General features: G+C 64.3%; 44 protein-coding genes and 4 pseudogenes (1 of these 48 running past the window's edge). 15 read left to right on the forward strand and 33 right to left on the reverse strand.

Translation table 11 applies throughout. The annotated features are described in order from the left end of the window. Nucleotides 1–200: inorganic phosphate transporter (locus tag CWO91_RS00640; protein ID WP_208752962.1), on the forward strand; the 200-nt coding region annotated here is incomplete at its 5' end. A gap of 188 nt (nt 201–388) precedes the next feature. Here the strand turns inward: CWO91_RS00640 and CWO91_RS00645 are convergent. After that, nucleotides 389–1,561, reverse strand: a complete 1,173-nt coding sequence (locus tag CWO91_RS00645) for a M20 aminoacylase family protein (RefSeq protein ID WP_091890768.1) — start codon at nt 1,559–1,561, stop codon at nt 389–391. A 212-nt stretch (nt 1,562–1,773) separates the two neighbouring features. On the opposite strand from CWO91_RS00645, the gene CWO91_RS00650 reads away from it, so the two are divergent. Next, entirely contained in the window at nt 1,774–3,393 is a 1,620-nt protein-coding gene (locus tag CWO91_RS00650; RefSeq protein WP_130211802.1) for a GMC family oxidoreductase, read from the forward strand. Between the two features lie 12 nt (nt 3,394–3,405). After that, nucleotides 3,406–4,287, forward strand: a complete 882-nt coding sequence (locus CWO91_RS00655; protein WP_130211803.1) for an alpha/beta fold hydrolase — start codon at nt 3,406–3,408, stop codon at nt 4,285–4,287. 2 nt (nt 4,288–4,289) lie between these two features. Here CWO91_RS00655 and CWO91_RS00660 read toward each other — a convergent pair whose 3' ends face one another. Next, complete coding sequence (locus CWO91_RS00660) at nt 4,290–4,766, reverse strand: L-2-amino-thiazoline-4-carboxylic acid hydrolase (protein WP_130211804.1); 477 nt, start codon at nt 4,764–4,766, stop codon at nt 4,290–4,292. 136 nt (nt 4,767–4,902) lie between these two features. Here CWO91_RS00660 and CWO91_RS00665 point away from each other — a divergent pair. Then, nucleotides 4,903–5,070 (forward strand): annotated as a pseudogene (locus CWO91_RS00665) (LysR family transcriptional regulator); the annotation flags it as partial. Nucleotides 5,071–5,076: 6 nt separating this feature from the next. On the opposite strand, the gene CWO91_RS00670 reads toward CWO91_RS00665, so the two are convergent. From CWO91_RS00670 to CWO91_RS00685, 4 genes are all read right to left on the reverse strand, one after another. Beyond that, the gene (locus CWO91_RS00670; RefSeq protein WP_130211806.1) at nt 5,077–6,309 is read right to left on the reverse strand and encodes an ABC transporter permease; all 1,233 of its coding nucleotides are present in this window, start codon (nt 6,307–6,309) and stop codon (nt 5,077–5,079) included. Next, nucleotides 6,309–7,028: an ABC transporter ATP-binding protein gene (locus CWO91_RS00675; RefSeq protein ID WP_130211807.1), complete on the reverse strand. Its 720-nt coding sequence runs from the start codon at nt 7,026–7,028 to the stop codon at nt 6,309–6,311. Before CWO91_RS00675 ends, CWO91_RS00670 begins: the two co-directional genes overlap by 1 nt. After that, entirely contained in the window at nt 7,025–8,173 is a 1,149-nt protein-coding gene (locus CWO91_RS00680) for an efflux RND transporter periplasmic adaptor subunit (protein ID WP_165405160.1), read from the reverse strand. The genes CWO91_RS00675 and CWO91_RS00680 overlap by 4 nt, the downstream gene beginning before the upstream one ends. A 209-nt stretch (nt 8,174–8,382) precedes the next feature. Beyond that, nucleotides 8,383–8,766: a hypothetical protein gene (locus CWO91_RS00685; protein WP_130211809.1), complete on the reverse strand. Its 384-nt coding sequence runs from the start codon at nt 8,764–8,766 to the stop codon at nt 8,383–8,385. A gap of 379 nt (nt 8,767–9,145) precedes the next feature. On the opposite strand from CWO91_RS00685, the gene CWO91_RS00690 reads away from it, so the two are divergent. The 4 genes from CWO91_RS00690 (at nt 9,146) to CWO91_RS00705 (ending at nt 11,862) form a co-directional block, all read left to right on the forward strand. Continuing rightward, nucleotides 9,146–10,090 (forward strand): metallophosphoesterase family protein, encoded by a 945-nt coding sequence (locus CWO91_RS00690; protein ID WP_130211810.1) that lies wholly within the window; start codon nt 9,146–9,148, stop codon nt 10,088–10,090. A gap of 14 nt (nt 10,091–10,104) precedes the next feature. Next, nucleotides 10,105–10,440 (forward strand): cupredoxin domain-containing protein, encoded by a 336-nt coding sequence (locus CWO91_RS00695; RefSeq protein WP_130211811.1) that lies wholly within the window; start codon nt 10,105–10,107, stop codon nt 10,438–10,440. A 112-nt stretch (nt 10,441–10,552) separates the two neighbouring features. After that, nucleotides 10,553–11,101 (forward strand): sigma-70 family RNA polymerase sigma factor, encoded by a 549-nt coding sequence (locus CWO91_RS00700; protein ID WP_164939366.1) that lies wholly within the window; start codon nt 10,553–10,555, stop codon nt 11,099–11,101. Further along, nucleotides 11,098–11,862, forward strand: a complete 765-nt coding sequence (locus CWO91_RS00705; RefSeq protein WP_130211812.1) for an anti-sigma factor family protein — start codon at nt 11,098–11,100, stop codon at nt 11,860–11,862. Before CWO91_RS00700 ends, CWO91_RS00705 begins: the two co-directional genes overlap by 4 nt. Nucleotides 11,863–12,012: 150 nt before the next feature. Here CWO91_RS00705 and hpnO read toward each other — a convergent pair whose 3' ends face one another. Further along, nucleotides 12,013–13,404: an aminobacteriohopanetriol synthase HpnO gene (gene hpnO, locus CWO91_RS00710; RefSeq protein WP_130211813.1), complete on the reverse strand. Its 1,392-nt coding sequence runs from the start codon at nt 13,402–13,404 to the stop codon at nt 12,013–12,015. 140 nt (nt 13,405–13,544) lie between these two features. Here hpnO and CWO91_RS00715 point away from each other — a divergent pair. Further along, nucleotides 13,545–14,170, forward strand: a pseudogene (locus CWO91_RS00715) (DUF2147 domain-containing protein). Here CWO91_RS00715 and CWO91_RS00720 read toward each other — a convergent pair. After that, the gene (locus CWO91_RS00720; RefSeq protein WP_130211814.1) at nt 14,138–16,726 is read right to left on the reverse strand and encodes an MMPL family transporter; all 2,589 of its coding nucleotides are present in this window, start codon (nt 16,724–16,726) and stop codon (nt 14,138–14,140) included. The pseudogene CWO91_RS00715 and the gene CWO91_RS00720 sit on opposite strands and share 33 nt — an antisense overlap. Before the next feature lie 461 nt (nt 16,727–17,187). On the opposite strand from CWO91_RS00720, the gene ispH reads away from it, so the two are divergent. The 3 genes and pseudogenes from ispH to CWO91_RS43945 all read left to right on the forward strand — a co-directional run. Beyond that, a complete protein-coding gene (ispH, locus tag CWO91_RS00725; RefSeq protein ID WP_130211898.1) occupies nt 17,188–18,114 on the forward strand; it encodes a 4-hydroxy-3-methylbut-2-enyl diphosphate reductase in 927 nt (308 codons plus the stop codon). A 35-nt stretch (nt 18,115–18,149) separates the two neighbouring features. Then, nucleotides 18,150–19,310, forward strand: a complete 1,161-nt coding sequence (gene hpnH, locus CWO91_RS00730; RefSeq protein WP_130211815.1) for an adenosyl-hopene transferase HpnH — start codon at nt 18,150–18,152, stop codon at nt 19,308–19,310. Between the two features lie 552 nt (nt 19,311–19,862). Beyond that, nucleotides 19,863–20,072, forward strand: a pseudogene (locus tag CWO91_RS43945) (REP-associated tyrosine transposase); the annotation flags it as partial. Between the two features lie 48 nt (nt 20,073–20,120). On the opposite strand, the gene CWO91_RS00740 reads toward CWO91_RS43945, so the two are convergent. The 7 genes from CWO91_RS00740 to CWO91_RS00770 all read right to left on the reverse strand — a co-directional run bounded on the left by CWO91_RS00740 (nt 20,121) and on the right by CWO91_RS00770 (nt 27,278). Then, a complete protein-coding gene (locus tag CWO91_RS00740; RefSeq protein ID WP_130211816.1) occupies nt 20,121–20,936 on the reverse strand; it encodes a hypothetical protein in 816 nt (271 codons plus the stop codon). A 168-nt stretch (nt 20,937–21,104) separates the two neighbouring features. Beyond that, nucleotides 21,105–21,854, reverse strand: a complete 750-nt coding sequence (locus CWO91_RS00745; protein WP_165405161.1) for a phosphorylase — start codon at nt 21,852–21,854, stop codon at nt 21,105–21,107. After that, on the reverse strand, nt 21,851–23,818 hold the full coding sequence (shc, locus tag CWO91_RS00750) for a squalene--hopene cyclase (RefSeq protein ID WP_130211818.1): 1,968 nt from the start codon (nt 23,816–23,818) through the stop codon (nt 21,851–21,853). The genes CWO91_RS00745 and shc overlap by 4 nt, the downstream gene beginning before the upstream one ends. 51 nt (nt 23,819–23,869) lie before the next feature. Then, nucleotides 23,870–25,138, reverse strand: a complete 1,269-nt coding sequence (gene hpnE, locus CWO91_RS00755) for a hydroxysqualene dehydroxylase HpnE (protein WP_130211819.1) — start codon at nt 25,136–25,138, stop codon at nt 23,870–23,872. Continuing rightward, entirely contained in the window at nt 25,138–25,977 is an 840-nt protein-coding gene (hpnD, locus tag CWO91_RS00760) for a presqualene diphosphate synthase HpnD (protein WP_130211820.1), read from the reverse strand. Before hpnD ends, hpnE begins: the two co-directional genes overlap by 1 nt. Then, nucleotides 25,967–26,851: a squalene synthase HpnC gene (gene hpnC, locus CWO91_RS00765; RefSeq protein ID WP_130211821.1), complete on the reverse strand. Its 885-nt coding sequence runs from the start codon at nt 26,849–26,851 to the stop codon at nt 25,967–25,969. The genes hpnD and hpnC overlap by 11 nt, the downstream gene beginning before the upstream one ends. Before the next feature lie 193 nt (nt 26,852–27,044). Continuing rightward, entirely contained in the window at nt 27,045–27,278 is a 234-nt protein-coding gene (locus CWO91_RS00770; RefSeq protein WP_128935013.1) for a hypothetical protein, read from the reverse strand. A gap of 461 nt (nt 27,279–27,739) precedes the next feature. Here CWO91_RS00770 and CWO91_RS00780 point away from each other — a divergent pair, with 461 nt between their 5' ends. Continuing rightward, on the forward strand, nt 27,740–28,237 hold the full coding sequence (locus tag CWO91_RS00780) for a hypothetical protein (protein ID WP_130211822.1): 498 nt from the start codon (nt 27,740–27,742) through the stop codon (nt 28,235–28,237). A gap of 78 nt (nt 28,238–28,315) precedes the next feature. On the opposite strand, the gene CWO91_RS00785 is transcribed toward CWO91_RS00780, so the two are convergent. From CWO91_RS00785 to CWO91_RS00800, 4 genes are all read right to left on the reverse strand, one after another. Continuing rightward, complete coding sequence (locus CWO91_RS00785; RefSeq protein ID WP_130211823.1) at nt 28,316–30,682, reverse strand: efflux RND transporter permease subunit; 2,367 nt, start codon at nt 30,680–30,682, stop codon at nt 28,316–28,318. A gap of 215 nt (nt 30,683–30,897) precedes the next feature. Further along, the gene (gene eutC, locus CWO91_RS00790; protein ID WP_130211824.1) at nt 30,898–31,683 is read right to left on the reverse strand and encodes an ethanolamine ammonia-lyase subunit EutC; all 786 of its coding nucleotides are present in this window, start codon (nt 31,681–31,683) and stop codon (nt 30,898–30,900) included. Nucleotides 31,684–31,689: 6 nt separating this feature from the next. Continuing rightward, nucleotides 31,690–33,276, reverse strand: coding sequence for a B12-binding domain-containing radical SAM protein (locus tag CWO91_RS00795; protein ID WP_130211825.1), 1,587 nt, complete (start codon nt 33,274–33,276; stop codon nt 31,690–31,692). A 152-nt stretch (nt 33,277–33,428) separates the two neighbouring features. Then, entirely contained in the window at nt 33,429–34,811 is a 1,383-nt protein-coding gene (locus tag CWO91_RS00800; RefSeq protein WP_130211826.1) for an ethanolamine ammonia-lyase subunit EutB, read from the reverse strand. A gap of 320 nt (nt 34,812–35,131) precedes the next feature. Here CWO91_RS00800 and CWO91_RS00805 point away from each other — a divergent pair, with 320 nt between their 5' ends. Next, entirely contained in the window at nt 35,132–36,871 is a 1,740-nt protein-coding gene (locus CWO91_RS00805) for a methyl-accepting chemotaxis protein (RefSeq protein ID WP_130211827.1), read from the forward strand. A gap of 46 nt (nt 36,872–36,917) precedes the next feature. On the opposite strand, the gene CWO91_RS00810 is transcribed toward CWO91_RS00805, so the two are convergent. The 14 genes and pseudogenes from CWO91_RS00810 to hpaR all read right to left on the reverse strand — a co-directional run bounded on the left by CWO91_RS00810 (nt 36,918) and on the right by hpaR (nt 56,816). Further along, nucleotides 36,918–38,351, reverse strand: coding sequence for a hypothetical protein (locus CWO91_RS00810; protein WP_245471082.1), 1,434 nt, complete (start codon nt 38,349–38,351; stop codon nt 36,918–36,920). Nucleotides 38,352–38,505: 154 nt separating this feature from the next. Continuing rightward, on the reverse strand, nt 38,506–39,738 hold the full coding sequence (locus CWO91_RS00815; protein WP_130211828.1) for an acyl-CoA dehydrogenase family protein: 1,233 nt from the start codon (nt 39,736–39,738) through the stop codon (nt 38,506–38,508). Between the two features lie 373 nt (nt 39,739–40,111). Then, entirely contained in the window at nt 40,112–41,320 is a 1,209-nt protein-coding gene (locus CWO91_RS00820; RefSeq protein WP_130211829.1) for an ABC transporter substrate-binding protein, read from the reverse strand. A 127-nt stretch (nt 41,321–41,447) separates the two neighbouring features. Continuing rightward, complete coding sequence (locus CWO91_RS00825; protein WP_130211830.1) at nt 41,448–42,023, reverse strand: HdeD family acid-resistance protein; 576 nt, start codon at nt 42,021–42,023, stop codon at nt 41,448–41,450. 128 nt (nt 42,024–42,151) lie between these two features. Further along, on the reverse strand, nt 42,152–43,675 hold the full coding sequence (locus CWO91_RS00830; protein WP_130211831.1) for an FAD-dependent oxidoreductase: 1,524 nt from the start codon (nt 43,673–43,675) through the stop codon (nt 42,152–42,154). 31 nt (nt 43,676–43,706) lie between these two features. Beyond that, nucleotides 43,707–44,333, reverse strand: coding sequence for a GTP cyclohydrolase I FolE (gene folE / locus CWO91_RS00835; RefSeq protein WP_130211832.1), 627 nt, complete (start codon nt 44,331–44,333; stop codon nt 43,707–43,709). 131 nt (nt 44,334–44,464) lie between these two features. Continuing rightward, complete coding sequence (locus CWO91_RS00840) at nt 44,465–45,355, reverse strand: alpha/beta fold hydrolase (protein WP_165405162.1); 891 nt, start codon at nt 45,353–45,355, stop codon at nt 44,465–44,467. 123 nt (nt 45,356–45,478) lie between these two features. Beyond that, on the reverse strand, nt 45,479–46,306 hold the full coding sequence (locus CWO91_RS00845; protein ID WP_130211834.1) for an HD domain-containing protein: 828 nt from the start codon (nt 46,304–46,306) through the stop codon (nt 45,479–45,481). Nucleotides 46,307–46,523: 217 nt separating this feature from the next. Next, nucleotides 46,524–47,402 carry a transglutaminase family protein gene (locus CWO91_RS00855; protein ID WP_130211835.1) on the reverse strand — a complete coding sequence of 293 codons (879 nt, stop codon included), beginning with the start codon at nt 47,400–47,402 and terminating at the stop codon, nt 46,524–46,526. Continuing rightward, nucleotides 47,399–49,911 (reverse strand): annotated as a pseudogene (locus tag CWO91_RS00860) (circularly permuted type 2 ATP-grasp protein). Before CWO91_RS00860 ends, CWO91_RS00855 begins: the two are co-directional and overlap by 4 nt. A 27-nt stretch (nt 49,912–49,938) precedes the next feature. Beyond that, nucleotides 49,939–53,208 (reverse strand): DUF2126 domain-containing protein, encoded by a 3,270-nt coding sequence (locus tag CWO91_RS00865; protein ID WP_130211836.1) that lies wholly within the window; start codon nt 53,206–53,208, stop codon nt 49,939–49,941. A gap of 399 nt (nt 53,209–53,607) precedes the next feature. Continuing rightward, nucleotides 53,608–55,131: a UxaA family hydrolase gene (locus CWO91_RS00870; RefSeq protein ID WP_130211837.1), complete on the reverse strand. Its 1,524-nt coding sequence runs from the start codon at nt 55,129–55,131 to the stop codon at nt 53,608–53,610. 149 nt (nt 55,132–55,280) lie between these two features. Beyond that, entirely contained in the window at nt 55,281–56,057 is a 777-nt protein-coding gene (locus tag CWO91_RS00875; RefSeq protein WP_130211838.1) for an HpcH/HpaI aldolase family protein, read from the reverse strand. Between the two features lie 240 nt (nt 56,058–56,297). Beyond that, nucleotides 56,298–56,816, reverse strand: a complete 519-nt coding sequence (gene hpaR / locus CWO91_RS00880) for a homoprotocatechuate degradation operon regulator HpaR (protein WP_130211839.1) — start codon at nt 56,814–56,816, stop codon at nt 56,298–56,300. A 111-nt stretch (nt 56,817–56,927) separates the two neighbouring features. On the opposite strand from hpaR, the gene hpaH reads away from it, so the two are divergent. Beyond that, nucleotides 56,928–57,671, forward strand: the 5' portion of a protein-coding gene (gene hpaH, locus CWO91_RS00885) for a 2-oxo-hept-4-ene-1,7-dioate hydratase (RefSeq protein WP_130211840.1). Its footprint extends 63 nt past the window's final position; only the first 744 of its 807 coding nucleotides appear in the window; it begins with the start codon at nt 56,928–56,930; the stop codon falls past the right edge of the window.

Below are 57,671 nucleotides of genomic sequence, written 5' to 3' on the forward strand. Positions count from 1 at the left end.
CGGCCCTATGCCGCGCGCGGCATAGACAAGTCTCGACCACCCACGTGCTGTCGTCGGGCGTCGCCGGCACCATGGCCGCCAACGGCTCGGGCCTGCAATGGTCCACCATCCGCAACCTGCTGATGGCCTGGGTGCTGACCCTGCCCTGCGCCATCATGCTGTCGGCCACGCTCTACGTGATCTTCTCGCGGATGTTCTGAGTGCCTCTCCTCTCCCTCCCCCCGTTCTTACGGGGAGAGGGTTGGGGTGAGGGGCTGCTTCCGCGATCACGGTGAGAGACGGACTCGTGGAGAGTCCCCCTCACCCGGAATCCGCGCTACGCGCATTCCGACCTCTCCCCGCATCCGCCTTCGCCGAGGCTTCGGCGGACAAGAGCGGGCGAGGTGAACTACGACGCAGCCAGCGATTCCTCGACCAGCTTGACCCAGTAGGACGTGCCGTACACGATCGCCTCGTCGTTGAAATTATAGGCGGGGTGATGCAGGCCGGCGCTGTCGCCATTGCCACAGAAGATGAAGGCGCCGGGCCGCGCTTCCAGCATGTAGGCGAAATCCTCGCCGCCCATCAGCGGCGGCATCTCGTGCACGTTGGCGTCCCCTGCGACCTGCTTGGCGATGCGCCTTGCGACCTCAGTCTCCGCAGCGTGGTTGTTCACCACCGGATAGTTGCGCTTGTAACGCAAATCGATCTTCGCACCCGTGATCTGCGCCACGCCGGCCACAACCTCGTGCACGCGCTTCTCGACCAGCTTGCGCACCTCCGGCGACAATGTACGGATGGTGCCCCTCAGCGTCGCCGTCTGCGGAATGACGTTGCGGGCATTGCCGGCGTGGAATTCGCAGATCGAGATCACCGCCGATTCCAAGGGATCGACGCTGCGCGCGACGATCGATTGCAAGGCGGTGATCACCTGCGCGCCGACCAACACGGAGTCCACGCATTTGTGCGGACGCGCGGCATGGCCGCCGACGCCCTCGATCATGATGTCGACCTCGTCGGTCGCCGCCATGATCGGGCCCGGCCGGATCGCGAACGAGCCAATGGGGATGCCCGGGCCGTTATGCATGCCGTAGACCTGCTCGATGCCGAAGCGCTCCATCAGCCCGTCCTTGACCATGGCCGCACCGCCGGCGCCGCCCTCCTCGGCCGGCTGGAAGATCACCACGGCATCGCCGGCGAAATTGCGGGTCTCGGCGAGGTAGCGCGCCGCGCCCAGCAGCATCGCGGTGTGGCCGTCATGGCCGCAGGCGTGCATCTTGCCCGGGGTCTTGGAGGCGTAAGGCAGGTTGGTCTGCTCCTCGACGGGCAGTGCGTCCATGTCGGCGCGCAGGCCGATCACCTTGAGCCCCTCGCCGGCCGGCTTGCTGCCCTTGATCACGCCGACCACGCCGGTCTGGCCGAGGCCGGTCACGACCTCGTCGCAGCCGAACTCGCGCAGGCGGTCAGCGACGAATGCTGCGGTGCGGTGAACGTCGTACAGCAGCTCCGGATGCTGATGGATGTCCCGGCGCCAGGCCTGAATATCGGGTTGGAGGTCGGCGACGCGGTTCACGATGGGCATGGAGGGTCTCAAGCTTTGTTGGGAATACAGGACGTCTACCATGCAAGCGCCAGTCCACCTAACTGCCGCGGATCGAGGGTAGCCCTGTCCTCTCGTCATGGCCGGGCTTGTAGCGAGCTTGTCTTCGCCATCCACGTCCGACTATTAGGACAGAAAGCGCGTGGAGCCCCGGGACAAGCCCCGGGCATGACGCCTGTTTGGGTGGACGCAGAATGCCAAGACGGCTCGAAGGTGAGTTTGACTACATTGTCGTCGGGGCCGGCACGGCGGGCTGTATCCTCGCGAACCGGCTCTCGGCCGATCCGAAGAACCGTGTCCTCATTCTCGAGGCCGGCGGCGACGACAACTGGATCTGGTTCCACATCCCGGTCGGCTATCTCTTCGCCATCGGCAATCCGCGCTCGGACTGGATGTTCAAGACCGAGGCCGAGCCGGGCCTGAACGGCCGCGCGCTCGCCTATCCCCGCGGCAAGGTGATCGGCGGCTGCTCGTCGATCAACGCGATGATCTCGATGCGCGGACAGGCTGCCGACTACGATCACTGGCGCCAGCTCGGCATGACCGGCTGGGGCTATGACGACGTGCTGCCGCTGTTCAAGCGGCTGGAAGATCACTTCCTGGGCGCGAGCGAACACCACGGCGCCGGCGGCGGCTGGCGCATCGAGGCGCCGCGGCTGTCGTGGGACATTCTCGACGCCGTCGGCAACGCCGCCGAGGAGATGGGCATCAAGCGCATCCCGGATTTCAACACCGGCGACAACGAAGGCACCAGCTATTTCCACGTCAACCAGAAGCGTGGCCGGCGCTGGTCGTCGGCCCGCGGCTTCCTCAAGCCCGCGCTGAACCGCCCCAATCTGCGGCTCGAGAAGCATGTGCTGGTCGACCGCATCATCATCGAGCAGGGCCGCGCCGTCGGCGTGCGCTTCATCCAGAATGGCGAGATCATCGAGGCACGGGCGAAGCGCGAGGTGATCCTCTCGGCCGGCTCGATCGGCTCGGTGCAAGTGCTGCATCGCTCCGGCATCGGCCCCGCCGACTGGCTGTCGCCACTCGGCATCGACGTCGTCATGGACAAGCCCGGTGTGGGGCGCAACTTACAGGACCATCTGCAGCAGCGCGCGATCTACAAGGTCGAGGGCGTACGCACGCTGAACGAGACCTATTACAACCTGTTCCGCCGCGGCCTGATGGGGCTCGACTACGCCTTCCGCCGCCGCGGTCCGCTGACCATGGCGCCGTCACAGCTCGGCATCTTCACGCGCTCCGATGCGACGCGCGCGCGCGCCAACATCCAGTTCCACGTGCAGCCGCTGTCGCTCGACAAGTTCGGGGATCCCCTGCACCGCTTCCCAGCAATCACGGTGAGCGCCTGCAATCTCCAGCCAACCTCGCGCGGCACCGTGCGGCTGCGCTCGGCGAGTCCGGACGAGAAGCCGATCATCGCACCGAACTATCTGTCGACGGATGACGACCGCCAGGTCGGCGCCGACGCAATCCGCACAACGCGCCGCCTGATGCAGCAGAAGGCGCTGGCAAAGTACCGCCCGAGCGAATATCTGCCCGGCCCCTCCGTCGGCAACGACGATGCCTCGCTTGCGAAGGCTGCCGGTGACATCGGCACCACCATCTTCCATCCCGTCGGCACGGCGAAGATGGGCGCGGCGAACGATCCGATGGCGGTGGTCGACGAACGCCTGCGCTTCTACGGCCTCACAGGCTTGCGCATCGTCGACGCCTCGATCATGCCGACCATCACCTCGGGCAACACCAACACGCCGACCGCGATGATCGCCGAGAAGGGCGCGACGATGATTTTGGAGGATGCGACGTAGCATCTTGCCCCCATGATCGATCCGCACCGCTTTTCCATCGGCCCGGCCGACGCAGAGATCGCCATGCTGCAATGGGGCGAGCGCGGCAAACCGCCCGCCCTCCTTCTGCACGGCACCGGTTTCGTCGCCGACGTCTGGGACGAGGTCGCGCGCGAGCTTGCATCGACCTACACCGTCTATGCGCTCGACCGTCGCGGCCACGGCGCCAGCCACAAGCCCGGCGCCTATCATTTTCTCGATTATGCCGACGACATCTGCCGAGTGATCGGCGCGCTGAAGCTGCGCGACGTCTACGGCATCGGCCACAGCGCGGGTGCGACGGATTTATTGCTCGCAGCAAAGCTATTGCCCGGATGTTTCACGCGCCTGTTCGTGATGGAGCCGACCATCATGGACCCGCGCACGGCGCGCTCCGCGGATTTGAGCGCCGAATCCCTTGCCCGCGTGCAGGGCACGCTACGGCGACGGGCCGAGTTCGAGAACGCTGAGGCCGTTTTCGCGCGCTACCGCGCGGCGCCGGCGTTTGCGGATTGGACCGAGACGTCGCTTTGGGCTTACGTGCGCCACGGCTTCGTGCCGCTCGTCGACGGCCGGGTAAAGCTCTGCTGCACGCCGGAGATCGAGTCGGCGATCCTGCGTCCGATCTACGAGGCGATGGAGCAGGTTTACGTTGGCGATGCCCGCGGCAATCCCTTCGCCTCGCTCACCGAGATCGATTGCCCGGTGCGCGTCACGACCGCCGCGAAGTCGGGGCCGATCTACAAGGAGATGGCGGCGCGCGCCGCGTCACTCATTCCGCGCGTCAGCACGCAAGCCTTCGCCGGCATCGGCCACTGCGTTGCGCAGGAAGCGCCGACCGTCGTGGTGCAGGCCGTGCGGGAGTTTTCGGCGTAGCCCTACGACCGCTTGCGAAACCTGAAATCGCAGCAGGCTCCGCCCTCCATAATCGTCTGGCTTCGGGACAGTTCGAGTTCGTCGTTGAAGCCGGCCAGCATGGCATGATCACGATTGCAGTGGACGCGAATGCCGAGATCAGCGAGACCCAGCTCCTTGTAGAACGCGGCGTATTGGCAGCGCGTAACGTTGAAATCGAGGTGATCATCGGACTCCGAGACCACCTCGACGTCCATGCTGCCGCCGCCCGCCCAGAGCTCCTGCGCCACGGTTCGCAGCGACGCAGTCGTCTTGCCGTAGGTTGCTGCCCATCTCGCGCCGTCCTCGGCGGCGAGCCTGCGGATCGTTTCGTCAACGACTTCGCCCATTGCGCTTTGACCGAACCGGTCACGCAATACCTGAATGAACGGGATCAGCACGCGTCCTTCGATCTTCCGGCGCTGCAGGTGACTGATGGCAACTTCGCTCGCATCAACCATTGTCGCTCACCTCTTTCATGGTTCGTTGGGAGTTTGTTTCACGCCGCCATCCCCGGATCAAACCAGATCTTCTGACGTGTTGACTTAGATTTTCTATGCCATGAGGAGGCGTTTCCGAAGCAAAGGGCATTCTGCGATGAGCTATCGGCTTCCTCCCCTGAACAGCCTGCGCGCGTTCGAAGCATCGGCGCGTCACCTGAGTTTCAAGCGGGCATCCGACGAGCTCTGCGTCACGCCCGGAGCCGTCAGCCAGCAGGTCAAGAGTCTTGAAGCGAGCCTTGGCGTGCAGCTGTTCGAGGAGCTCGTCCTTCTAACCGGACCTTAGCAACGCCGCCGGGTCCAAGCGCGCAGCCCGCTCGGCCGGCAGAAGACCGAAGATAATGCCGATGAGACTGGAGCAGGCGACGGCGACCAGCGCCATCGTTGCGTTGAACTCGACGGGCCAGCCCAACGCGGAGGGCACAACGCGCGTGCAGGCGTAACCGACAACGAGACCCGACAGGCCGCCGATGGTGCAGAGGAGCACCGCTTCCATCAGAAATTGTTTCCGAATATCTTGTGGCCGGGCACCAAACGCAAGGCGAATGCCGATCTCATTGAACCGTTCGGTCACCGATACGAGCATGATGTTCATCACGCCGATGCCGCCGACCAGAAGCGAGATTCCCGCAAGCGCGGATACCAGCAACGTGAATTGGCGATAGGTCCGATCGCGCGTCTGGGCGATCTGGATGAGGTTCTGAATTCGGAAATCGTCGTCCTTGTGTCCCATGATCTTGTGACGCTGCCGCAGGACGCGGGCAATCGCACCTCCCACCGCTGTCATTGACTGGGTGGAATCGGTCTTCGCCAGAATCGTATGCACGGCATCCGGATTGGCCTGACTCCGTCCGGTGGCGAAGATTCTTGCGGACGACAGGGGAATGAAGATGACGTCGTCCTGGTCGCGGCCGGTGAAGTCCTGCCCCTTCTCGGCAAGCACCCCGATCACGACATATGAAGTGCGGTCGATACGGATGAAGCGGCCGAGCGGATCGCTGTCGCGGAACAGTTCGCGCGCGACCGTACCTCCGATCACCGCGATCTTTGCGACTGATGCAACCTGATCCTGATTGAATAGCTGCCCCTCCCCTATTCGCCACCCGCGGGCTTCAAAAAACTCCGGGGTCACGCCGGCAACAAGGGTTGACCAGTTCAAGTCTCTCGCGATGACCGTCTTTTGCCCGCCCACGAATGGCGCCGCGATGACAACGTCGGGCACCTCGCGAGCAACCGCGAGCGCATCGGTTGTCGTGAGCGACAGGACGGTGCCCGCCTGCTGTCGCACGCCTTGCGCGTTTTGCGCACCGGGCTGCACCAGCAATAGATTCGATCCAAGCGAATTGATCTGTCTCGAGATCTCGGCACGCGCCCCTTCCGCCACGGCGACCACGATCAGCACGGCGGCAATGCCGATGACAATGCCCGTTACCGCGAGAACAGAGCGCAATATGTGCGCACGTATCGACTGAAACGCCAGATAGACGTAGCCGAGCGATCGCATCAAACCTCCGCCATGGTCGAAGTTGAGGAGGTGCCGAGAGATTTCGAGTCACCGACGACCGCGCCGTCCCGGAGCCTGATCGTGCGTTGCGCGCGCCCCGCGACTTCGGCGTCGTGGGTTACAAGCATGACCGTGAGGCCGCCACGCCGAAGTTCGGCGAGTATCGAGAGGATGGCATCGCGTGTGCTCGTATCGAGTGCCCCGGTCGGCTCGTCGGCCAAGAGAAGGTCGGGTTCGTTGACGATCGCACGCGCGAGGGCGACACGCTGCTGCTCACCGCCCGAGAGCTGGCCAGGCATATGCTGCATCCTGCTGCCGAGACCGACCCGCTCGAGCGCAGCGCGTGCCCTTGCGATCGGATTGCGCAGCCCGTCACGCCGATAGAATAGCGGCAACCCTACATTCTCGAGTGCGGTCAGGCGTGGCAACAGATTGAAGTTCTGAAACACAAAGCCGAAGCGCCGGTTTCGCAGTTCGCTCAACCGGCGCCTTGACTGCGCAAGTACATCCTGACCGCGAAGAAAGTAGCCTCCGGAGGAGGGTCGATCGAGGCAGCCTATGATCGAAAGCAAGGTGGATTTTCCTGATCCGGATGGGCCCACGACCGCGACGAACTCTCCCGGATCGATTTGCATGGTTATGTCCGACAGCGCATGAACGCTTTGGCTGCCGAGCCGGTGTCGCTTGTGGATGTGCTCCAGGATGACGAGCGATGTCATGGCTTGCTACGATAACCGATGGCGACCCGCTGACCTATTTGGACGTCCTCCGACAGGATCTGGGTCAGAGAGTCGCTGGTGGCGCCCAATGAAACCGAGGCTGGGTTCAGATGGCCGGACTTAGTACGGATCCAGATCACTCCCTGTCCGGGGGCGCGATCGGTTGCGCCGTCCCGCACCGGCCGAAAGCTGAGTGCGGCATTGGGAACAACCATCACATCGTGTTGCTCCCGAACCACGATGCGAACATCAGCCGTCATCCCGGGAAGCAGCAGATCTTCTGGATTGGGCGCCGAAATCATCACGGTGTAGGTCACCACGTTTTGTACCATCCGTGCTGCCTTTCGGATCTCGAGTACGCGGCCCTCGAAGGTCCGTCCCGGATAGGAATCGACACTGAACAGCGCACGCTGGCCGGTTCGCACCGCGCCAATGTCGGCCTCGCTGACGGACGCACTGACGCGCATGTCCGACAGATCCCGCGCGATGGTGAAGAGGGTCGGCGCCTGGAGGCTTGCGGCCACTGTCTGGCCAAGCTCGACGCTGCGCCGGATGACTATTCCATCGATCGGCGACTTGACGGTGCTTCGTTCGAGATCAAGTCGAGCCCGTTCGAGGGAAGCACGCGCAACCATCACACCGGCCGCGCGTACCTGCACGCGCGCCTGCGCCGCGGACAATTCAGCGCCGAGCGAGCGAGCCGTCATCTGTGCTCGCTCGGCGTCGCGTTGGGAAACACTGCCGTTCTTGCTGAGTGAGCTCTTGACCTGAAGATCGCGCAACGCGTCATCGTAGTGCGCCTGCGCGCCATCGACGGCTGCCTTGGCCTCCTCGTGTTGTGCGAGCGCGACGGTGAGCGCGGCTTCTGCTTCCTTGACCAAGACTTCGAAAGTGGCGCTGTCGAGTGCAGCAAGGGGCTCGCCGGCCCGAACGATGGAATTGTGGTCGGCCATCAGCTTGGCGACCTGCCCCGAAAGCTGCGAGCTGACCTCGACGGTATCAACGGCTTCGAGCGTTCCGGCAGCGGTGACGTTCTGAATGACGTTGTCGCGGGCAATGCTAACATAGCGCAGATCATCATGGTCACCGCCGGCAGCTGGGAGCGAACTGTCCGGAGCCCATAACGGATAGGCAACGGCAACCACGCAGCCTCCCAATGCTGCGCGCATCAGAAGGCTTCGGGGCGATCTCAATTGATTATCCGTGCGAATGATAATTTCGCCGCATTGGCTCTTGCGGCGCTCCCGCTGAACGTTGCCCCCTCGTTGGCGATGCCGGCGGCGTGATCAGACCAGAAGAGCTGAGGCTGAACGCGCCGCTTCTGGCGCGACCCGAAGCGATCGCAGTGGCTGGATTAGGGCACCGAAGGGCTGCCCGTCGGCACAGTCTTCGTCCCGCTCTGCGCTGGCGGAGGCGTTTTAGGAATCTTCACCCCGGTCGTCGTATCCGTTGCCGGGACGGTATGGTCCTCGCCCTGAAATACGCTGCCTTGACCTGGGACTTCGTCACCCGGTCGACCCGGATTGTTGAGTCCATTCAGGAATGGTTGGCTTTCTTGGCCGGGGGTGTTCGACAGTCCGCCCGCAGCCACGGCGGTGAACAGATGGTCTGCTGCATAGCTCGGGCAAGAGACTGCAAGCAGTGATGCGCCTGCCGCAAGGATCGCAAGTGTTCTCATCATCATCAACTCCTCTTCAGTTGCGTTCGCCAAGGCGTCAAACTCGGCAGCCTGCGTCATTGGCGAACCTTGAATGCAGTTGATCTCCAGCTGTTCCTATTCTTGCGATGCGAGCTCACCTTCGAACGAGTTAGTTTCTGACACCGAAGTCAGTCTCGTCGATTCGCGGATGATTGCTGCGGCTGAACGCTGCATCCTGATCGTTGCATAAGCACCAAGAAACGACGGCTTGGCAACGGCTTCTACAGCGCGAGATGGTTGCTCAGCTGCGCCACCATTGGCGTCCCGCGGTGCGGAGACCACCTGTTTCGGGGTAAACCGGTTCTCGGAAACGTGATTAGCCGGTCCCGATCCATTTCATCTGGAAGTCCGGGAATAAACCCGCCCCTCTCCCGATCACCTCCCGGCAAGCCCAATTCCGGGCCAGAGGAGATGCGCGATGAGCGGACACGACCATGGCGAAGACGGCGTCAGCCGCCGCAAGGTGCTGGAATGCATGACCTGGGCCGGCACTGGGGTACTCTGGACCATCACAGGCGGCGTGCCGCGCTCGCTGGGCATCATCGATTCTGCGCAAGCCGCGACCGCGGCTGCGCCCGGCATGACCTTCCTCCAGATCAGTGACAGCCATGTCGGCTTCGACAAGCCGGCCAATCCCAACGCACTCGGCACGCTGGAGGAAGCGGTGGGCAAAATCAACGCGATGCCGGCCAAGCCGTCCTTCATGATCCATACCGGCGACATCACCCATTTGTCGAAGGTCACCGAGTTCGATAACGCCGAGCGCATCATCTCGCAGACCAAGCTCGACGTGCACTACGTGCCGGGTGAGCACGACTTCATCGACGAGGAGGTGAAGCTCTATCGCGAACGCTACGGCCGCGGCACCAAGGGGCACGGCTGGTATTCCTTCGACGCCGGCGGCGTGCATTTCATCGGCCTCGTCAACGTCGTCGACCTCAAGGCTGGCGGCCTCGGCAATCTCGGCGCCGAGCAGCTCGCCTGGCTCGAAGACGATCTGCGCGGCAAGTCGAAATCGACGCCGATCGTGTTGTTCGCCCACATCCCGTTGTGGACGGTCTACCCGCAATGGGGCTGGGGCACCGAAGAGGGCGGCCGCGCGCTGGAATACGTCAAGGGTTTTGGCTCGGTCACCGTGCTCAACGGGCACATCCATCAGGTGATGCAGAAGGTCGAGGGCAACGTCACCTTCCACACCGCGCGCTCGACCGCCTTCCCGCAGCCGGCGCCGGGGGCCGCTCCCTCGCCCGGACCGATGAAGGTCGAGGACGCAAGGCTGCGCTCCATGCTCGGCGTTGCCAGCATCAACTTCAAGCAGAACGAGCAGCGCCTCGCCATCATCGACACGCCGCTCCAGGGCTGAGAGAAGGGCTGATCATGAAGACAATTAACCGCCGCGACTTCGGAGTCGACCTCGGTCTCGCTTTGGCCGCGGCCATCCTGCTGCCCGCAACGACTGCCCGCGCCGACGACATGGAGGTACATATCGACAATTTCGTCTTCCAGCCGGCCGAGCTCAAGATCAAGGCCGGCACCACCGTGACCTGGACCAACCGGGACGACATCCCCCACACTATCGTCTCGGCCGGCAAGTTCAGGTCCAAGACCCTGGACACCGACGACAAGTTCTCGTTCACCTTCACCAATGCGGGCGATTACAAATATTTTTGTTCGTTGCATCCGCACATGACGGGGATGATCAAGGTTGAGTAATATCTCGAGCCGAGACATCAACGTCTTGCCCGGCCGGTGGTCCCACGCCGGCCGGGCTCGGACGTCTTCGATCGCGGCAGAAGAAGCAAAGCAAGAGGCAAAGCGAGGAGCGATGCCCGCCACCGACGATTTGCAGAAGGCGCAGCGCTTCCGCGAAGCGGCACTGCCCCATCTCGACGACGTCTACACGCTCGCGCGCTACCTCCTGCGCGATGCCTCCGACGCCGAGGATGCGGTGCAGGAGTGCTATCTGCGCGCGCTGAAGCACTTTGACAGTTATCGCGGGCCGGCGATGAAACCCTGGCTGTTCGCGATCCTGCGCAACGTCTGCAACGCCGAATATGCGCGGCGGGCGCATAGGCCCAGCGCGATCGAGGATACACCCGGCGCGGCTGAGCAGACGCCGATCTGGCAGGAGAGCGAGGCAAGCCCGGAAACCGAAGTGCTGCGCAGCCGCGATGCCGGCGCGATCCGCAAGCTGATCGACACGCTCGCCGAACCGTTCAAGGAGACCTTCGTGCTGCGGGAGATCAACAACCTGTCCTATCGTGAAATCGCCGAGACGGTCGGTGCGCCCATCGGCACCGTGATGTCCCGCCTCGCCCGCGCGCGCGCCATGCTGCGGGCGGCCTGGACGGCGGAAGAGGAGCAAGCAAGATGATCTGCGACGAAGCAAGAATCCTGCTTCACGCGCTGCTCGACAATGAGCTCGATGCCGGCCACGCGCGCGAGGTCGAAGCGCATATCGCGAGCTGCCCGGCCTGCGCCGCCGAGCTCGCCGCGCAGCGCGAAATGCAGCGCGTGCTCGCCGACACCGATTTGCGCTACACCGCGCCCGCGAGCCTCCGCGCTCGGATCGAGGCGTCACTGCCGCAAGCACAGCACCAGCCCACGCGCCGCTCCTTGCTGCGCGGCTTTGCGATGGGCTCGGCCGTCTCCGCGCTCGCCGCCTCCGGCGTCGTCGCATTGGTACTGCGCCAGGATGATCAGCAGCGCATCCTGTCGGAGGTCGTCTCCGCGCATCTGCGCTCGCTCCAGGCCGGCCACCTCACCGACGTGGTCTCGACCGACCAGCACACGGTCAAGCCGTGGTTCAACGGCAAGCTCGACGTCGCCCCGCCCGTGATCGATCTCACGGCGCAGGGCTTCACACTGGTCGGCGGCCGGCTCGACTATATCGATGCGCGCGCCATCGGCGCGGTCGTCTACCGGCGCCGGCAGCACGTCATCAACCTGTTCGTGTCGCAGACATCGAACGTGGAATATCGCACGCCGAAGACCGAGACCATGCAAGGCTTCAACTGCCGCCGCTGGGGCAATCGCGGCCTGAATTTCTGGGCCGTCAGCGATATCGCCGCCGACGAGCTCGCCGAGTTCGTCGACAAGTTCGAGGCGGCGATGAAGGCGAATGCGGAGGGGTAGATTCACCCCGCACCGTCATTGCGAGGAGCGAAGCAATCCAGACTGCCTCCGCCGAGATAGTCTGGATTGCTTCGCGGAGCCTGTCATCGGGCCGCGCTTCGCGCGGACCCATTGGCTCGCAATGACGAGCGTTGAGACGGATCGGCGAAACTACGCCGACCGTCTCACCGCGTTGTCCACCAGGGTCTTGCCGAGCGACCAGATCGCGCCGGGGACCTTGTGGCTGCCGGCGATGACGTCGTCGAAGGCGCGCTCGATCCAGCTGCAGTCTTCTTCGGTGATGGTGAGCGGCGGCAGCAGCTTGATGGTGTGGCTGCCGTGGCCGGCGACCTGGGTCAGGATCTTGTGATCCTTGAACAGCGGCACCGTGATGAGCTGGCAGAACAGGCCCTTGTTGGCGGTCTCCAGCACGTTCCAGGAGGCGCGAAGGCGCAGCGATTTCGGCGGGCCGAACTCGATGCCGATCATCAGGCCCTTGCCGCGGACTTCCTTCAACAGCTCGTAGCCGGGCACCATGCGCGTCAGCGCGAGGCGCAGCTCGGCGCCGCGCTTGGCGGCGGACTCGATCAGCTTCTCGGACTCCATCACGTCGAGCGTGGCGATGCCCGCAGCCATCGCGAGGTCATTCTTGGAGAAGGTGGAGCCGTGCACCACCGCACGGTCCATCTGGTTGAAGATCTTGTCGAAGATGGCCTTGCGCGTCAGCACCGCGCCAACCGGCACGTGGCCGCCCGACAGCGACTTCGACAGCAGCACCATGTCGGGCTCAACGTTCCAGTGCTCGACCGCAAGGAAGCGGCCGGTGCGGCCCATGCCGGTCTGGATCTCGTCGGCGACGAACAGCGTACCGTATTTCTTGCAGAGCGCGGCCGCGCCGGGCAGGAACTCGTCGGTGGGCATGTTGACGCCCTTGCCCTGGATCGGCTCGACGACGAAGGCCGCGACCTCGCGTGAGGCCAGCGCCTTTTCCAGCGCGGCCAGATCGTTGAACAGGATCGGGGTGCAGCCTGGCAGCAACGGCTCGAAACCGGTACGGAAGTTCGAGTCGCCCGTGAGCGACAGCGCGCCATAGGTCAGGCCGTGATAGCCGTGGGCGCAATAGACGATGCCGGGACGGCCGGTCGCGCCGCGCGCGAATTTGATCGCTGCCTCGACGCATTCTGCGCCGGAATTTGCGAAGAACGCCTTGTCGAGATAGGGGACGTATTTCAGAAGCCGCTCGGCGAGCACGCCGGCGAGCGTCGAGACGTCGAACTGGACGAGGTTCGGGAGGTCGGCATCGAGCACGCTCTTGAGCGCCTCGCGCATGACCGGATGATTGCGCCCGATCGCAAACACGCCGAATCCGGACAACAGGTCGAGATAGCGCGCGCCCTCGCGATCGTAGAGGTACTGCCCCTGCCCCTTCTGGAAGCCGACATCGTAGCCGATGGTCTTGAGAACCCGAACGAACTGCTCGTTCAGATACCGATTATGCAGGGCGCTGCGCTGGGCCTGACGGTCCGCGAAGAGCTCAGACATGTCTGGATTTGGACTGTGCATCCGCTACATACTTCGGTTGAGGGCCGTCTAGTCAACTGAAAACGGACCGCTATCGAAACGCTCTGTGCAGCCTTTTGCCCTTTTTCGGACCATCTTCGCAAGCACAGCTTTAAACCATGTTGCACTGCCAAGGAACTATCATGCGTTTAGCCCTTTACACCGGAATAATACTGGCTGGCGGTTACACCTGTCTGACCCCCGCGCTCGCCGCAGACCCGACCGGGGAGTGGCGGGTCGCCGACGGCATTGCCAACATCCGTGTCGCCCAATGCAATGGCAGCATGTGGGGTGCCGTCTCCTGGGAAAAGCAGCCCGGAGGCCGCGACGAGAATAACCCGGATGTATCAAAAAAGAACAGGCCAACGCTGGGCATGCCCACCCTGATCGACATGAAGAAGAAGCCCGGCGTCGAGGAGTGGGAAGGACAGGTCTACAACGCCAAGGACGGCCAGCTTTACAGCGCGACCATCACGCCGGCCGGTACCGACCAGCTTGAAATCAAGGGCTGTGTGATGGGCTTCCTCTGTGGGGGCGAGACCTGGACCCGGGTTGGTCCGCCGATCCCCTTGAGCCCCGCCAACGCCATGGCCAAGGGCGCGCCGAAGTCCACCGGCGCGGCGCCGAAAGCCAGGGTACGACGGGCGCCACAGCAGCTGCCCCGGCAGCGCCGAAGGCCGCCGGCGCAGCCAAGCCCAGTCAGAAGGGCGCCGCCGACCCGGTCGGCGACATCTGCCTACTCCCTGAGATTGCGGGGTTTGCCCATTAGGGCCGGCTGGAACAGCAGCACGGCGGCAAGCGTCGTCACCAGCGACAGTGCGAGCAGCTTGCCCATGCTGGACGTGCCGGGATGGCTCGACAGCCACAGGCTGCCGAACGCGGTTGCCGTCGTCAGCGCGCTGAAAAAGATCGCACGTGTCAGGCTGGTCTGGAGCAGATTCGTCCTGCCCGAGCGCCACGCCACGACATAATAGATCTTGAAGGCGACGCCGACGCCAAGCAGCAGCGGGAATGCGACGATGTTGGCGAAGTTGAGCGGCAGGCCGACCAACACGCAGATCTCGAGCGTCACCGCGCCGGCAACCAGGAGCGGCACCAGCGTCATCAGTACGTCGACGAACCGCCGCAACGTGATCCACAGGAGCAGGCCGATCACCAGCAGTGCATAGACGCCGGCATGGATGAACGCCTTCACCACGGTGTCGCCGGATTTCAGGATCGAGACCGGCCCGCCGATCGCGGTCGGCTCGGCCGCGAGCACGGCAGCGGCAAACTTGCGCAGCGTGTCGTTGTCATTGGGATCGCCCTTGGGCAGCGCCTCGACGCGGATGACGCCGTCCTTGCTCTTCCAGGCGCTGACGAGATCCGCCGGCAGTGACTTCAGGGTCACCGGCTCGGCCTGCAGCGCGTTTTTGAGCTGGTCGAACACGATCTTCATCGGTGTGACGAACACGTCCTGCGCCTTGTTGCGCGTGGCCTCGTCGGAATTAGCGAGCTTCTCGAGCGCGTCGGCCAGCCGGCGCGAGGCGAGCGCACCCGGTCCCTTCGCATCGCCCGCGGTCCGGCGCAGATTGTCGACCGAGGATTTCAGCGATTCGACGTTTTCCTGGTCCGACGGCGCTGCGTCGATCTGGTCGGGATTGAGCGCGGGATTCAAGACCTTGGCGCCCTGCGCGAGCAGCTTCAGCTTCGGCGGCTGGTCCTGTGGCACGAAGCTGTCGAGTGACATCACCCGCAATACCTCGGGCACCTTCTCCAGCTTCGCCTCGACCTGCTTTGCCTGCTCTTCCGACGTCGTCATCACGTTGATGGCATTGGCGCCGGTGTTGGGATCCTTGCGCAGGTCGAGGAAGGTCGCGATCGATTCGGCATGCGGATTGCGCAGGTTCATCGGGTTGAAGTCGAACTTCATGAAGTAGAGCAGCGGCAGGCCGCCGAGCGCCAGCAGCAGCGTGCCGCCGACGATCAGCACGCGGTGCTTTTCGAGGAAGTGATCGAGCGGCGCCAGGAAGGCGTAACCGACGGGCTCCGGCTCGCCGGGCGGGTTCAACAGCTTCAACAGCGCCGGCAGCACGGTGATCGACGAGAGGAACGCGACCAGCATGCCGACGCCGGCGATCTGGCCGAGCTCGGAGATGCCCTTGTAGTCGGTCGGCATGAAGCAGAGGAAGCCCGCGGCCGTTGCCATCGCCGCGAGCGACAGCGGCACCGCCGAGCGCTTGGCCGCCAGCACCAGCGCGCCCGAGAGATCGTCGTGCTTGTAGCGCTCGGAGCGGTAGCGGACGCTGTACTGGATGCCGAAATCGACGCCGAGGCCGACGAACAGCACCGCAAACGCGATCGACAGCAAATTGAGCGAGCCGACCATCATCAGACCGGCCGCGGTCGTGATCGCAAGACCCACGAAGAGATTGACGAACACCGCGAAGATGATCTTCGCCGAATGCAGCGCCAGCCACAGGATGAGCAGCACGACGAGAACCGTGCCGATGCCATTGACGACCGCGCCCTCCTGGACGGTCGCGTATTCCTCGTTGGCGATCGGGACCGGGCCGGTCAGCCGCACCCGCGCCTGGTATTTGGTCGGGAAATCCAGATCCGCTGCGGCCTTGCGGATCGCGTCGGTGGCGCCCTTGCCCGGCTCCAGCGCGTTGTAGTCGAGGATCGGCTTGAACTCGATGAAGGCGCGCTTGTCCGAATCCTTCAGCGGCTCGTCGCTGACGAGCTCGCGCCAGGAGAAGCTCGCATTGCCCCTGTTGAGCACGGTCTCGACCGTCTGCGCGATCAGGTTGAAGGGCCGCTCGGTGTTGTCGAGCTTGACCTGGCCGCGCTTGACGCCGGCAAGTCCGGTCTCGAGCGCGCCGGTCAGGCCGCGGATCGAGGGGTCGCCCGCCATGATCTCGATCAGGGGCGCCGCCGATTCGAACTGACCGGTGATCTTGCCGACCTCCTCGGTCGGCAGGAACAACAGGCCGTTCTTCTCGAAGAACTCGCCGCTGCCGAGCTGCTGCATCGATTGGAAGTTGGTCTTGTCGTCCTTGAGCTTGGCAAAGAGCGCGTCCGCTGCCGCGCTCGCCATCTCGGGCGTCTTGGCCTCGACGACCGCCGTGATGGTCGCGTCGCGGTCAAAGGCGCGGTCGAACTGCTGGTCGCGCTGGCGCCAGTCCAGATTCTGGGCAATCAGCGAATTGATGTCGGTGTTGATGGCGAAGTGGCGCGCAGCGTAATAGCCCGCTCCCACCGACAGCAGGAGCCCGAAAATGACGACGAGGGAGGCAAACCGGGTACAGGCCCTGACTATGGCAACGACGACGCTTTGCAGCACTTCTTTTCTTTCTGCGGTTAACAGCTTGCCGGAAACGCCCGCTGTTTATCGGAGTTCCCGGGCGAAACCTATTGCTGTTTGAGTGGTTCTCGCCGCGACAAGGTTCGAGGTAAACGGCGGAGGACCCGTAGCAAAATCATGCGGGGCGGTCGGTATAGCCGGGGAGTTGAGGCGGGAAAGTGACGAAAGAGTGAGCCAAATGTCGCCATGTTGCTCACCGGGAATGACCTACCAAAATACCATCGAACTGCCTTTGTCTGGGAACCCAAGGGTCGTTCGACTTCCCTTGCTGCCGATTTTTTGACACAAAGTATTGCGCCTCCATGCGCCGGAGCCCAACGGGGGTGGGCGGCTAGCGCTGCGCGAGATCAATGGTGCGGATATTGCACCTCATTGGTCAGTATCGGGGTGCTGCCGGGAACTTTGAAGCGGATTGGTGCAACTTGCGTGATGGGCGTCCAATGGAAGTTTATCTGGCGCAGCCGCGCGGCTTCTGCGCGGGCGTGGTGCGTGCGATCGAGATCGTGGAACGGGCGCTGGAGAAGTACGGCCCGCCCGTCTACGTGCGCCATGAGATCGTGCACAACAAATACGTGGTCGAGAGCCTGAAGAACAAGGGCGCGATCTTCGTCGAGGAATTGACCGAAGTGCCGCCCAAGGCGGTGACCGTTTTCAGCGCCCATGGCGTCGCCCGCAGCGTCGAGGAAGAGGCCGCCGCGCGCGACCTTCCGGTGCTGAACGCCACCTGCCCCCTGGTCACGAAAGTTCACAATCAGGGGAAGCGCTACATCACCAAGGGCCGCACGCTGATTCTGATCGGCCATGCCGGCCACCCCGAGGTCGAGGGCACGATGGGCCAGGTCCCGGGGCCAGTGCAGCTTGTTCAAAGCGTTGAAGAGGTTAACGCCCTGACGCTGCCGGCGGATACGCCAATGGCCTACATCACCCAGACCACCCTGTCGGTCGACGACACCAAGGACATCATCGCGGCCCTCCAGGCCCGCTTTACAGATATTCAAGGTCCGGATATCCGGGATATCTGCTATGCGACACAGAACCGCCAAACTGCGGTAAGGGATTTGAGCAAGCTGGTCGACGTGATCTTGGTGGTGGGCGCTGCCAACAGCTCGAACTCGAACCGGCTCCGCGAAATCGGCACCGAAGCCGGCGTCGCGAGTTATTTGATTGCCGACGGCAGCGAGCTCAATCCGGCGTGGTTGAAGGATGCCAGGACCGTCGGCGTCACGGCCGGCGCTTCGGCGCCCGAGGTACTCGTGGATGACGTGATTGAAGCGATGCGGCGGATCGGACCAGTGAAGGTCTCGGTGTTGCCGGGCCGCGAGGAAAACATCGAATTCCGGCTTCCGGCCCAATTGGCTGCGAGCTGACCCATCCGAATTCAAAGCCCAGAAAGAAACTTGTAATGGCTATCCCGTTCTTCAAGGAAATGCGTATCGGCGGCTATTTGCTCAAGCAGAAACTGCTTGGCCGCAAACGCTATCCGCTCGTGCTGATGCTGGAGCCGCTGTTTCGTTGCAACCTCGCCTGCGTCGGCTGCGGCAAGATCGATTATCCCGATGCGATCCTCAACCGTCGCATGACGGCGCAGGAGTGCTGGGATGCCGCCGACGAATGCGGCGCGCCGATGGTCGCGATTCCCGGCGGCGAGCCGCTGATCCACAAGGAGATCGGCGAGATCGTGCGCGGCCTCGTCGCGCGCAAGAAGTTCGTCTCGCTCTGCACCAACGCGCTGCTGCTCGAGAAGAAGCTCGATCTGTTCGAGCCCTCCCCGTATCTGTTCTTCTCGGTGCATCTCGACGGCCTGCGCGATCACCACGACAAGGCGGTGTCGCAGAAGGGCGTGTTCGACCGCGCCGTCTCCGCGATCAAGGCGGCCAAGGCGCGCGGCTTCACCGTCAACGTCAACGCCACCATCTTCGACGGCCATCCGGCCGAGGAGATCGCGAAATTCCTCGACCTCACCGTCGAGCTCGGCGTCGGCGTCTCGATGTCGCCGGGCTACGCCTATGAGCGCGCGCCGGACCAGGAGCACTTCCTCAACCGCACCAAGACCAAGAAGCTGTTCCGCGACGTCTTCGCGATGGGCAAGGGCAAGAAGTGGAATTTCATGCACTCCGGCCTTTTCCTGGACTTCCTCGCCGGCAACCAGGAATACGAGTGCACGCCGTGGGGCATGCCCGCGCGCAACATCTTTGGCTGGCAGAAGCCCTGCTACCTGCTCGGTGAAGGCTACGCGAAAACCTTCAAGGAGCTGATGGACACCACCGACTGGGACAGCTACGGCACCGGTCGTTACGAGAAGTGCGCCGACTGTATGGCCCATTGCGGCTACGAGCCGACCGCGGCCACCGCAGCCCTCCACAACCCGCTGAAGGCGATGTGGGTGTCGCTGCGCGGCATCAAGACCTCCGGCCCGATGGCGCCGGAGATCGACATGTCCAAGCAGCGCCCGGCGCAGTACATCTTCTCGGAGCAGGTCCAGAAGAAGCTCTCGGAGATCCGCAAGGACGAGGCGGCTGCCGCGCAGGCAAAGGCCGCGCAGAAGGCTTCGACCGCCGCGTAAGCGCGCGAATCGGCACCAACGAAAAACGGCCCGGTCGCGAATCGCGACCGGGCCTTTTCTTTTGTTCAGCTCAGGCGCCAGGGAAAGAGCAGCGCGGTGCGTAGACTGCGCTCCCTCCCTCGTCACTGGCCCGGGAGCCCTCCTGCAAAAAGTGAAAAAACAACCCCATGCACAGTAGAAACGCGGCCGCCGAACGGCACATCGTTGCATCCGGCTAAATCATTGCCGCGCCGAGGAAATCAACGGCAAATGGGCAAAGGTCGCGGCCTCGGCGACGAGGAGCGATCTTCGCAAACGCGACGACAGACGATGGCCAATTGGACCAACGCGCAGAAGTCGCTCAGGAATTACAATTCAAGGCCAGCGCGGATTTCGAATTTTACGAATATCGTTTGACCCGTCGGGCAAAACAGTGGCACTATCCCATGCTGGCCCCTTTCGAAAGCGGCACCAACTGGTCGCCTCTTGCTGCTACAGGTTCCTCGAAACGCCTGTCACTGTAATTATCGTGTCTCACTTCAGGGGTGCAGTCCACCACTGTCACCGTAATTCAGATATTGGGAGCATACGATCCGGGATGAAGTCGATTTCGCCCGGCATGTCGACTACGTCCACATCAATCCGGTCAAGCATGGGCTCGTCGACCGGGTACGCGACTGGGCACTGTCCTCGTTTCATCGTCACGTGGAGCTTGGCAATTATCCAGCCGATTGGGCCGGCGATCAGTCGGACGATGGCCGCGATTACGGAGAGCGGGGATAGAAAGCGATGGGTTTCGCAAGGGCTTAACCCATCCTACGGGTGATTGTCTCAGGAGTTATCGCGTCTCGCAATTTCGTAGTGATCCCGCAATGACTCAAACAGTTCAATGAATGCCTTAGCTCCAAGCAAGAGGTCGTCGCTGTCGAATGTTCGTTTGTATTCGACGACTCCCGGAATCAATCGATCGAAAGTTTCCAAATTTGTGATCTCAAAGGCGAGCTTCGGATCATTCTCACAGTAGATCTTGAAGATTACCGGCGGCCCAATGCAGAAATGATTTCCTCCGGTATCGAGCCCGACTTCAAAAGTCAGGGCGTCATCAGAGTCTGCAACTGTCTTCAGCCATCGATTGCGGCGGCGCGTGAAGCCAAGCGCCCTACAGAACTCATCTGCAAAAGGAGCAAAATCGCGCTTCTTTCCGGACCACGTGACTGGTTTGATACCCAGACGCTCTCTTTCAGGTTCACGTAGACTTCGGAAAAAGGCAGTCTCACCTTCACGAAATGCTGCGTCGAAGTAGATTTTCTTGTAGCGCTCAAACAAGCACGGGACCAACGGTGGCGCTCGAAAGGGTTCTTCAACGACCCTCTTGAGAAAAAGTTCGTCCAGAAGGCGCGAGCGATACCGCGGCTGGACAACGAACTTCCTCGTATCGGGGTCGCCCCGTCCGAGCGATTGCATCGTTTCCAGAGCGACGTCATCCCAATATCGATTGAGAATATCCGTCTGGTCCTCGCCGCAGGAAGCAATGACCCTTTGTTGCCAGGCCCGGTGGAGCGAATAACCGCGTGCCTCGAAGGCAAGCTGTGTCGGACGCCGGCCGGGCCAGGTTTCCATTCTTCGCAGAAGCCGATGCTCTTCCATGGGCCGGTGTTCCTCCCATTACTCATCTAAATTGGAGGCTCATGGCCGCTCGCGCGATGGTGCGATCGCCGCCGAACAGAACCTCGACCACCGCATGAGTACAAAAGAAAAAAGGCCCGGTTGCTATCGCGACCGGGCCTTTTTCTTTTCTCAGCTCTCCGTCCCCGCTCAGGCCGCCTCGGAGACCAGCACCTCGCTGCCGACCAGCTCGGTGCCGATCAGGTAGTCGCGGCAGCCGCGCAAGCTACGCAGGGCGCGGTTGAAGTCGAGGCCGGTCGAGACCAGCGCATGCAGCGTCGCCGGGTTGCGCACGATGCCGCGCAGCACGGCCGCAAGGTCGATCTGGCCGTTCGGCTTGATGGCGGCGCGGGCGAGTGCCGGCAGCGCGCGATGGGCGGGGTCGCTGATGACGCGGACCGCGGCAAAGGGCAGCCCGGCCTCGGCGGCATAGGCGGCCGCGATGTGGCTCTCCATGTCGACGGCGGCTGCTCCCGTCTCCGAATGCAGCGCTGCCTTGCAGGAGCGCCCGGTGACCACTTGCTCGGCACCGGCGAGGCTGCCGCGCACCACACGGCGGCGTCCCGAGGTCAGGCGGTCGATGAGGTCGTCGCCGAGCGACAGGCCGGCGGCCCAGCGGGTGTCGCCGGACAGCACTTCGGTTGCCAGCACGACGTCGCCGGAGCGCAGCGTCGGGTCGAGCCCGCCGGCCACGCCGAACGAGATCACGCCGCGAATCGTCTCGGGATCCACCACCGTCAGCAGCGCCCGCAGCTGGCTAGGGCTGCTGGATGAACAGATGACCGCCATTCCCGGCCCGGCTGCAATGCGGGCTTCCTGAACCAGTCCAGTCACGATCAGTATCGGCCGCGGGTCGATGGCATTACCCGCGGTAAAATAGTCCCCCGTCCCCAAAGTCACATTCCGACCCCTACCACCCTGCTGTTGGTGTTCCGCAAGTTCCGATACCGCGCCAGCGCCCACAGCGGGAAGAACTTTGGGTAACCATGATACCGTAGATAGAACACGCGGGGGAAGCCTGTGGCGGTGTACCGCTGCTCGTCCCACAGTCCTTTTTTGTTTTGTGTTGCAATCAGGTACTCCACCCCGCGGGCGACGGCCGGGTGATCAACCTCGCCCGCCGCCATCAGGGCAAGCAAAGCCCATGCCGTTTGCGAGGCGGTCGACGGCGCAGCCTCCCAGCCCTTGTAATCTAGGCGATAGCTGACGGCGTCCTCGCCCCAGCCGCCGTCCTCGTTCTGGATCGAGGCCAGCCAGGCCGCGGCTTTGCGAATCATGGGGTCCTTGTGGTGGACGCCGGCCATGTTGAGGGCACAGAGCACCGACCAGGTGCCATAGATGAAGTTCATGCCCCAGCGGCCGTACCAGGAGCCCTCCGGGTGCTGGGTCTTGCGGAGATAGGCAACGCCATCGGCCACGTGCTTGCTGGTCTTCTCGGTCTCGCCGAGCTGGGCCAGCATCGAGATGCAGCGCGCGGTGACATCCTCGGTCGGCGGATCGAGCAGCGCGCCGTGGTCGGAGAACGGAATGTTGTTCAGATAATATTCGAGGTTGTTGACGTCGAAGGCGGCCCAGCCGCCGTCGTCGCTCTGCATGCCCTCGATCCACTCCCGGCCGCGGTCGATCGCGGCGTCATAGCCGGTCACCCCGTGCTCCCGGCGCATGCGGTCCATCGACATCACCACGACAGCGGTGTCGTCGAGATCGGGATAATGGGCATTGTTGTACTGGAAGGCCCAGCCGCCGGGGCGCACGTCGGGCCGCTTCGCCGCCCAGTCGCCCTTCACCTCGAGCTCCTGCTTCGGGATCAGCCAGTCGAGTCCACGCTTGGCGGCCGGCACGGCTTGCGCGTTGCCAGCTTCCAGCAGCGCATGCGCAGTCAGCGTCGTATCCCACACCGGCGAAACGCAGGGCTGGCAATAGGCCTCGTCGTCCTTGATTACCAGCAGCTTGTCGATGCCGCGGCGCGTGATCGCGCGCGGCGGATAATTCGCGTCCTTGCCGAGCGCGTCGTACATCATGACGATGTTGGCCATGGGCGGATAGATCGCGCCCATGCCGTCCTCGCCGTTGAGCCGCTCCTCGATGAAAGCGAGCGCCGCATCGATCGCGCGCTTGCGCAGGCTCTTGGGAAACATCGGCTCGATCACGCGCAGAATCGCATCGAGCGAGCGAAAGAGCAGGAACCAGGCCATGCTCTGGTGTGGCGCCTTCGCGGTCATGCCGATCGAACGCGGATCCTGCAGGAATAGCTCGTCGATGCCGATCCCTTTCGGATTCTTCGCGCGCGGCTTCAGCGCGGCGATCACCATCAGCGGCACCATGGTGGTGCGCGCCCAATAGGAGATCTTGTTGAGGTGGAACGGCGACCAGAACGGCAGCAGCACGATCTCGATCGGCAGCACCGGCACCGCGCTCCAAGTCACCACGCCGAATGTCGCGAGCAGGAAGCGGGTGAAGACGTTGCTATGAATCGCACCGCCGCGGGCATGAATGGCCTCGCGCGCACGCACCATGTGCGGGGCATCGATGGAATCGCCGATCATCTTCAGCGCGAAATAGGCCTTCACGCTGGCGCTCATGTCGAACTCGCCGTCATGCACCAGCGGCCAGCCGCCATGGGCGCCCTGGACGCGGCGCAGATAGTTGCCGATCTTGGCCTCGAGCACCGTGTCGACGGGCTCGGCGAGATAATGGCGCAGCAGGATATACTCGGCCGGAATCGTGCAGTCGGCCTCGAGCTCGAACACCCAATGGCCGTCCGATTGCTGGAAGCCGAGGACACCTTGCGTTGCCGATGCAATGCTCGATTCCAAGCTGCTCGGATCCAGGGCTTCGCGGCTGGTCGCGTTCACGGAATCCATGTCGCTCGATTGCTCCGATAGTCGATTGAAAGTGACCGGGACATTTGCCCGTCAGGGCCGCTGTGCGGCGAGAATCAGATCGGCGGCGCGATCGCCCGACCGGACCGATCCCTCGATGGTTGCAGGCAATCCCGTAGCAGTCCAATCCCCGGCGAGGAACAGGTTTTTCAGCGCGGTGACCGGCGCCGGACGCAGGGCATTCTGCGCTGGCGTCGCGGCAAAAGTGGCGCGGCGCTCGCGCACGATCTGCCAAGGGGGCAATTGAGGGGACAGCTCGCCGGAGAGGCCGCCGGCCTTGCAGACGTCGTCCCAGATCGCCTGCGCGAGCTCCTCGCGCGGCATGTCGACCAGGCGATCGCCGTTGCTGATGGTGACGGAAAGCCGGTTCGGGAACGCGAACAGCCATTCCACCACGCCGCCGATCACGCCGAGGATCGGCGCAGAGCCCGGCGGTGGCTCGAAGCGGAAATGCGCGTTCACGATGGCGCGGAATTCGGTCGGCGTCTTCAGGCCGGGCAGCAAGCTCGCGGCAGCGCGCGGCGGCACCGCCATCACGATGACGTCACCCTCGCTGAGCTGGATCACGTCCTCGCCGCCGAAATTCAGCGCACCGACCTTGCCGTCACTGGTCGCAAACGAACGCAGTTCATGGCCAAGCTGAACCGTGTGGCCGCGCTCAGCCAAGAATTTCACCGCAGGCTCGATCAGCACGGCACTGAGGCCGTCGCGCGCGATCAGGGGACGGCAGGCCTGCCCGCCCGCGAGCAGCGTCTCGCGCACGATCGCGCCGGCGAGCCCGGCCGAGCCCTCGGGCGGATCGACGTTGAGCGCCGCGAGCAGCAGCGGCTGCACCAGACGCTGATAGAGGATGCCCTCGCAAGGAATCGACTTGCCGACCAGCGTCTCCTCCGACGCCCAGACCAGCGGCGCCAGCTTGAGATAGTCGGTGAGGCTGGTGTCAGGCACGCGGCGGCTCTCGTCGAGCACCCAGGTCGGCAGCCGGCCATCGCCGAGATCGATCTGCCAGCGCTGCCCGGTCTTGATGTCGACGAAGGGAAACTGCGCGCGCTCGGGGCCGACGAGGCCCGCCTCGGTGCCGATCGCGCGCGCATAGGCGCGCGCATGGCTGTTGCCCGACAGCAGCAGATGATTGCCGTTGTCGATGGTGAGATTGGTGGCGCCGTCGAAATAGGACCGGCAGCGGCCGCCGGCCTGATGTGTCGCCTCGTGCACGGCAACCTTGAAGCCGGCATTGGCGAGCCGCACGGCGGCGGAGAGGCCGGAAATTCCAGCACCGATGATGTGAGCTGTCTTTTGCATCAGATGAAAGCGTAACGGAGCAGGATGAGGATGCGTGTGATCTTCGATACACGTACCGGCTCGCGCGGCGCGTTGAAGCCGCGCGCGATCAGGAGGTCCAGAATGGAATGATAGTATTTCGACATGATCCGCGGCGCGCGCACGGTGCGGCGCTTGCTGCGGTTCATGATCTCGTCCGACTTCTCGAAATGCGATTTCGCGCGCTGCGCCAGCGGCAGGCAGACCTTCGGCAGCGCGCGCTCGGTGATGACACGGCTGGGATCGTTGGAGGTGATGCCGGCATGCAGCAGCGCCTCGCGCGGCAGATAGAGCCGGCCGAGGCCGGCGTCCTCGTCGATGTCGCGCAGGATGTTGGTGAGCTGGAGCGCGCGGCCGAGATGATGGGCGAGCAGGATGCCGTCTTCTTCCGGCAGGCCGAACACCCGCACCGACAGGCGCCCCACGGCGCTGGCGACGCGATCGCAGTAGAGATCGAGCGTCGCGATGTCGGGCGCGCGAATGTCCTGCGGCACGTCCATCTCCATGCCGTCGACGATGGCGAGGAAATCCTCGCGCTTCAGCCCGAAGGTCTTCACCGAGGCGACGTAGTCGTTCAGCCGCGGTGGCGGATGGCCCTGATAGAGCGCATCGATGTCGTTGCGCCACTGCTGAAGCGCGGCGAGCCGCTCCTCGCGCGGGCCGTCGGAATCGGCGATGTCGTCGACCTGGCGACAGAAGCTGTAGATCTGGAACATCGCTTCGCGCTGGTCACGCGGCAGGATGCGCATCGCGGCGTAGAACGAGCTGCCGGATGCGGTCGAGCCATAATTGGCGCCGGGCGAGGCCGCCTCAAGCGTCATGTGCAGTCCCCGGTCTGGAAATGGCCTTGCGTCCGATCGCGCGGCGGCCGACTTCGCCGATCATGCCGGCGAGGCTGAAGGTGAGCAGCTCGAGCTTGTTCAGATGCACGCGCTCGCGCAGGGGATCGCGTACCTTGAGCAGGCGCACGATGCGGTCGGCATAGGCCTGGATCACCGAAATGTCGACGCCGAGACGGAAGTCCCTCACCTCCGCGCTGAGCGACTTGCTCTCGTTCAGCAGCGCTTCGTTGCGCACGGCGAGCGCCTGAAGGCAGGCCAGCATCGCCGGCGGCGACTGCGTCAGCCCGAGCTGCTCGACCGAGGCGCCGCTCGCGGCCAGCGCATCGCGCGGCAGATAGACGCGGTTCAGCTCGCGAAAATCCTTGCCGCAATCCTGGAGGTGGTTGTTGATCTGGAGCGCCGCGCAAAGCGCATCCGAGGCAGCCCAGGTCGACGTGCTCTCGCCATGGACATCGAGCATGAAGCGGCCGACCGGCATCGCCGAGTAGCGGCAATAGTGGATGACTTCGTCCCAATTCTCGTAGCGGAGCTTGGTCACGTCCATGCGGAAGGCGATGAGCACGTCGAGCGCATGGCGCGGCGCCATGCCGCGCTCGGCCAGCGCATGGCGCAGGGTGACGGCTTCGGCCTGGGTGTCGCCCTTGCCGAGCAGTTCCGCCTCGAGCAGGTCGAGATAAGCGAGCTTCTCGTCGGGCGGCAGCGTCGCATGGTCGGCAATGTCGTCGGCGGTGCGGACGAAATTGTAATAGGCCAGAATCAGCGCGCGATGACGCGGATGAATGATCCAGGACGCGACGGGAAAATTCTCGTCGCGGTCACCCTTGCCGGATCGCAATTCGCTCGCAGAGGTCATCGAGGGCTGGTTTACAATCGTTTGGACAGGAAGGGCTTTTTCACTCGCGCGGGCTCATGCCGGCAGTGCCGCCGCGGCCCCCCATATAGGGGAATACGGCCGCAAAACCAATCCTGTCTCTCGATGGCTGCCCTTCGCGGATCGCACCCAAAAAGGCGGCCCGGGAGCCGCCTTTGTGGGCCAGCGGTCGAGCTTACTGGTTGTGGTTCTTCAGGACCTGGTCGCAGGCCTGCGAGATCTTGGCCCGGTTCTCCTTGAGGCAGGCCAGGACGGTGAAATCGCCCTGGTCGATGACCGGACGGCAGAACTTCTGCACATCGCGCGTGCAGGCCTTCTGCTCGGCGTCCGTGCCACGCCCTTGCTGAGCGAGCGCAGCCGTCGAAAGGGAGGCCGACAGCAGGGTGAGAGCGACGAGAAGCTTACGCATTGTATTCCTTCATTCTGACGGCAGAATCGCACCGATCCCGGGCTGCACAGGGCGGATGGCCGGAACGGATTGTTCTGATGGCAAGTCGCCGCGGGAGGTGCGGCCTCAGAGAAGGCACAAGCACTGGCAAATGCGGCCAAATTGGCGCCACACCCACCAAATCAGGTCTTCCCCGCGCGTTCATTGACAGATGTAAGAGCTTGATACTACGTCATAATTCATGAACGCCGCATTTTACTGCACGGCTGTTGCAGAGCTGCATCTCTCCGCCCACCGTTTCAGCCAGAAACACACCGAAACACAGGAGATTGCAGGGTCGCACCACGGTGCGAAGACCGGGTGGGACCGCCATCTCAGGCAGTTAGGCGTTGAACCTGACAGGGGCTGGGAACACTAAACTTTCGATGTGGCGAGACGTTCTCAATCGTAAGCGGGCGTCGTTCCAAAACGGGATATTTGAGATGACATTCTTTGGGCGATCTGGACTGGCAATCAAGGCGGCGGGCATCGGGGCTGCGCTGCTCTTCTCGGTGTCGGCAAGCCATGCTCAATCGTCCGGGCCATTTGCCGGTTTCGACGGCGCGTGGACCGGCACCGGGACGGTGGCGCTGTCCGACGGCTCCACCGAGCGCATCCGCTGCAAGGCCGATTACAAGGTCGCCGGCAGCGGCCTCAGCCTCAAGCAGGCGCTGCACTGCGCGTCCGACAGCTACAAGTTCGACCTCACCAGCGACGTGACGAGCCAGGGCGACCGCATCTCCGGCAATTGGAGCGAGGCGAGCCGCAACATCTTCGGCAACCTCCAGGGCACCGCCGGCGGCGGCCAGATCGACGTGTTCGTCGAGGCCAACGGCTTTGCCGCCAATTTGTCGCTGCGCACCAACGGCACCAAGCAGACGGTGCAGATCTCTTCCAAGGGCGAGATCCGCGGCGTCAACATCACGATGACAAAGGGCTGAGGCCCTTTCCGCTCAAGAACAACAAAGCCCCCGACTCTCGCGAGCCGGGGGCTTTTTGCTGTAGCGCTCCCTGCGCGCTCAGATCGCCGGCTTGTCGGGTCCCTGAAGCCTGGCGTGCAGATTGATCAGCCACATCGCGGTCGGGCGCAGGATGAAGAGGTCGGCGACGAGGGCCATGACCATCGAGAAGGCGCTGAGCCAGCCGAACAGCCGCAGCGATGGCAGGTCGGAGAACACGGTGACGACGAGGCCGCAGGCCAGCACCACCGTGGTCAGGATCAGCGCCGGACCGACCAGCACGGTCGCCCGCTCCACCGCCAGCCCCGAGCCGACGCCCGGCTTGCTCTCGAGCCTGAGGCGGTTGAGGAAGTGGATGGTGGCGCTCAAGCCCAGGCCGAACGAGACGGTGAGCGCGACGACGCTGGCGAATTGCAGGCCCTCGCCCATCGCCCACAGCACCGTGCCCGACATCACCACCGGGAAGATGCCCGGCAGGATGCAGGCGAACATCACGACCCAGGAGCGGAAGGCAAGGCCGATGAAGATCGCGACCAGCGCGAATTCGACGGTGAGACCGCGGTTCAACTTCTCGATCATGCTGGCCGAGTTACGCGCGGCAATCGCAGCGAGGCCCGTCACCGCAATCTCGTAGCCGGGATGCTTCTTGCGGATGGTGTCGAGCTCGGTATCGAGCTTGTCGACGATTGGCAGGAGCTGGCTGGAATCCTTGTCCGGCACGCGGCCGGCCACCACGACCGCATCCTGCTCGGCGTCGATGAAGCGCCGCACCAGATGCTCGGGGATGACGCCCACATATTCCTTGAGCGTCGCGACGTCGGCGCTGCCGGCCTTTTCCGCGAGCCAGCGGCGCAGGGTTTCGAGCGACCAGACGTTGCCGACACCGGCCGCCTTCTCCACGGTCGCATGCACGTCGGCGATGGTCTGGAGCGTCTCCGGCGAATAGAGCGATTCGCCCTTGGGGAACGCGATCAGAACGTTGACTGGATTGGCGCCGGTCAGCTTGGCGTCGAGCCGGTCGCTGGCGGCGACCGCCTGGCGCTTGTCCGGCACCTGGTCGGCGAGGCGGTAGCGCGGCTCCAGATTGGCGTAGATGACGCCGAGGCTGCCGACGAACAGCACCGCGATCAGGCTGAACAGGCCGGGCCGGCCGACCATGCGCACCGCGATCCAGTAGCAGAAATTGCGCAGCGCCTGGACGCCGGCATCGGCGCCCTGGAACTTGACCGCGAAGACCTTCTCGTTGCGCACGAACAACACGCCGAACACCGGCACCAGCGACAGCACCGCGACCAGCGCGATGATGGTGGCGGCAAGGCCCGCCTCGCCGAACTTGCGGATCAGGTCGGAGTCGGAGAATTGCAGCGCGATGAAGGAAATGCCGGCGGTGCCGTGGGTCAGCACGCAGGCCGGGCCCACCACCAGCACCGCGTTCTTGAACGCGGTGAACTTGTCCTGGCCCGCGATCAGCCGGTCGCGCGCGGCGAAGGTCAGCTGCATCGAGTCCGAGAAGCTGATGACCATGATGAGCGGCGTCATCACGTTCAGGAACATGTTGAGATTGAAATTGGCCCAGCCGAGCGCACCGAGCGCCAGCAGGATCGCGATCATCGGCGGGAATGCCGCCGCGACCATGAAAGAGATCTTGCGGAAGAAGATGATGGCGATGATACAGCCGGCGAGGATGCCGAGGACGTTGTAGGTGAGCCCGTCGCGCTCGACCGCGTTGCGGATCTCGAGCTGCATCACCGGCACGCCGGAGAGCTGCACGTTGAGCCCGGTGTCGCCGAGGTCCTCCTTCATCAGGGCGCGGATGTCGGCGACGGTCTTGGTCAGCTTGTTGGAGGCGACCACTTCCGGATCCAGCGACAGCACAACCAACGCAAGTGTCCCGTCCTCCGACAACAGCTTGCCGCGGATGATCTCGTTGTTTTTGACGGTCTCGATGAACTTGTCATAGGCCGCGCCCTCGGGCAGCTCGGGCGGGAACAGTGCCGCCGGCAGCTTGCCCGGCGCCGGCGCCTGGCGCGCCGAGAACAGCGAAACCAGTCCACGGGTGCCTTCGACGAGTTGCATGTCGGTGATGAAGTCGCGCAGCTTCTCCAGGTTGTTCCGCGCCAGCAGATTCTTGCCCTCAACCACGACGAGAACGTCGAACTCCTCGGCCGGGAACTTCTTGGTCACCTCTTCGTATTGGTGGAATTCGCGCGTGTCGGAGCGGAACAGCTGCGACAGCGAATCGTCGATCTTGATCCTGTGGATGCCGAACACGGCACCGACGATCAGCGCGAGCAGGACGATACAGGAAACGATCGGGGTCCGGACGGCGATCAGTCCGAGCCGCTCCAGCCCGAAGGCGATCGAGGACGTAGGTCCCTGCTCGACCTTGTCGACATGAACCTCATTCTCGCTGTGCTTTTCGAGCATGCCTTGTCCAGTTCCTAAATCGTCCTAAATCGGCTCGGTCTTGAGGGCTTATTGCGCCCCGCGAACGGCTTGAAAACGCCATACCAATGGGAGGCTTGCCCGTTGAAAATGCGCGGAAAATCGCCGCGAGGGTTTAGCAGGTCAATCACCCTTCTCGCAAGCCGGCGAAATGTGGCCAAATCGATCAAGATGAGGCGATTTTGCCGGAATGCCCGTCATTCGGGCCAAGTCGTGCCAATTCGACGCGGCGCGCGGTCCGCGCTCTCGTCCTTCAGCGCCACGCCGGTAACCTCCCGGGCAAGCCCCTCACGGACCAGCCAGGCGATCTTGAAGGCGGCCTCGTCATAGCTCAACCCAGCATTGTGGATGTTGGACACGCAATTGCGCTCGGCATCGGTGCGCCCGGGCTTCGGCGCGAAGGTCAGATAGGCGCCGAGACTGTCGGGCGCCGACAGGCCCGGCCGCTCGCCGATCAGCATCGCGACCATGCGCGCGCCGAGAATCGCGCCGATCTCGTCGCCGAGCGCGACGCGCGCGCCTGAGGCGACGACGACATGGCCGATCGCGACGGTGCCATCGGCCGCGAGCAGCGGCAGCAGACGCGTCAGCAGCGCCACCGCATGGGCGTGGACCGCTGCCGCTGACAGGCCGTCGCCGATCACGACCGCGAGCTGGCATGGCGCCGAGGCACCTCGCGCTAGAAGCTCCGCTGATCCGGCATCAAGCTGTCGTCCGAGGTCCGGCCGCCGCAGATAGTCGCTGCGGTCGACCGCCCGGCTCCTCACCTCGGTCACGACCAGGCCAAGTGCACTGAGATCGGCGACCAGAGGCGGCACATCGAAGGCGGTATGCACGGCATCGCGGGCGCGGGCATGGTCCAGCGTGAAGTCTAGCAGCGCTCTTGTCGGCACGCTCGCGCCACTGCGGCCGAGCGCAACGCGCGCGGGCGTGAACGCCCGCAGATCGAGCGTCGGACGGCGCGGCGGGGCCGGATCAGACATGTCGCATCATTCGGCGGGAACGGCGGCCTCGCGCAGGCGGATCGAATAGTTCGAGGCGTTCTGCTTGCCGCTCGAGGCCGCGCGCGCGAAGGTGATGAGGTGATGCGCGATCGTGGCGCAGCCGATCAGGCCTTCGAGATCGCCGCGCCGGATTCGCCCCAAGGCGAACTTCCAGAATACGCGCCTGTAGTCGCCGAGCACCCCGATCTGCCAGAAGATGTTGCGCAGCATGATCAGGCCGCGCTTGATGTTGGGCCAAGTCTTCATCTCCGGTGCCACCGGCACGTTGAGGCGGTTGGCATAGGTGTAGTCGCACTGATGCTGATAGCGCGCATAGACCTTCTCGGGCGTGTAGGCGACCTCCATGCAATGCTTCCAGGACGAGACGACCTCGTCATAAGGCAGCAGGAATTCGACGTTGGAATCGCGGCCCTCATCGTGGACCAGGCGTCCCTCACGCTCCAGCCGGTCCCACAGCGGCGTCTTGGGCAGCGCCTGGAGCAAATTGATGGTGAGCAGCGGAATCCGTGATTCCTCGACGAAAGCGAGCAGTGCGTCCGACGTGTTCGACTTGTCGGTGTCCAGCCCCATGATGATGCCGGACACGACCTCCATGCCGTAGGAATTGATGGTGCGCACGCCCTCCAGGATCGGAACCATCATGTTGTGGTCCTTGTGCATCGCATGCAATGCATCCGGATCCGGCGTCTCGATGCCGCAGAAGATGGTGATGAAAAAGGCTTCACGCATCTTCTCCAGGATCTCGGGCCGCTTGGCGATGTTGAGCGTCGCCTCGCAAGCGAGCCGCACCACGTAGCCGGTCCGCTTCTGCCATTCGATCAGATGCGGCAAGAGATCCATCGCCGCCTTGCGGTTGCCGATGAAATTATCGTCGACGAAATAGACCGTGTCGGTCATGCCGCATTCGCGCAGGCGGTCGAGCTCGGCGATGATCTGCTCCGGCGTCTTGATGCGGGGATTGCGCCCGTAGAGGCCGGGGATGTCGCAGAACTCGCACTGATAGGGACAGCCGCTGGAATATTGGATGCTGCCGAGAAAGTATTTCTTGACGTCGGCGAGCTCGTAGGCCGGGATCGGAAACTCTGTCATCGGCACGCGGTCCTTGGTGGCCAGCACCACCTGCTGCTCGGGCCGCGACGTGTTGCGCGACAGAATCTCGATCAGTTGATTGGTGGCGTCGCCGAGCTCGCCGACATGGAGATAATCGAAGGTCGGGTAATAGTCCGGGCAGGCGCTGACCGAGGGACCGCCGAGTGCGACGGGCAGATCGAATTCATGGGCGCGGCGGCAGATGTCGTTCATCTGCTGGCGCTGGATGTGCATGCCGCTGACGAAGACCACTTCCGCCCATTCGAACTCTTCGCTGGTCGTGCTGCGAAGGTTCTCGTCGACGAATTTGACCTGCCACTCTTTCGGAAGATAGGCGGAAATCAGCAGCAGCCCCTGCGGCGGCATGAAGGCGCGAACGCCGTCGGTCAGGGGATAGGAATATTCGAACGTCCCGAATGACGAGGTGTAGCGCGGAAACACACAGAGAATCCGCCGGGACGTTCCGTTGCTTTCAGCTCGCATCTAAGCTCCCCCGCCACGCTCGACCGATGGTGCGGAAATTGCCAGCCAGACACATACCGTAATGCGGCTGCCGGAATTTCTCAATATTGTGGCAGCCCCTCAATTCGCGAGGGGCACCAATAGTTTCCTGGGGAGCTGGCGTTTCCGCCGCCTCACGCGATCAGCCGTGAGGCAAAATCGGGCAATAGGCCTGCATCGCCGGCAAGGCGGAAGTCGGCGCCCGCAATACCGGCCTGCACCAGCCAGTCGTCGAATTCCGGCGCGCGGCGCAGGGAGAAGACGTCACGGACATAGAGCGCGTCGTGAAAAGACGTCGACTGGTAGTTCAGCATGACGTCATCGGCGCCGGGCACGCCCATGATGAAGGTGACGCCGGCGGCGGCGAGCAGCGTCAGGAGATTGTCCATGTCGTCCTGGTCCGCCTCCGCGTGGTTAGTGTAGCAGATGTCGACCCCGAGCGGCAGGCCGAGCAGCTTGCCGCAGAAATGATCCTCCAGCCCGGCCCGGATGATTTCCTTGCCGTCGTAGAGATATTCCGGGCCGATGAAGCCGACCACGCTGTTGACCAGCAGCGGGGCGAAGGCGCGGGCGACCGCATAAGCGCGCGCCTCGCAGGTCTGCTGGTCGACGCCGTGATGGGCGCCGGCCGACAACGCCGAGCCCTGCCCTGTCTCGAAATACATCACGTTCTGCCCCACCGTGCCCCGCTTCAGCGACAGCCCGGCCTCCTGCGCCTCCTTCAGGAGCGCGAGGTCGACGCCAAAGCTGCGGTTGGCAGCTTCAGTGCCGGCAACCGACTGGAAGACGAGATCGACCGGCAAGCCCTGCCCGATCAGCGACAGCGTCGTCGTGACATGGGTGAGCACGCAGCCCTGCGTCGGGATCTTCAGTCGCGCGATGATCTCGTCGAGCAGCCGCAATAATTGCGCGATCACGGCGGGATCGTCGCTGGCCGGATTGATACCGATGCAGGCATCGCCGGCCCCTAACAGGATGCCGTCGAGGATCGAGGCGGTGATGCCCCTGGCATCGTCGAACGGATGATTGGGCTGGAGCCGCGTGCTCATCCGGCCCTTCAGCCCGATGGTGTTGCGGAAGGCGGTGGTGACCTCGCATTTCCGAGCCGCCAGGATCAGGTCCTGGTTGCGCATCAGCTTCGAGACCGCGGCCGCCATTTCCGGCGTGATGGCGGGCGCGAGCATTTTCAATGCCTCGGGCGTGGCGGCGTCCGACAGCAGCCAGTCGCGGAAAGCTCCGACCGTGAGCGAGGCCACCGGCGCAAAGGCCTTTGCGTCGTGGCTGTCGATGACGAGGCGGGTGACCTCGTCGGCCTCATAGGGAATGGCGGCTTCCTGCAGGAACTGTCCGAGCGGGACATCGGCGAGCGCCATCCGCGCCGCGATCATCTGCTCGGCGCTGGCAGCGGCGATCCCGGCCAGCCGGTCGCCGGAGCGGGGCGGCGTCGCCTTGGCGAGGAGGTCGCGCAGGTCCGGGAACGTGTAGGTCGTGGCGTCGATGGTGTGGCGGTAGACCAAGGGCCTCTCCAGGGGTCGTCGGCCAGTGGCCGAGTCCAAATTCAATCCCGAGCGCGATCCGACGATAAGGGAATACGCTCTTGGCAGCCCCAGTGCACGCCGATGTTTGGGGGCGTCGCGCCGGATCCCCGGGGCAATCTGCCGGAGATCGATGAGGCATCTCCAACCAGCTGAAACATTTCGTATTTCCGCCGGCCGGCGGGCTCTCCAGGGGCTGCGGCGTTAACGCCGCATCCATCTTCGTTCTGCATAATTTTGCATCAAATTCAAACGACCGCGCTCACCGGCCGCTCCAGGCCATCTCGGGCTCCTTGAACACCATGACATCAGACCGATCTGGGAATGCCGCCGGCCTCGCCGGCCGTTTCACGCTTGCCACCAAGCTCTACGCGATCTTCGCGCTGTTTGCGCTGCTCACGGCGGCGATCGCGATGCTGTCCGACTACAACAGCCGCCGCAGCGCCGACCTGACGAGCGCGATCGAGACGGCGAACGCCGCCGCGCAGAATGTCGAGCGCGTCAACTCGCTGGTCTATGCGGTCGTGATGGAATCGCGCGGCGTCTACATGTCGACCGAGCCCGCCGTCGTGAAGAAATACGGCGAGGGCCTGCTCAAGTTCAACGCGCAGATCCTCGACGTCGTGAAGCGCTGGGAGACCATCGTCAAGGCCGACGATGCCGAGCAGTTTTCCACCTTCAAGAAGCGCATCGAGCAGTTCGTCGAGTTCCGCAAGGAGCTGGTGCGCCGCGGCATCGAGATCAATGCGGCCGCGGGCCGCGAATGGGGCGACAACGATGCCAATCGCAGCGTGCGCTCGGCGTTGAACAAGGATCTCGAAGCGCTCTCCAAAGTCTATGCCGAACGCGCGAGGCAAATCGCCCAGCAAACCGAGACCAATCGTACGCTGTCTTTCGTCCTGACCTGCCTCGGCGGCGTGGCGCTGGCCCTGGTCGTGATCGGCATCGTCATCATCGCCCGCTCGATCGCGCGGCCCCTCTCGGCCATCACCGCGACCATCAAGCAGGTCGCAGACGGGACCGAGAACGTCGCGGTGCCCTACAGCCGCCGCGCCGACGAGATCGGCGCGCTGGCACGCGCGATCGAGGTCTTCCAGGAGGCGATGGGCCGCAACCGCAATCTCGCCTCCCAGGTCTCGCACGACTCCGCCGCGCGCGAGGAGCGCGCCCGCCATATCGAAAAATCCGTCGAGGCATTTCGCGAAGCGATCGGCGCCATCATGCGCGGCCTCAGCGACAACGCCTCCACCATGCGCGAGACCGCGCAGACCATCACGCGCGTCACCGCGGATGCGAATAGTCGCGCCGGCACGGCGGCGAACGCCACCGAGCAGGCCTCACACAACGTCTCGGCGGTGGCGAGTGCCGCCGAGGAGCTGTCGGCCTCGGTGGAAGAGATCGGCCGCCAGGTGCGGCAATCCGCCGGCGCGGTCGAGCAGACCGGCCAGCGCACCGAGAAGTCGATCTCCGAGATCGAGAGCCTCGCCGCCGCCACCCAACGCATCGACGGCGTGCTCAACCTGATCCAGGCGATCGCCGAGCAGACCAATCTGCTCGCGCTCAACGCCACCATCGAGGCCGCCCGCGCCGGCGATGCCGGCCGCGGCTTTGCCGTCGTCGCCCATGAGGTGAAGGCGCTCGCGGGCCAGACCGCCAAGGCCACCGCCGAGATCGGCGAGAACGTCTCGATGATCCAGACTTCCACGCGCAATGCGGTCGACGCCGTCCGCGAGATCGGCGGCGCGGTGCGCGAAATCAACGAGGTCACCTCGGCGATCGCCGGCGCCATCGGCCAGCAGGACGCCGCCACGCGCGAGATCTCCTCCAACGCGCAAAGCGCCGCGCAGGGCAATGAGACCCTGGTCGCCAACATTACTTCGCTGCGCGATGCCATCGGCGAGACCGATACGGCGGCGACCTCCGTGCTGACGGCGGCGAGCAGCCTGACGGAGACGGCGGACACGCTGTCGCGCGAGGTGGAAAAATTCTTCCAGAACCTGCGCTCGGGCGCGGCGGACGGCCGCATCGCCAAGGCCGGGTGAACGAACGGCAAGGCCCGTTCGCGAAAAAGTCGAAAACGAGAGCGGCCTATCGTTCCAGGCTTGATTGATCGACGAAGATGCGAACGCGGCCGACGTCCCCGACCTCGCGGTAGTGACTGAGCTCCTTTTGCAGCTCGGGATCCGAATTGGCCCAGGCCAACCAGTCGAACTCGAACGTGCTCAGCAGATAGGTATCCACGAGAATGACATTTGGCCGGCCGTTTCGCAGATCCGCCAGCAAATGCCGTCGTTCGAAATTGATGATGCCTTCCAATTTCGCCCGCTCCTCTTCAGTCGGGTGCGAGCTGTTCTCGCGCAGAATTGCGCCGGCCGCCAAGAGCTGCGCACACGAGCTGCCCACCCAGGTGCCGCCGATCTGACGGACGAGCGGATGCCCCAGGCCGATGTGGTCGGTGATCGTAAGCAGCCGTGGCTGTTTCACGACGGCCTGGACACGCTCCTTCAGCGGCGGAAACCCCGGAGCCGGTGAGGACAAATAGAGCCCGATAGCCACAATCGTAGCGAGGCCACCGATCACGATGGGCATTCGCACCGTCTTCGTGCAAACCTGCAGCAACGGCGCCGTAATCGCAAACAGGCAAAGCGCGAAAGCCGTATATGGCCAACCCTTGCCCTGAACAAGGAAACCCGCGGCTCCGCCGACCGCTGCGGCCAGCCAAGGGATTGCATCGCTCCGCATTTCCAGCGTTTCACGGCCAAACAGGCACAGGAAGCCGATGGAAGCGCCTATCACGGCAATTGGAATGGGGAGCAGGCTACCAAATTCCCTTCTGATCGGCAGATAAGCCTCGGCGACCATCGGGGCATAGGTGGAGAGATAGGCGGGGAAGAGCGCTACGACCACCGCCCCGTAGCCGATGACGACAGCGCCGGCCGTGCATGCTTCCGAGGTGAACAAGGGCCTTAGAGAACGCTGGCGGAGCGCGCCCAGGAGGATCGGGAGGCCTGCCACCAGAGCAAAGAAGGGCTTGATACTCATGGCCAGCCCCGCCCCCGCTCCGGCGACGATCGCGATCCATCCAGGATCGAGGCCACGCCAGCGCAGTGCGGTGATGGCGACAAACGGGGTCAGTGCGATGGCCGCGATGTGTTCACGTTGTCCGAATATGGCACCTGGTAGAATTGCAAGCAGAAGCGCAAACGACCACGTTGAAATACTTCTCTCCCGGGCTCCCAGCTTTGCGGCCGCGGCTGCTCGGTCCATCATCAGAAGCGCACCGGCGATCTCGACAATCACGAGGACGATCACGATGAATTCGGGTGCAACGCCGGTCATTCGCGACAGCATCACCGCCGGCATGTACATGTAGACCGACAGGGGCGGGTTGGACTCGAACAGGTCGATCCCAAGCTTCCGGCCATCCAGGATTTTTTCGTTTGCAGTCAGAAGCCAACCCAAATCCGCGTTGAGAACGAGCGGGATTTGAATGACCAGCGCCGCCAGGAGGATCGCAGCCACGACAATCCAACGTCGTCTTGCGCTGAATTTGTGATCTAGCAGACCCACGGCGTGACCTTCTCTTTCAGAGCAGCCCGTGGAGCCTTAAGCAGACATCCGCATCCATCGGGCATCTGCGTCTTTAGCGTACGCGCCCTAAAAGAGGGTAACAGCCCTACCCCGCCATCACCCCGCCCCGCCTGATCAGTTCCTTGCCGACCGCCGCCAGATGCACCTGGTCCGGCCCGTCGCCGATGCGGATGAAGCGGGCATAGACGTAGGCGCGGGCGAGGAACGTGTCTTGCGAGACGCCGGCGGCGCCGTGGATCTGAATGGCGCGGTCGATGACGCGGGCGGCCATGCTGGGCACCACGATCTTGGCGGCCGCGATCAGATCGCGCGCGGCCTTGTTGCCGTCACGGTCCATCTTGTCGGCGGCTTGCAGCGTGAGCAGCCGCGCCTGCGCGATCTCGCAGAAGGAGTTGGCGATGTCCTCGCGCACCGAGCCCTGCTCGGCCAGCGGCTTGCCGAAGGCTGTGCGGGAAACCGCGCGCTGGCACATCAATTCCAGCGCGCGCTGGGCGCAGCCGATCGGCCGCATGCAATGGTGGATGCGGCCGGGGCCGAGCCGACCTTGCGCGATCTCGAAGCCGCGGCCCTCGCCGAGCAGGATGTTCTCGGCGGGCACACGGACGTTGTCGTAAACGATCTCGGGATGGCCGACCGGGGCGTCGTCGTAGCCGTAGGTCAGCATGTCGCGGACGATGCGCACGCCGGGCGTCGCCTTCGGCACCAGGATCATGGATTGCTGGCGATGACGATCGGGATGGTCGGGCGCGGTCTTGCCCATCACGATCAGGATCTCGCAATCCTCGTTCATCGCGCCTGATGTGAACCACTTCCGTCCGTTGATGACGTAGTCGCCGCCGTCGCGCCTGATCTCGCACTGGATGTTGGTGGCATCGCTGGAGGCAACCTGCGGCTCCGTCATCGAGAAGCCGGAGCGGATGCGCCCCTCCAAGAGCGGCTTCAGCCAGCGTTCCTGCTGCGCCGACGTGCCGTAATTCGCCAGCACCTCCATGTTGCCGACATCAGGGGCCGAGCAGTTGAAGACCTCGGGCGCCCAGAGGATGCGGCCCATGATCTCCTTCACGGGCGCATATTCGAGATTGGTCAGGCTTGAGTTGGGAATATCTGGGCCGTGCTCGCCGGAGAGAAACAGGTTCCAGAGCCCCTGCTCCCGCGCCAGCCGCTTCAGGTCCTGGAGCACAGGCGGCGTCTTGTAGCGCGCAGCCTCGGGCTTGACCTGCTCGTAATAGAGCTCCTCGACGGGCTCGACATGCGTCCGCATGAATTGGCGGACGCGGTCCTGGAGCTCGAGCGAACGGGGAGAGTGTTGAAAGTGCATCGTGTCCTCCTGTTCGTGCCGAGGGTTGGCCTTTCTCGGCTGCGTGAGCGCACGCCTCGCCCTTCGAGACGAACGCTCCGCGGTCTCCTCAGGGTGAGGCTAAGCGGCATCTGTGCCTTTGAAACTGCCGCCGCGCACTCCGTCCTCATCCTGAGGAGCCCGCCACAAGTATCGTAGGGTTGGCAAAGCAAAGCGTGCCCACCGCTTCTATTGCCGTGTTGAAAGGTGGTGGGCACGGCGCAAATGCGCCTTTGCCCACCCTACGATTCCGAAACCGCGTAGAAATACCCCTCACCCGTCTCGCCGCGATCCACCCTCTCCCACAACAAGGGGAGAGGGTGCAGCGTCTCTGCAGCCGTTCTAGTTCCGCGCGTCACGTCCCGCGCAGCAGCTCGCTTGCCACGACCCAGTCGTTGCCGTCGAACTGGAGCATGTAGCCGTCCTTGATCGGGCGGAAATCCTGCGGGGTGGTGTTGAGGGTGATGCCGGGCATTAGCAGCGACAGCGGCACGTTCTTCATGTTCGATGCCTGCGCCATGATGTTCTCGCGCGTCAGATTGTCCTTGCACTGCTTGAGCAGCACCACCAGCGCCTCGGCGACGGTGTAGCCGTAGAGGCCGGCGACGTTGTTGACGTCGGCATTCGGCAGGCGTTTCTTCATGAAGTCGATATAGGCCGACATCGCCGGATCGTCCTTCGGCTGCTCGACGAAAGGCTTGAGCGCGCCGAGCGAGAGCACGCCCTTGCCGGCATCGAGGCCCGCCGGCACCATCACGGTCGCCTTGTTGGCGCAACCGGAGGCGAGGAAGCGCGTCGGCTGCCAGCCGACCTCATGGGCCTTGCGGATCGCCTGCGCGCAGGCGCGCGGCGTCACCGAATAGATCATGAAGACGTCGGCCTTGGTATTGGCGAGCGTCAGCACCTGGGAATCGACGGTGGGGTCAGCGACCTCGAAGCTCGAGGCCATCGCGATCGCCTTGTCGGCGTCGGCACCCAGCGCTTCCCTGATGCCGCGCAGATATTCCTTGCCGGCGTCGTCGTTCTGATAGAGCACCGCAAAGCGCGCATTCGGGTTCTTGGCGCGGGCATAGGCGACGTCGATCGCGGCTTCGCTGGTGTAGTTCGGCGCCCAGGGCAGCGCCATCGACCAGGGCATGTTGGCGGGATCGTTCCACTTCGAGGCCGAACTGATCAAGAACAGCTGCGGCACCTTGTTGCTGTTCAGGTATTTTGCGATCGCCGAGCTCGGCGCGGTACCCATGGTCGCGAAGATGAAGGCGACGCCCTCGCCCTCGACCAGCCGCCGCGCCGCTTCCATGGTCTTCGGCGGCGAGAACGCATCATCGAGCGAGACGAGATTGAGCTTGCGTCCGTTGACGCCGCCCTTCTCGTTGACTTCGTCGAAATAGGCCGCGATCACCCTGCCGGTGATGCTGAGCGGAGAAGCCGGCCCGCTATAGGGCATGGTGTTGCCGATCTTGATCTCGGTGTCAGTGACGCCGGGACCGTAGGATTTTTGCGCGGCGGCGGGCGTGGACAGACAGGCAGCCAGCGCTGCGGCCAGGACCAAAGCGGCTTTCATGGTTTCTCCCGGTGATTTTTCGTCCGCGCGAGGCGGTCACGCGGCGTGCTGCTTCTTGTCAGCGCGCCAGCTCAGCGGAGTTCCGCAAGATGGTCTTGCGTCGAGTTGCTGATGGCCTCTTCCACCCCTAGCGGCGCCGCTTCAAGCTGAAGCCGAGGCTGATCCAGCCGGCCCCCGCCATGATCAGGTCGATGCCGAGGAACAGGCCGAGGATGTAGACGCTGTTCACCGGCCAGCGCGCCACGATCAAGAGGCCGAGCAGCAGCGTGATGGCACCTGACAGCGCTACCCAAACCCACGGGCTTTCGCGCTTCATGCTGAAGGCGAGAAACAGCCGGACGACGCCCGAAGCGATCAGCGAGGCGCCCAGGAACAGCGTCAGCAGGACTGCCGCGAACAGCGGGTTCTCGAAGGTCAGGAAGCCCGCGATGACATAGAGCACGCCGAGCAAGGCCCAGATCAAAAACTTGCCCCAGCTCTTCATCTGAAATGCGCCGATGATCTCGGCCGCGCCAGCGACGATCATCATAGCGCCGACCACGATCACGCTCGCCACCGTCGCCATCACCACGCTGCCGAGCGCGACGAAGCCGGCGACGAGGTAGATGACACCGAGGGCGACGATCCAGCCCCATTTGGCATGTAGCGCCGCGATGCCCGAGCCAAGGCCAAGACGATGGGAGGTATCCGATGCACTTGTCATGACGCCACTCCTGCATGCGAAGCCCGGAGACACTCGCCAGGATAGCACAGGTCGATCCGGGACGACAGCCAGCAGAGCAGCCGCTGACGGCAACAACATTGACGCAAATCAAGATCGAATGCGGCGCGTCAGGCGCGCGACCGCTCCATCTCGAGCTCGGCCTTGAGATTGTCGAGGTCGCGGTAGATCGAAGCAACCGCGAGCACCCGGCCGCCCCTGCGGTATTTCAGCAGGCAGTCCTTGCCGGGTATGCTGCCGTCGATCGCGACGTCGTCGAAGTTCTCGGCGTGACCGACATAGTTGATCGGCACGTCGTAGTGCTGGGACCAGAAGAACGGCACGGCATCGAAGCGCTCGCGCTTGCCGAGCATGTTGCGCGCCGCGGTCTGGCCTTGGCGTTCGGCCACCACCCAATGCTCGATGCGGATGGTCTGCCGTGAATGCGGATCGGGCCAGCGCGCGATGTCGCCGGCGGCGAAGATGCCGGACACGCTGGTTTCGAGATATTCGCTCACGCTGACGCCGCGGTCGGCGGCAAGGCCCGCCTGCTCGGCGAGCGCGAGGCGCGGCTTGACGCCGATGCCGACCACGACGAGATCGGCCTCGATCACCGTGCCGCTCTTCAGCGTCGCGCGCATGCCATCGAGCTTTTCCACCGTATCCTTCAAGTGGAAGATGACGCCATTCTCTTCATGCAGTGACCGGACGAAATCGCCCATCTCGGCGCCGAGCACCTTCTGCATCGGCCGTTCTTCCGGCGCGACCACATGGACTTCCAGCTTGCGCGCGCGCAAGGAGGCCGCGACCTCGAGACCAATGAAGCTGGCGCCGATCACGAGCGCGCGTTTTGCGCTGCCCGCCGCCGTGATGATGGCGCGGCTGTCGGCGACGGATCGCAAGGTGTGGACATGCGGCTGGTCGGCGCCGGGGATCTGGAGTTTCACCGGCTCGGCCCCGGTCGCAAGCAGAAGCCGGTCGAACGGCAGCCTGTCGCCATTGCCCAGCGTGACGCTGCGAGACTTGGGATCGATCGCAGAAACATTCGTGTTAAGCCTGAGATCGATGCCGGCGTCCCGATAGTAATCCTCGGGCCGTAACGGCAGCCAGTCCTCGGGCGCGTTGCCGGCGAGATAGTCCTTGGAGAGGTTCGGCCGATCGACCGGCATCGCGCCGTCGCTGCTCAGCATGGTGATGGCGCCAGCAAACCCCTCGCGGCGGAGCGTCTCGGCCGCGGCGAAGCCAGCCGCGCCGCCGCCGACGATCACGAATTTCTCCGGCGTCGGCGCGCTGCGGTGCGCTAACGACGGTCTCGGTGCCTCGTGCTTGCGCTGAACGACGATGTTGTCCCGGTCGCGCGTGACCTCCCACACCGCCAGCGCGTTCAGCGCCGGCGGGCGGGTGGCTTCGCCTGTGCGCAGGGAAAAGCAGGCGTGATGCCAGGGACAGCGGATGGTGTCGCCGACCACCAGCCCTTCGGCGAGCGGGCCGTGGTAGTGGCTGCAGGCCGGCTCGATCGCAAAAATCTCGCTGCCGGCCTGCACCAGCAGGACGTCTTCCTCGCCGACATGGCCGAGCAATTTGCCGTCCTTGAAATCGGCGGGCGACACGCCCCTGGTCAGATCGGGTCCGCTCGGCTTGTTGTCCTGAGTCATGGTGCCGTCTCCTTGGCTCGCGCCGCGTGGCTCACGTGTCCGAATTGGCTAACCCCAACAACTCCTGTCGTGTCAGCGCATTGTCACGGAACACCCCCAGCATGCGACTGGTGACGAGATCGGTCCCGGGCTTGTACGCGCCGCGCGTGGTCATGCAGTGATGCGTCGCCTTGATGATGACGCCGACGCCTTGAGGCTCCAGCACGTCGTTGATGGTGTTGGCGATCTGCGCAGTCATCTTCTCCTGGATCTGGAGGCGCTTGGCATAGATGTCCACGACCCGCGCCAGCTTGGAGATGCCGACCACGCGCCCCTGCGGGATATAGGCGACCCAGGCGCGGCCAACGATCGGTGCTATGTGGTGCTCGCAATGGCTTTCGAAGCGGACGCCGCGCAGGACGATCATCTCGTCATAGCCTTCGATCTCCTCGAAGGTCTTTTGCAGGATTTCGGTCGGATCCAGCGCATAGCCGGAAAAATATTCTTCGAAGGCACGCGCAACCCGATCCGGCGTGTCGCGCAGGCCGTCGCGCGCGGGATCATCGCCCGCCCAGCGGATCATGGTCCGGACCGCTTGCTCGACCTCCGCCCGAGCAGGCCGCTCGGTTGGCCTCTGCGCCACCGCGACACGTTCCAGCTTGCGCACTTGCGACTTCATCTAGATCCTCCCTGCAACGAGCCGCGACACAGACGCGGCCCCACAGCTTGGACGGCTGCAATCGGAAAAGGTTCCCAGGATCAGGAAAAATCGGAAGGACGACAAGCCAGCCGCGAGACGAGAACCCAGCTCTATGAGGCCGCCTTCCGGACATCGAGCACGGCCTGCGCCCATTCGGCCGGCCGCTCTTGCGGCAAATTATGACCGGCGCCCGCGAACACGCGCCGCTCGAAGAATGCCTCGAACTTGCGCGCGTGGTGGGCGGTGCCGGGATTGACGCCGTCGCTGTCGCCGTCGATCGCGATCGTCGGGACGCGGATCGGCGGTTGGCTTGCGAGCTTGGCCTCGATCGCGGCATAAGCGGGGTCGCCCGCGACCAGTGCATAGCGGTGGCGATAGGAGTGGACTACGACGTCGACGAAATCGGGATTGTCGAACGCCGCGGCGCTCTTCTCGAACGTGGCGTCGTCGAACGTCCATTTCGGCGACCACATCGACCAGAGCTGACGCGCAAAGCCGCGCCGGTTGCGCTCCAGCGCGTGGCGGCCACGCTCGTTGTGGAGCAGATATTGATACCAGAGCGCGGCCTCCTCCGGCGGCGAGGCCGGCTCCATCGCGCGGGCGATGTTCTGGATGTTGTAGGAATTGCCGGAGACGAGGGCGATCACGCGCTCCGGATAGAGCGCTGATACCACGCAGGCGGCGCGTCCGCCCCAGTCATAGCCGCCGACGACCGCACGCGTGATGCCGAGTGCGTCCATGAAGGCCAGCAGGTCGGCGCCGAGCGCCGCTTGCTCGCCGGAGCGCAGCGTCTCGGCCGCACGAAACCGCGTCGGCCCGTAGCCGCGCAGCCAGGGCACCAGCACCCGTGCGCCGGCTTGTGCGATCAACGGCGCGGTTTCCGCGTAGGCGTTCACGTCATAGGGAAAGCCGTGGCCCATGATGCAGGGCCAGCCATCGGGCGCGCCGTAGTCGAGATAGGCGATGTCGAGGACATCGGTGGTGATGGTTTTTTGTTGCATGATTTGCTCACCGATTGACGCGTCGTAGCCCGTATGGAGCGCAGCGGAATACGGGATTCGCGGATGCAGGCGTCCCCGCATTCCGCTTCGCTCCATGCGGGCTACAAGAGACGACGAGCCGATCTATCTCTGCGGACCGGACAGCGAGATGTCGCGTTCGGCGCGGAACACGTTGCTATAGAGATTGGCGATCCACTGCCGGCCGATCTCGGTCTTGTTGAGATAGCCGATCTCGGTCTGGATGTGCGGTGCGACGCTGTTCCAGTAGAACTGCGGATAGCGGTTGACGATGTCGGCGGGCGAGTCGTAGCCGAGCTGGCGGTTGATGCCGACCTCTTCGAACTCGTAATAGAGCGCGTTGGCCTTGCGCAGATAGTTGGGATCGCCGAGCTGGCCGATGAAATCGGCGGCGCGCAGGATCGAGGCTTCGTCGTCGTACTCCTGACCCTCGCGGGCCGGAAAGCGCGTGCCCTCGATGGCGCGCGCGATGCGGTCGGGGTCGACTCCAGGAATATGTCGCAGCCGGCGCGTCACATAAAGCTTCGACCGATCGACGTGATACATCATCAAGCTGGCGTCAGATGCACCGCGCGGCAGGGAGATCTTGGTGTCGGCCGCATCGATCACGAATCCGTCGCCGTCATCCTCCTCGAACAGGCCTCGCACATAGCCGATGTCGTGGGCGAGGCAGGCAACCAGGACATGGACGTAATCTTCAGCCGACAGATGGGTATGAAGACTTCGCCCGCTGAGGATCGCCTGGGCTGCCAGCGTCACCAGCATCGTATGCTCGATATTGTGGTAAAGCGCATCGCTGTTGCCGATGCATTCCATCGCGGTGCGAGTGGCGCTCTCGACGATACTGGCAGACGTCTCATCGTACCGGCGGCGCATGAACCTACCGAGCAACTTCTCCAGGGTCTCGGCCGCCAGTCGCGGTAACGTCATCATGGATGCAGCCCCGTCTGTCGATGGTATTCCACGCCAACTCCCGACGTTTCATTCTTGTCCTCGGCGCACCAGTCAGCATAGCCCATCTTGGGCCGAGGGACCAAATCCCGGGACGAGAGCACGGAAAAATATTGCAGTTGCGCTCCGCCATATCGCGGTTGCAGCGATGGCGCGATACATCCTAAAGGGGGCCGGCGTCCAGACCGCAAGATTGCGGTCATTCGACCAGCAGCACATCGACGGCGACGCCGAGCTTCTGCTTCGGCGAGCCGACGATGACGCCATCGACCGGCGAGACATCGGAAAAGTCACGTCCGACCGCGAGCACGATGTGGTCATTGGCGACCAGGAGATCGTTGGTCGGATCGAAATCGACCCAGCCGAGCTTCGCCCCGCACCACAGCGACACCCAGGCGTGGGTGGCGTCCGCACCTTGCAGGCGCGGCTGGCCCGGCGGCGGAATGGTACGTAAGTAGCCGCTGACATAAGCCGCGGGCAGACCGAGCCCGCGCAGCCCCGCGATCATCACATGGGCAAAATCCTGGCAGACGCCGTGACGCTTGTCGAAGACCTCGCCGAGCGGCGTCGAAATTACCGTCGCCCTGGGATCGTAGCGAAATTCGCTGCGGATGCGATGCATGAGATCGACCGCGCCTTTGAGAATGCCCGCGCCGGGCGCAAAGCTCGTCGCCGCATAGGCGCTGACCGGACGCAGCACCGGCACCAGCGGGCTCGCGAAGACATAGCCGACCGGCGAGGACGGCCCGAGGCTCGTCGCCTCGAAGGCAACGTCGCGAATGGTCTCCCAGGGCGGGCTAGAGGCATCGCGCGCCGGCGGCTGTCGCGAGACGGACACACGCGAACGTGAATCGATCCTTAAGTTGCGGTGCGCAGCTTCGATCACCACGCTCTCGGTGAGCGAGCCGAAGAAATCGCGGCGGACATTGCGCTCGGCCGGACGCGGTCGGATCTCGACGCTGTGCGAGATCAGCTCCTGGCCATTGCCGCTGTTCGGCTCCAGCCGCAGCGTGCAGCGGGCGAAGCTGACCGGATTCTCATATTCGTAAGTCGTGACGTGACGGATGTCGTAGATCACGCCAGCCCCGTCAGCTTTTCCGGCCGGCTGGCATTGGGGCCGTGCGGGAAGTAATGCTGCCCGATCGCCTCGGCGAGGCTGAGCAGATCCTGCTCCAGCGCAAACAGCATCTTGACCTCGAGCTTCTCAGCCTCCGCGGTCGCGAGCATCGCCTGCATCGCCACCGCAAGCCGTTGCGGCTGCTCGATCAGGCCATGCTCCTTCAGGCTCGGCAGCGCGGCGATGTGCTCGTTCAGCGTCGTCACCTGGAACGCCACCGAACGCGGATTGTAGGGATCGAGCACGGCGAGGTCGCGCACCGGCGCCAGGATCGGCGCGAGCAGATAGCGCGAGCGATAGGTGATCTGGCAATCCACCAGCGTCAGCAGGATGTCGAGATCCTCGTCGCCGGCCTCGTCATAGGCGAATTGGCGCGTGAAGCGCGTGGTGTTGATGGTGCGCTCGACGCGGCGGCCGACGTCGAGGAAGCGCCAGCCGGCGGCACGGTTCATGTTCTCCTGCGCGAGGCCTGCAAAGCTCGCAAGCTCCTGCAAGGTGAGTTCGGCAGCGCTCAGCACGCTGTCGTCGTCCTCGACTTCGTAGGCGAGCCGCTCGGCCATCTCGGTGATGACCTGCCAGGCATCGGGCGACAGGCGCTCGCGCAAGGACGTCGCGGTGCGCTGGGCCGCGCGGACCAGCGACAGTGCCGAGCCGAAACGCTCCGGGCTCTGCAACGCTTCGGCAACGATACGTCCGGGCGCCGCGCGCGAGGTCTGCGAGATCGCGCCCCAGGCCACCAGCAGGCGCTGGATGCGTTCGGCCGATTGCAGCGAGGCCGCGGTGCCTTGTTGGGCCCGCTCGGCGAGCCCAACGCGCGCACCAGGCGCAGCGTCGCCTCGGCGCGTTCCAGATAACGGCCGAGCCAAAACAGATTATCGGCGGCGCGGCTCGGCAGCACGCCGGCGATGCGGCGGATGCGCACCTTGTCGGTCGCCGGCAGCAGCGTCGCGGTCGGGACCTGCTTGTCCGAGACGACCCAGACGTCGGCGGCGCGGGCGCCGTCGCCCATCGACACCGCGCGCGCATCGGCCTGCTCGGCGATCCGGCAGAAGCCGCCGGGCATGATCACCCAGCCGTCGGGCGTGGCGGCCGCGAACACGCGCAGCACGAAGGGTCGCGGCGTGAGCTGGCCCTGCTCCCATACCGGCATGGTCGAGAGCCGCACCACCTCCTGGCCGACATAGTCCATGCCGCGCGTAGTGATGGCGTCGACCAGGCGCTGGCGGTCGCTCGCATCCAACTCGCTCGCGAGCACCGGCCCCCTGCTGTCGAAGCCGGGAACGCCGCGCCGGTAGGCGCCCTCGATCGCGACCTCGTCGAGCCGCGCCAGCACCTCATCGCGCGCCGCGCGCTGGCCGCACCACCAGGTCGCGATGTGCGGCATCTTCAGCTCCTCGCCGAGCAGGCGGCGGCTCAGCGCCGGCAGAAAGCCGAGCAGCGCCCGTGCTTCCGGCACACCGGAGCCCGGCATGTTGGCAACGACGACGCCGTCCTTGCGCAGCACGTCGATCAGGCCGGCGACACCGAGCCGCGAGGAGGCATCAAGCTCGAGCGGATCGAGTGAGTTGGAATCGACCCGGCGCAAGAGCACATCCAACCGCTTGAGCCCGGCGACGGTGCGGATGTGGACGCGGTTGTCACTGACCGCGAGATCGTCGCCCTCGACCAGGAGGAAGCCGAGATAGCGCGCCAGCGTCGCGTGCTCGAAATAGGTCTCGCTGAAGCTGCCGGGGGTGAGCACGCCGATCCGCGGCTCGTCGCGGTCGGCACGCGCGCGAAGCGAGTCGCGGAATGCCTCGAAGAACGGCGCGACGCGGGGCACGTTCATCGACTTGTAGAGATCGGAGAAAGCGCGCGAGAGCACCAGGCGGTTCTCCAGCGCATAGCCCGCGCCTGAGGGCGCCTGGGTGCGGTCGCCGAGCACCCACCAGCGGCCGTCGGGCCCGCGGCCGACATCGGCGGCATAGATCGAGAGATAGCGCCCGCCGGGCGGCGGCACGCCGCAGACCGGACGAAGATATTCGGGACTGCCGGCGATCGCGGCCGCCGGCAGCGCGCCCTCGGCGATGAGGCGGCCCTCGCCATAGATGTCGCGCAGCACGAGCTCGAGCAGCTCGGCGCGCTGGATGATGCCGGTGGACAGCTGCTGCCAGTCGGCCTCGTCGATCAAGAGCGGCAGATGGCTGATCGACCAGGGCCGGTCGGCGCTGTCGCCTGGGGCGCGATAGGTGACGCCGGCCTCGCGGAGATGGCGGTCGGCCATGCCGAAGCGACGCTCGACCTCGTCCGGCGCGAGCGCGCCGAAGGCGTCGAAGAAGCGACTCCAGACCTCGCGCGGGGCGCCGTCGGGCCCGAGGAACTCGTCGGGGATGCCGGGCAGGCGGCTATAGTCGCGGACCCATTGCGCGATCCGCTGCTGGGCTTGCGCCCTCCCCGCCCGGTCGTCCTGTTCGGCTGCGCCCTCGGCCATGCGCCTCTCCCTGCCCCACCATCATACTCATTGCAGGAGCGGGGTCCGCAAGTCGAGGGTCAGCGGAAACTCATTTGTGCGTTCCTCGGGCGGCGGCTGGACCGGGCCCGGCGTATGGCCGTGGTCCTGGAAGCGCGCCAGCCGCCGCGCCTCGGCCTCATAGGTGTTGACCGGCTTGGTGTCGTAGTTGCGCCCGCCGGGATGGGCGACGTGATAGACGCAGCCGCCGAGCGAGCGGCCGTTCCAGGTGTCGATCAGGTCGAAGGTCAGGGGTGCGTGGACCGGGATGGTCGGGTGCAGGCCGGAGGCCGGCTGCCAGGCCTTGAAGCGGACGCCGGCCACGGCTTCAGTCGAGCGGCCGGTCGATGTCATCGGCAGCCGGCGGCCGTTGCAGGTGACGATGTGGCGGCCCTCGACGAAGCCCTCGGCCTTGACCTGAAGCCGCTCGACCGATGAGTCGACATAGCGCACCGTGCCGCCGGCCGAGCCCTCCTCGCCGAGCACGTGCCAGGGCTCCAGCGCCTGGCGCAGCTCCAACGTCACGCCGCCATGATGGACCCGGCCGAAGGCGGGGAAACGGAATTCGAGCTGAGCCAGATACCATTCCGGCTCGAAGGGATAACCGAACTGCTTCAGCTCGGTGAGCACGTCCTGAAAATCGTCCCAGATGAAATGCGGCAGCATGTAGCGGTCGTGCAGCGCGGTGCCCCAGCGCACGAACTTGCCGGCCTGCGGCTCGCGCCAGAATTTTGCGATCAGCGCGCGGATCAGGAGCTGCTGCGCCAGCGACATGCGCGGATCGGGCGGCATTTCGAGCGCGCGGAATTCGACGAGGCCGAGGCGGCCGGTGGGGCCTTCGGGCGAATAGAGCTTGTCGATGCAGATCTCGGCGCGGTGGGTGTTGCCGGTGATATCGACCAGCAGATGCCGGAACAGGCGGTCCACCAGCCACAGCGGCGTCTGGGTGCCCGGCGGCGGCACATGCGAGAGCGCGATCTCGAGCTCGTAAATGCTGTCGTGACGGGCTTCGTCGATGCGCGGCGCCTGGCTGGTCGGGCCGATGAACAGGCCGGAGAAGAAATAGGACAGCGACGGATGCCGCTGCCAGTACAGCACGAGGCTCTTCAAGAGATCGGGCCGCCGCAGGAACGGCGAATCCTGCGGTGAGGAGCCGCCGACTACGACGTGATTGCCGCCGCCGGTGCCGGTGTGGCGGCCGTCGACCAGGAAGCGGTTGGCGCCGAGCCGCCCCTTTGCAGCATCCTCGTAGAGACCGGTGGTGATGTCGACCGCATCGTGCCAGCTCTTGGCCGGCTGGATGTTGATCTCGATGACACCAGGATCGGGCGTCACCTTGATAACCTCGATCCGTGGATCGAACGGCGGCGGGTAGCCTTCGACGTGGACCTGGAGCTGCATCTCCTCGGCCATGGCTTCGAGCACGGCGACCAGCTCCAGATAATCCTCGATGCGCTCGACCGGTGGCATGAAAGCGCAGAGCACGCCGTCGCGGACTTCGACCGACATCGCGGTGCGCACCGGAACCGACGTGTTGAGATGCTCGGGTGCGGCCGGCGGCGGCGATTCCGGACGCGCGGCGAGCGTGAACACCGGCAGCTTCTCCCTCGCCTCCATCGGGTCCTGCTCGACGATATAGGGATATTGGTTGGGCGGGACGTAGCCGAGCGAGCCGATCGGCAAGCGCAAGCCCAGCGGTGAATCGCCCGGCACCAGGAACAGATGATTGCGCCGGAGCTGCCAGCGCTCGCTCCGCCAGCGCGGCGGCGCGTTCCAGCGCTGCACGGGCAGCACGAAGCCGCGCGGCGTGTTGAGACCATCATCGAACACCCGCGCCATGCGCGCGCGGGCTTCTGGATCAGCTAATTTGGAATCGGACGGATCGACGTTGATGGGAAGCTCGGCTTCCTTCTGCAGCCAGTACGCGGTGTCCTCATAGGCCGGCATGATGTAACCGGGATCGAGGCCGAGCCGCGCCGCCGTGCCTTCCATGAAGATCTCGGCATCCTTCACCTCGGCGCGGCGGGGATTTTCGATCTTGGCGATGAGGTCGGCGTTCTTCCAGATCGGCACGCCGTCCTTGCGCCAGTACAGGCCGAAGGCCCAGCGCGGCAGGCTCTCGCCCGGATACCATTTGCCCTGGCCGTAATGCAGCAGCCCGCCCGGCGCGAAGCGCGTGCGCAGGCGGCGGATCAGGTCGTCGGCGAGCCCGCGCTTGGTCGGGCCGACGGCTTCCGTATTCCACTCGCCTGCCTCGAGGTCGTCGACCGAGACGAAGGTCGGCTCGCCGCCCATGGTGAGCCGCACGTCCTGTGCGGCAAGATCGCCGTCGACCTGCTCGCCGAGATCGTTGAGCCGCGCCCAGGCCTCGTCGGAGAACGGCTTTGTGATGCGCGGCGCCTCGCGGATGCGCTTCACGCTCATGTCGAAGGCGAACTCGACCTCGGCAAAGCCGGCGCCCCCGGAGATCGGCGCGGCCGAGCGATAGTGCGGCGTCGCCGCAACCGGGATGTGGCCCTCGCCCGCCAGCATGCCGGAGGTCGCGTCAAAACCGATCCAGCCGGCGCCCGGCAGATAGACCTCGGCCCAGGCGTGCAGATCGGTGAAATCGTTCTCCACTTCCGGCGGTCCCTCGATCGGATCGATGTCGGGACGGATCTGGACGAGATAGCCGGAGACGAAGCGCGCGGCGAGCCCGAGATGGCGCAGCGTCTGGATCAAGAGCCAGGCGGAGTCCCGGCACGAGCCGGCGCCCGAGGCGAGCGTCTCCTCCGGCGTCTGCACGCCCGGCTCCATGCGGATGATGTAGCGGATCTTCTTCTGGAGCTCACGATTGAGCTCGACCAGAAAGTTGACGGTGTTCGCCGCTTCGTGCGGGATCGTATCGAGATATTTCGCAAACAGACGATCGGGTTTGATGGTCTCGAGATACGGCGCAAGCTCCGTCTTCAGATCCTTCGGATAGTCGAACGGAAAACTGTCGGCATAGGGCTCGACGAAGAAGTCGAACGGATTGACCACGGTCATCTGCGTCGTGAAATCGACCTCGAATTTCAGCTCGGTCGTCTTCTCCGGAAAGACATAGCGGGCGAGCCAGTTGCCTTGCGGGTCCTGCTGCCAGTTCACGAAATGATTGGATGGCGTGACCTTGAGCGAATAGCTCAGGATCGGCGTGCGCGTATGCGGCGCCGGGCGCAGGCGGATGGTCTGCGGGCCGAGATCGATCGGGCGGTCGTATTTGTAGTGCGTGACGTGGTGTAATGCGACGTAGATCGACACGGGGTGCGGTGCTCCGGCAGCTTTTTTGAGCAGAACACCTGATGTGGGTGCGATCAAGCACTAACAACGGGCAGACCGTGCCTAGGAAGTATCCCGGTCGTCCCGGCTTCGTCGGGACGATGACGGAGATTGTGGCTGCGCCGCGCTCTTCCCACGCACGTCGTCCCGGACAAGCAGAGCTCCGGCCAACGCGCGGCGTTGCCCGGAGCGGAGCGCCGATCCGGGACCCATAACCACAGGAGGTCGTTTGGCGAAGGCTGGCAATTGTCAGGTCGCAACCAACCACTGCCTGTGGTTATAGGTCCCGGATCGGCGCGCGCCTTGGGGCGCGCTTGTCCGGGACGACGGCGGTGATTGGGGAAAGCGTTACGTCGCTGAGTGCGTCGGCGCCGCGCGCGATCACATCGTCGCACCCAGCACCCACGGCGCGAACTCGGCGCCCCCGAAGTCGAAGTTCTCACTCTTCGTCCGCTGGCCGGACGCGGTCTTCAAAATGAGTTCGAATATGCGCTCGCCGCAACTCTCGACGCTCTCCTCGCCTTCGAGGATGGTGCCGCAATTGACGTCCATGTCCTCTTCCATGCGCTTGTACATGGGCGTGTTGGTGGCAAGCTTGATTGATGGCGCCGGCTTGCAGCCGAACACGCTGCCGCGGCCTGTGGTGAAGCAGACGAGATTGGCGCCGCCTGCCACTTGGCCGGTTGCTGCGACCGGATCGTAGCCGGGCGTGTCCATGAACACGAAACCCTTCTTGGTGACGGGCTCGGCGTAGCGCAGCACCTCGACGAGATTGGTGGTGCCGGCCTTCGCCATCGCGCCGAGCGACTTTTCCAGGATGGTGGTGAGGCCGCCGGCCTTGTTGCCGGGGCTTGGATTGGCGTTCATCTCGGCGCCTTCGCGCTCGGTATACGCGTCCCACCAGCGCATCAGATCGACCAGCTTCTCGCCGACCTCGCGGCTGACGGCGCGGCGCGTGAGCAGATGCTCGGCGCCGTAGGTCTCGGGCGTCTCCGAGAGGATCACGGTGCCGCCGTGACGAACGATGAGATCGCTCGCCGCACCCAATGCCGGATTGGCAGACACGCCGGAATAACCGTCCGAGCCGCCGCATTGCAGGGCCACGGTGAGCTCGCTTGCCGGCACCGTTTCGCGCTTCACCTTGTTGGCATCAGCGAGCGCCTCGCGCACGAAGGCGATGCCTGCTTCGACCGCCTTGCGGGTGCCGCCGACCTCCTGAATGTCCATCGCGCGCAAGCGGCCGGCGAGCTTCTGCTCCTCCATCAGGCCGCCGATCTGGTTCACCTCGCAGCCGAGGCCGAGCACGATGACGTGGGAGAAATTGACGTGCCGCGCATAGCCGCCGAGCGTGCGGCGGAGCAGCGCCAGAGGCTCGTTCTGCGTCATGCCGCAACCGGTCTTGTGGGTCAGCGCGACCACGCCATCGACATTGGGGAAGTCGGCCAGCGGATTGTCGCCGGTGAAGGGATTCTTCTTGAAGACGTCGGCGACGAGGCTCGCGACATGCGCGCTGCAATTCACCGAGGTGAGGATGCCGATATAGTTGCGCGTGGCGACGCGGCCGTTCGGGCGGCGGATGCCCTCGAAGGTCGCCGGCAGGTCGAAGTTCGGCGTCGGCTTGACGTCGGCGCAATAGGCATAGTCCTTGGCGAAGTCGCCCATGCCGCAGTTCTGCGTGTGCACATGCTGGCCCGGCGCAATAGCTTGGGTGGCAAAGCCGATGATCTGGCCGTAGCGCTTGACCGGCTCGCCCAATGCGATCGGCTTGATCGCGACCTTATGGCCGGAGGGAATGCGGTCGACCGTGGTCACGCCATCGGCGACCACCGTTCCGGGCGGCAGGCTCGCGCGCGCGATCACCACGCCATCATCGGGATGCAGGCGGATGACGGGGCTGATGGTCATGGGTGTCTCCTTCGGTCTTCAATGTATCGTGCCCCGGACGCAGCGCAGCGCGGTAGCGGTGCGGGGCCCATGCGTGATGTCGGCAACTGGGTCCCGGCTCTGCGGCGCATCACTTTGTGCTGCGCCGCGTCCGGGACACGTGACGTGGCTTACGCCTTCCCGCCGGAATCCTTGCGGGTCGCATTCACTTGCATCTTCGCGTAGGTCGTCATCAGGCCGACCTCGTTCGAGAGCGTCACCAGCTTGAAGCCCATGTTGATGGCGCGCGCTGCGCCTTCGGCGCCGCTGCAATGGATGCCCGGGTTGAGGCCGCGCTTGCCGCACTCCTTGATGATCTTCTCGTAGATCGCGAGGATCTCCGGCTCGCTGCGGTCGAGCTTGGGCTCGAGGCCGTAGGAGAAGCCGAGATCGGACGGGCCGATATAGACGCCGTCGATGCCTTCGACATCGAGGATCGCTTCCATGTTCTCGACCGCGGTCCTCGTCTCCATCATCGGCAGCAGCACGATCTCGTCGTTGGCCGTCTTCTGATAGGAGCCTGCGGTGCCGTACATGCCGGCGCGGATCGGACCGTTGGAGCGAACGCCCTTCGGCGGATATTTCGAATAGGAGACGAGGTTCCTGGCTTCCTGCGGCGTGTTGACCATGGGGCAGATCACGCCATAGGCGCCGCCGTCGAGCACCTTGCCGATGATGCCGGGCTCGTTCCAGGGCACGCGGACCATCGGCGTGATCGGATGCTTGTCCATGGCCTGGAAGCACTGGACCATCGACAGATAGTCCTGCACGCCGTGTTGCATGTCGACGGTGACGCTGTCGAAGCCGCATTGCGCGATCATCTCGGCCGAGAAGCCGGAGGGAATCGCGAGCCAACCATTGACCACGGCCTTGCCCGACTTCCAGGTTTCCTTAACTTTGTTCGCCACGTTGCCTTCCTTCTTTGTTGTTTAGACCGTCGTCACCATGACGAGCGCCGCGACAAGGCGATGCCGTTATTACCGCGAACTCGATCGCCGCGCTACGCTCGCGATGACGCAAGATGTCATCCGACAAGAGGGGCGCCATCCGTCCCGGCGCCGACTTTCTAGCGATCGGCTTGGGCCACTTTGAGCGAAAAAACGCGGCCATGTCCATGACTGTTGTCGCGCGCTCGCGCATATCTGCTTTCACTCCTCGGCACTTGCCTCATCGCCGGCGCCGAGGCTTGCGAGACTCTGCTCGAGCTCGCCGAGCATGTCCTGCAACTCGGCGAGCTTGCGGGCGCCAAAGCGTCGCGTGATCTCGGCATAGATCGCCTCCGACGTCGGCGCCACGGAGGCCATCAGCTTCACGCCCTCTTTCGAGATCGAGACCATGCTGCGACGCTGGTCCGCCTTCGCGGTCTTGCGCTCGATCAGGTTGCGGGCTTCGAGGTCGCGCAGGATGCGCGACAGGCTCGGCCCGAGCAGGAACGCCGTGCGTGCGAGTTCCGTGACCTCGACCGCCTCGATGGCTGCGAGCGCGCGCAAGATGCGCCATTGCTGCTCGGTCAAGCCGTGCTCGCGCAGCGAGGGGCGGAATTGCCGCATCACCGCCTCGCGCGCCCGTAGCAATGACATCGGCAGCGAGCGCGAGAAGTCGCGCATTGGCACCTGCCGCGCGACAGGCGCGCTTCCGTTGGCGGGATCAGCGGATTTCTTCGTCATGACGCCCTTTCAAGCCGCAAAATGTTTGCAGTGCAGCAAGCCCAATTTGTGTTTGACGCATTCACTTAACATGTTAACTATCTCCGGGCACCACGATTTGTAAGATCACAAATGGCGCTTTCCAACGACGATATCCAAGCTTGCGCGAGGCGTCTGCACCAGGCGGAGAAGACCCGCACGCAGATCCGGCAGCTCTCGCAGGATTTTCCCGAGATCACCATCGCTGACGCTTACGCGATTCAGAAGGCCTGGGTCGATCTCAAGATCGCCGAGGGACGCATCGTGAAAGGCCACAAGATCGGCCTGACCTCGAAGGCGATGCAGAGCGCGCTCAATATCGACGAGCCGGATTCCGGCGTGCTGCTCGACGACATGTTCTTTGCCGACGGCGGGATCATTCCGACCGAGCGCTTCATCGCAACGCGGGTCGAAGCCGAGCTCGCCTTCGTCATGTGCAAGCGCCTTTCAGGACCAGACTGCACGATGTTCGACGTGCTCAATGCCACCGACTTCGTGGTGCCGGCGCTGGAGATTTTGGACACGCGGATCGAGCGCGTCGATGCCAAGACCAAGGCGACGCGAAAGATTTTCGACACCATCGCCGACAATGCGGCTAATGCCGGCATCGTGCTCGGCGGTCGGCCGATCCGGCCGCTGGAGGCCGATTTGCGTTGGATCGGCGCGCTCTGCTTCAAGAACGGCCAGCTCGAGGAAACCGGTCTTGCCGCCGGCGTGCTCAATCACCCCGCAACAGCGGTAGCCTGGCTCGCCAACAAGATCGCGCCGCTTGGGCTAGCGCTGGAGCCCGGACAGGTCGTGCTCGCCGGCTCCTTCATCCGCCCGATCGAGACCCGC

The organism is Bradyrhizobium genosp. SA-3, assembly GCF_004212635.1.
Lineage (GTDB): Bacteria > Pseudomonadota > Alphaproteobacteria > Rhizobiales > Xanthobacteraceae > Bradyrhizobium.

What these genes read in the sequence shown, in the direction of transcription:
- CWO91_RS00645 (WP_091890768.1), bottom strand. Translation starts at nt 1,561, where the DNA reads ATGCCCATCGTGAACCGCGTCGCCGACCTCCAACCCGATATTCAGGCC.
- CWO91_RS00650 (WP_130211802.1), top strand. Translation starts at nt 1,774, where the DNA reads ATGCCAAGACGGCTCGAAGGTGAGTTTGACTACATTGTCGTCGGGGCC.
- CWO91_RS00655 (WP_130211803.1), top strand. Translation starts at nt 3,406, where the DNA reads ATGATCGATCCGCACCGCTTTTCCATCGGCCCGGCCGACGCAGAGATC.
- CWO91_RS00660 (WP_130211804.1), bottom strand. Translation starts at nt 4,766, where the DNA reads ATGGTTGATGCGAGCGAAGTTGCCATCAGTCACCTGCAGCGCCGGAAG.
- CWO91_RS00670 (WP_130211806.1), bottom strand. Translation starts at nt 6,309, where the DNA reads ATGCGATCGCTCGGCTACGTCTATCTGGCGTTTCAGTCGATACGTGCG.
- CWO91_RS00675 (WP_130211807.1), bottom strand. Translation starts at nt 7,028, where the DNA reads ATGACATCGCTCGTCATCCTGGAGCACATCCACAAGCGACACCGGCTC.
- CWO91_RS00685 (WP_130211809.1), bottom strand. Translation starts at nt 8,766, where the DNA reads ATGACGCAGGCTGCCGAGTTTGACGCCTTGGCGAACGCAACTGAAGAG.
- CWO91_RS00690 (WP_130211810.1), top strand. Translation starts at nt 9,146, where the DNA reads ATGAGCGGACACGACCATGGCGAAGACGGCGTCAGCCGCCGCAAGGTG.
- CWO91_RS00695 (WP_130211811.1), top strand. Translation starts at nt 10,105, where the DNA reads ATGAAGACAATTAACCGCCGCGACTTCGGAGTCGACCTCGGTCTCGCT.
- CWO91_RS00700 (WP_164939366.1), top strand. Translation starts at nt 10,553, where the DNA reads ATGCCCGCCACCGACGATTTGCAGAAGGCGCAGCGCTTCCGCGAAGCG.
- CWO91_RS00705 (WP_130211812.1), top strand. Translation starts at nt 11,098, where the DNA reads ATGATCTGCGACGAAGCAAGAATCCTGCTTCACGCGCTGCTCGACAAT.
- hpnO (WP_130211813.1), bottom strand. Translation starts at nt 13,404, where the DNA reads ATGCACAGTCCAAATCCAGACATGTCTGAGCTCTTCGCGGACCGTCAG.
- ispH (WP_130211898.1), top strand. Translation starts at nt 17,188, where the DNA reads ATGGAAGTTTATCTGGCGCAGCCGCGCGGCTTCTGCGCGGGCGTGGTG.
- hpnH (WP_130211815.1), top strand. Translation starts at nt 18,150, where the DNA reads ATGGCTATCCCGTTCTTCAAGGAAATGCGTATCGGCGGCTATTTGCTC.
- CWO91_RS00740 (WP_130211816.1), bottom strand. Translation starts at nt 20,936, where the DNA reads ATGGAAGAGCATCGGCTTCTGCGAAGAATGGAAACCTGGCCCGGCCGG.
- shc (WP_130211818.1), bottom strand. Translation starts at nt 23,818, where the DNA reads ATGGATTCCGTGAACGCGACCAGCCGCGAAGCCCTGGATCCGAGCAGC.
- hpnE (WP_130211819.1), bottom strand. Translation starts at nt 25,138, where the DNA reads ATGCAAAAGACAGCTCACATCATCGGTGCTGGAATTTCCGGCCTCTCC.
- hpnD (WP_130211820.1), bottom strand. Translation starts at nt 25,977, where the DNA reads ATGACGCTTGAGGCGGCCTCGCCCGGCGCCAATTATGGCTCGACCGCA.
- hpnC (WP_130211821.1), bottom strand. Translation starts at nt 26,851, where the DNA reads ATGACCTCTGCGAGCGAATTGCGATCCGGCAAGGGTGACCGCGACGAG.
- CWO91_RS00770 (WP_128935013.1), bottom strand. Translation starts at nt 27,278, where the DNA reads ATGCGTAAGCTTCTCGTCGCTCTCACCCTGCTGTCGGCCTCCCTTTCG.
- CWO91_RS00780 (WP_130211822.1), top strand. Translation starts at nt 27,740, where the DNA reads ATGACATTCTTTGGGCGATCTGGACTGGCAATCAAGGCGGCGGGCATC.
- CWO91_RS00785 (WP_130211823.1), bottom strand. Translation starts at nt 30,682, where the DNA reads ATGCTCGAAAAGCACAGCGAGAATGAGGTTCATGTCGACAAGGTCGAG.
- eutC (WP_130211824.1), bottom strand. Translation starts at nt 31,683, where the DNA reads ATGTCTGATCCGGCCCCGCCGCGCCGTCCGACGCTCGATCTGCGGGCG.
- CWO91_RS00795 (WP_130211825.1), bottom strand. Translation starts at nt 33,276, where the DNA reads ATGCGAGCTGAAAGCAACGGAACGTCCCGGCGGATTCTCTGTGTGTTT.
- CWO91_RS00805 (WP_130211827.1), top strand. Translation starts at nt 35,132, where the DNA reads ATGACATCAGACCGATCTGGGAATGCCGCCGGCCTCGCCGGCCGTTTC.
- CWO91_RS00815 (WP_130211828.1), bottom strand. Translation starts at nt 39,738, where the DNA reads ATGCACTTTCAACACTCTCCCCGTTCGCTCGAGCTCCAGGACCGCGTC.
- CWO91_RS00820 (WP_130211829.1), bottom strand. Translation starts at nt 41,320, where the DNA reads ATGAAAGCCGCTTTGGTCCTGGCCGCAGCGCTGGCTGCCTGTCTGTCC.
- CWO91_RS00825 (WP_130211830.1), bottom strand. Translation starts at nt 42,023, where the DNA reads ATGACAAGTGCATCGGATACCTCCCATCGTCTTGGCCTTGGCTCGGGC.
- CWO91_RS00830 (WP_130211831.1), bottom strand. Translation starts at nt 43,675, where the DNA reads ATGACTCAGGACAACAAGCCGAGCGGACCCGATCTGACCAGGGGCGTG.
- folE (WP_130211832.1), bottom strand. Translation starts at nt 44,333, where the DNA reads ATGAAGTCGCAAGTGCGCAAGCTGGAACGTGTCGCGGTGGCGCAGAGG.
- CWO91_RS00840 (WP_165405162.1), bottom strand. Translation starts at nt 45,355, where the DNA reads ATGCAACAAAAAACCATCACCACCGATGTCCTCGACATCGCCTATCTC.
- CWO91_RS00845 (WP_130211834.1), bottom strand. Translation starts at nt 46,306, where the DNA reads ATGATGACGTTACCGCGACTGGCGGCCGAGACCCTGGAGAAGTTGCTC.
- CWO91_RS00870 (WP_130211837.1), bottom strand. Translation starts at nt 55,131, where the DNA reads ATGACCATCAGCCCCGTCATCCGCCTGCATCCCGATGATGGCGTGGTG.
- hpaR (WP_130211839.1), bottom strand. Translation starts at nt 56,816, where the DNA reads ATGACGAAGAAATCCGCTGATCCCGCCAACGGAAGCGCGCCTGTCGCG.